At 48.3% G+C, this 57671-nt stretch carries 38 protein-coding genes and 1 pseudogene (1 of these 39 running past the window's edge); 31 read left to right on the top strand and 8 right to left on the bottom strand.

The window, feature by feature from the left end; genetic code table 11:
- The 4 genes in view from E5358_RS07255 to E5358_RS07240 are tightly spaced (at most 28 nt apart) and all read left to right on the top strand, a layout consistent with a single transcriptional unit that may run on beyond the window.
- Nucleotides 1–247, top strand: partial view of an efflux RND transporter periplasmic adaptor subunit gene (locus tag E5358_RS07255; RefSeq protein WP_277821205.1) — the 3' portion only. It extends 815 nt beyond the left edge of the window; 247 of the gene's 1062 nt are visible here — the last part of the coding sequence; the start codon falls outside the window, past its left edge; it ends in the stop codon at nucleotides 245–247.
- Nucleotides 247–3402 carry an efflux RND transporter permease subunit gene (locus tag E5358_RS07250; protein ID WP_135939567.1) on the top strand — a complete coding sequence of 1052 codons (3156 nt, stop codon included), beginning with the start codon at nucleotides 247–249 and terminating at the stop codon, nucleotides 3400–3402. Before E5358_RS07255 ends, E5358_RS07250 begins: the two co-directional genes overlap by 1 nt.
- A gap of 14 nt (nucleotides 3403–3416) precedes the next feature.
- Complete coding sequence (locus tag E5358_RS07245) at nucleotides 3417–4730, top strand: TolC family protein (RefSeq protein WP_135939566.1); 1314 nt, start codon at nucleotides 3417–3419, stop codon at nucleotides 4728–4730.
- Nucleotides 4731–4758: 28 nt separating this feature from the next.
- On the top strand, nucleotides 4759–4983 hold the full coding sequence (locus E5358_RS07240; protein WP_135939565.1) for a winged helix-turn-helix domain-containing protein: 225 nt from the start codon (nucleotides 4759–4761) through the stop codon (nucleotides 4981–4983).
- A 118-nt stretch (nucleotides 4984–5101) separates the two neighbouring features.
- On the opposite strand, the gene E5358_RS07235 is transcribed toward E5358_RS07240, so the two are convergent.
- Nucleotides 5102–6436 (bottom strand): D-alanyl-D-alanine carboxypeptidase/D-alanyl-D-alanine-endopeptidase, encoded by a 1335-nt coding sequence (locus E5358_RS07235; RefSeq protein ID WP_135939564.1) that lies wholly within the window; start codon nucleotides 6434–6436, stop codon nucleotides 5102–5104.
- A gap of 45 nt (nucleotides 6437–6481) precedes the next feature.
- Nucleotides 6482–7261, bottom strand: coding sequence for a diadenylate cyclase CdaA (cdaA, locus tag E5358_RS07230; RefSeq protein WP_135939563.1), 780 nt, complete (start codon nucleotides 7259–7261; stop codon nucleotides 6482–6484).
- A gap of 361 nt (nucleotides 7262–7622) precedes the next feature.
- Here cdaA and folP point away from each other — a divergent pair, with 361 nt between their 5' ends.
- The 7 genes from folP (at nucleotide 7623) to E5358_RS07195 (ending at nucleotide 18413) form a co-directional block, all read left to right on the top strand.
- A complete protein-coding gene (folP, locus tag E5358_RS07225) occupies nucleotides 7623–8462 on the top strand; it encodes a dihydropteroate synthase (protein WP_135939562.1) in 840 nt (279 codons plus the stop codon).
- Nucleotides 8463–8594: 132 nt separating this feature from the next.
- On the top strand, nucleotides 8595–9515 hold the full coding sequence (locus E5358_RS07220) for an Abi family protein (protein WP_277821204.1): 921 nt from the start codon (nucleotides 8595–8597) through the stop codon (nucleotides 9513–9515).
- Nucleotides 9516–9610: 95 nt separating this feature from the next.
- Entirely contained in the window at nucleotides 9611–10912 is a 1302-nt protein-coding gene (locus E5358_RS07215) for a UDP-N-acetylmuramoyl-tripeptide--D-alanyl-D-alanine ligase (RefSeq protein WP_135939561.1), read from the top strand.
- Between the two features lie 43 nt (nucleotides 10913–10955).
- Nucleotides 10956–13427, top strand: coding sequence for an alpha/beta hydrolase family protein (locus E5358_RS07210; RefSeq protein ID WP_135939560.1), 2472 nt, complete (start codon nucleotides 10956–10958; stop codon nucleotides 13425–13427).
- A gap of 75 nt (nucleotides 13428–13502) precedes the next feature.
- Nucleotides 13503–14894: a sodium-dependent transporter gene (locus tag E5358_RS07205; protein ID WP_135939559.1), complete on the top strand. Its 1392-nt coding sequence runs from the start codon at nucleotides 13503–13505 to the stop codon at nucleotides 14892–14894.
- A 34-nt stretch (nucleotides 14895–14928) separates the two neighbouring features.
- Nucleotides 14929–15867, top strand: coding sequence for a ComEA family DNA-binding protein (locus tag E5358_RS07200; protein ID WP_135939558.1), 939 nt, complete (start codon nucleotides 14929–14931; stop codon nucleotides 15865–15867).
- A gap of 32 nt (nucleotides 15868–15899) precedes the next feature.
- Nucleotides 15900–18413 (top strand): 4-alpha-glucanotransferase, encoded by a 2514-nt coding sequence (locus E5358_RS07195; RefSeq protein ID WP_135939557.1) that lies wholly within the window; start codon nucleotides 15900–15902, stop codon nucleotides 18411–18413.
- A 668-nt stretch (nucleotides 18414–19081) separates the two neighbouring features.
- On the opposite strand, the gene E5358_RS07190 is transcribed toward E5358_RS07195, so the two are convergent.
- Nucleotides 19082–20101, bottom strand: coding sequence for an exodeoxyribonuclease VII large subunit (locus tag E5358_RS07190; protein ID WP_135939556.1), 1020 nt, complete (start codon nucleotides 20099–20101; stop codon nucleotides 19082–19084).
- Between the two features lie 327 nt (nucleotides 20102–20428).
- Here E5358_RS07190 and E5358_RS07185 point away from each other — a divergent pair, with 327 nt between their 5' ends.
- The 14 genes and pseudogenes from E5358_RS07185 to mutL all read left to right on the top strand — a co-directional run bounded on the left by E5358_RS07185 (nucleotide 20429) and on the right by mutL (nucleotide 36879).
- On the top strand, nucleotides 20429–20725 hold the full coding sequence (locus E5358_RS07185) for a hypothetical protein (RefSeq protein ID WP_135939555.1): 297 nt from the start codon (nucleotides 20429–20431) through the stop codon (nucleotides 20723–20725).
- A 381-nt stretch (nucleotides 20726–21106) separates the two neighbouring features.
- Complete coding sequence (locus E5358_RS07180) at nucleotides 21107–21409, top strand: glutaredoxin-related protein (protein ID WP_135939554.1); 303 nt, start codon at nucleotides 21107–21109, stop codon at nucleotides 21407–21409.
- A 153-nt stretch (nucleotides 21410–21562) separates the two neighbouring features.
- Nucleotides 21563–22126, top strand: coding sequence for a flavin reductase family protein (locus E5358_RS07175; protein ID WP_135939553.1), 564 nt, complete (start codon nucleotides 21563–21565; stop codon nucleotides 22124–22126).
- Nucleotides 22127–22132: 6 nt separating this feature from the next.
- A complete protein-coding gene (locus E5358_RS07170; RefSeq protein ID WP_135939552.1) occupies nucleotides 22133–22471 on the top strand; it encodes a PAS domain-containing protein in 339 nt (112 codons plus the stop codon).
- A gap of 2 nt (nucleotides 22472–22473) precedes the next feature.
- Nucleotides 22474–23511: pseudogene (locus E5358_RS07165) on the top strand (alcohol dehydrogenase).
- A gap of 32 nt (nucleotides 23512–23543) precedes the next feature.
- On the top strand, nucleotides 23544–23816 hold the full coding sequence (locus E5358_RS07160) for a DUF1294 domain-containing protein (protein WP_135939551.1): 273 nt from the start codon (nucleotides 23544–23546) through the stop codon (nucleotides 23814–23816).
- A 281-nt stretch (nucleotides 23817–24097) separates the two neighbouring features.
- The gene (gene clpP, locus E5358_RS07155) at nucleotides 24098–24787 is read left to right on the top strand and encodes an ATP-dependent Clp endopeptidase proteolytic subunit ClpP (RefSeq protein ID WP_135939550.1); all 690 of its coding nucleotides are present in this window, start codon (nucleotides 24098–24100) and stop codon (nucleotides 24785–24787) included.
- 86 nt (nucleotides 24788–24873) lie between these two features.
- Nucleotides 24874–26133 (top strand): ATP-dependent Clp protease ATP-binding subunit ClpX, encoded by a 1260-nt coding sequence (clpX, locus tag E5358_RS07150; protein WP_135939549.1) that lies wholly within the window; start codon nucleotides 24874–24876, stop codon nucleotides 26131–26133.
- Between the two features lie 153 nt (nucleotides 26134–26286).
- The gene (recQ, locus tag E5358_RS07140) at nucleotides 26287–28464 is read left to right on the top strand and encodes a DNA helicase RecQ (RefSeq protein ID WP_135939547.1); all 2178 of its coding nucleotides are present in this window, start codon (nucleotides 26287–26289) and stop codon (nucleotides 28462–28464) included.
- Nucleotides 28465–28673: 209 nt separating this feature from the next.
- Nucleotides 28674–30152, top strand: coding sequence for an IMP dehydrogenase (gene guaB, locus E5358_RS07135; RefSeq protein ID WP_135939546.1), 1479 nt, complete (start codon nucleotides 28674–28676; stop codon nucleotides 30150–30152).
- 162 nt (nucleotides 30153–30314) lie between these two features.
- Nucleotides 30315–31754 (top strand): peptidylprolyl isomerase, encoded by a 1440-nt coding sequence (locus E5358_RS07130; protein ID WP_135939545.1) that lies wholly within the window; start codon nucleotides 30315–30317, stop codon nucleotides 31752–31754.
- 55 nt (nucleotides 31755–31809) lie between these two features.
- A complete protein-coding gene (locus tag E5358_RS07125) occupies nucleotides 31810–33219 on the top strand; it encodes a peptidylprolyl isomerase (protein ID WP_135939544.1) in 1410 nt (469 codons plus the stop codon).
- 80 nt (nucleotides 33220–33299) lie between these two features.
- Nucleotides 33300–34976, top strand: coding sequence for an OstA-like protein (locus tag E5358_RS07120; protein ID WP_277821203.1), 1677 nt, complete (start codon nucleotides 33300–33302; stop codon nucleotides 34974–34976).
- 43 nt (nucleotides 34977–35019) lie between these two features.
- Nucleotides 35020–36879 carry a DNA mismatch repair endonuclease MutL gene (gene mutL / locus E5358_RS07115; RefSeq protein WP_135939543.1) on the top strand — a complete coding sequence of 620 codons (1860 nt, stop codon included), beginning with the start codon at nucleotides 35020–35022 and terminating at the stop codon, nucleotides 36877–36879.
- A gap of 297 nt (nucleotides 36880–37176) precedes the next feature.
- Here the strand turns inward: mutL and E5358_RS07110 are convergent, their stop codons facing one another.
- A complete protein-coding gene (locus E5358_RS07110) occupies nucleotides 37177–37938 on the bottom strand; it encodes an ABC transporter ATP-binding protein (protein WP_135939542.1) in 762 nt (253 codons plus the stop codon).
- Nucleotide 37939: 1 nt separating this feature from the next.
- On the bottom strand, nucleotides 37940–38686 hold the full coding sequence (locus E5358_RS07105; protein ID WP_135939541.1) for an MlaE family ABC transporter permease: 747 nt from the start codon (nucleotides 38684–38686) through the stop codon (nucleotides 37940–37942).
- Between the two features lie 235 nt (nucleotides 38687–38921).
- Between E5358_RS07105 and tig the strand changes: the two genes are divergently transcribed.
- The 5 genes from tig to E5358_RS07080 all read left to right on the top strand — a co-directional run bounded on the left by tig (nucleotide 38922) and on the right by E5358_RS07080 (nucleotide 46166).
- Nucleotides 38922–40274 (top strand): trigger factor, encoded by a 1353-nt coding sequence (tig, locus tag E5358_RS07100; protein WP_135939540.1) that lies wholly within the window; start codon nucleotides 38922–38924, stop codon nucleotides 40272–40274.
- Between the two features lie 945 nt (nucleotides 40275–41219).
- Nucleotides 41220–42704 (top strand): TolC family protein, encoded by a 1485-nt coding sequence (locus E5358_RS07095; RefSeq protein WP_135939539.1) that lies wholly within the window; start codon nucleotides 41220–41222, stop codon nucleotides 42702–42704.
- Between the two features lie 67 nt (nucleotides 42705–42771).
- Nucleotides 42772–43755, top strand: coding sequence for an HlyD family secretion protein (locus E5358_RS07090; RefSeq protein ID WP_135939538.1), 984 nt, complete (start codon nucleotides 42772–42774; stop codon nucleotides 43753–43755).
- 94 nt (nucleotides 43756–43849) lie between these two features.
- Entirely contained in the window at nucleotides 43850–44989 is a 1140-nt protein-coding gene (locus E5358_RS07085) for an ABC transporter permease (RefSeq protein WP_135939630.1), read from the top strand.
- Nucleotides 44990–45002: 13 nt separating this feature from the next.
- Complete coding sequence (locus E5358_RS07080; RefSeq protein WP_168354608.1) at nucleotides 45003–46166, top strand: ABC transporter permease; 1164 nt, start codon at nucleotides 45003–45005, stop codon at nucleotides 46164–46166.
- Nucleotides 46167–47231: 1065 nt separating this feature from the next.
- Here the strand turns inward: E5358_RS07080 and E5358_RS07075 are convergent.
- The 3 genes from E5358_RS07075 to E5358_RS07065 are packed head-to-tail and all read right to left on the bottom strand — an operon-like array spanning nucleotide 47232 to nucleotide 54902.
- A complete protein-coding gene (locus E5358_RS07075; protein ID WP_135939536.1) occupies nucleotides 47232–49487 on the bottom strand; it encodes a glycoside hydrolase family 3 C-terminal domain-containing protein in 2256 nt (751 codons plus the stop codon).
- A 7-nt stretch (nucleotides 49488–49494) separates the two neighbouring features.
- Nucleotides 49495–52008, bottom strand: coding sequence for a glycoside hydrolase family 2 TIM barrel-domain containing protein (locus E5358_RS07070; RefSeq protein ID WP_422121068.1), 2514 nt, complete (start codon nucleotides 52006–52008; stop codon nucleotides 49495–49497).
- 26 nt (nucleotides 52009–52034) lie between these two features.
- Complete coding sequence (locus tag E5358_RS07065; protein WP_135939534.1) at nucleotides 52035–54902, bottom strand: TIM-barrel domain-containing protein; 2868 nt, start codon at nucleotides 54900–54902, stop codon at nucleotides 52035–52037.
- 1511 nt (nucleotides 54903–56413) lie between these two features.
- Here E5358_RS07065 and E5358_RS07060 point away from each other — a divergent pair.
- Nucleotides 56414–57671 (top strand): radical SAM/SPASM domain-containing protein (locus E5358_RS07060; RefSeq protein WP_135939533.1); only part of this gene is annotated, 1258 nt, incomplete at its 3' end.

Genomic DNA, 57671 nt, shown 5'->3' with positions numbered 1-57671 from the left:
GTTGCCCATGAGAGCCGTTTTTCGGGAACAAGAAAAGTCGTATGTGTGGGTAATGAATGCCGATAGCACAGTTACCAAAAAGGAAATCAAACTAAACGGCATGGATAATCAAGGAAAGCTGATTGTCACATCGGGTTTGAACGGCGATGAGCAAGTGGTGAGAGCCGGAGTGAACGCATTGAGCGAAGGAGAAAAAGTTACTGTGCTTGAACAGCCGTCAAAAACCAACGTAGGAGGGCTACTCTGATGAAAGTGACCGAATATTTTATCAAACGCCCGGTATTGTTCTGGTCGTTGGTGGCAAGCATACTTGCAGGTGGCATACTGTCGTTCATGCAAATGCCCAAAATGGAAGACCCTGTGGTAACCATGAAGCAAGCAATGGTGGCGGTTGCATATCCCGGAGCGAGCGCACACGAAGTGGAACTTAAAGTGGCACAGCCAATCGAAGACGAACTTCGAGCATTGCCAGATGTGAATAAACTCTGCAGCGAATGCCATGACGGTATGCTTACTGTGACCATACTGTTTGATATGGAAGTTTCACTTGACGACTTGGAGCAATATTTTGATTTGCTTCGCAGAAAAATGAATGATGTGCGACCTCGATTGCCACAAGGCTGTTATCCTCCCATTGTAATAGACGAAATGATGGATGTCTATGGCATATTCTATGCACTTACCGGTGATGGATACACCTACCCTGAACTAAATAAATATGCGCGAAAAATCAGACGCGAATTACTGGGAATAAAAGGTGTAAAGCGCATAAATATCGTGGGAAACCGCGATGAAGTCATCAATATAACCATATCCAAGGACAAGATAACAAGAAACGGCATATTGCCAACGCAAATCATGCTTGCCTTGCAAAATGCGGGCAAAACGGTAAATGCTGGAGCGTTTGGAAATGATGATGAACGTTTGCTGATTTATGTTTCAAACGCATTGAAAGACGAAGATGACATACGCAACCTTTACATCCGCACCATTCAAGGCACACAAGTAAAATTGGGAGATGTGGCAGAGGTTGAACGGACATACGCAGAACCACAGAAAAACGGCTTTTTCGTAGACGGGAAACCTGCCATAGCCATTTGTCTGACTATGGAGAACGATGTGATAGTGCCTGATGTAGGAAAAGAGGTGGATGCCCGACTGGACGAGATTGTAAAAACAATGCCTGCCGGAATGCAGACTGAAAAGATTTTCTTTCAGCCTGACAAGGTGAACACAGCTATCAGTTCATTTATGATAAATCTGTTGGAATCCGTTGCGGTGGTAATTCTTGTGCTTATATTCACGATGGGATTTCGTAGTGGGGCTATTATCGGCTTCGGACTGGTGCTTACAATAGCTGTGTCGTTTCCTATATTATTGGTTGGAGGCACTACACTGCAAAGAATCTCTCTCGGTGCTTTCATTGTTGCGATGGGTATGCTGGTAGATAATGCAATTGTCATTATGGACGGTATCTTGATAGACAAGAAACGTGGCTTAGGTCCCAAGACATACCTATATCGCATTGGACGACATACTGCGCTTCCGCTTCTCGGAGCAACTATCATAGCAGTGTCCACTTTCCTTTGTGTCTATCTTACCCAAGGTTCTGTTGGCGAATATGCCCACGACCTTTTTGTCGTATTGGGAGTCAGCTTAATAGCCAGTTGGATATTGGCATTGGTTCAAGTACCCATGTGTGCAAAATCATGGTTGCCTGCACGGGAAAAGGATATGAACGGCAATGCCCAAAGCATTATGAACTCGCCGATACACCGTTTTGTAAAACGCACCATCGCATCGCTGATTAAATACAGAAAGACAACGATTGCCGTGTCTGTATTTGTGTTGGCTATCTGTGGATTTGGCATGACTAAAGTGAAAAATGTATTTTTCCCCGATTTTGACTACAATCAGTTTATCGTTGAATGTTACTTTCCGGCACAGACTAACCCTGATAATGTGCGTGAGGGTTTATTGGATATGAGCCGGCTATTGAAAGAAAACAAGGACATAGACCGTGTTGCAGCCAGTATGGGCAGTGCTCCGGCACATTACTGTCTTGTACGCCCCATGACCATAGGTGGTGATTGTTATGGCGAGTTAATGGTGGATTGCAAGGATTATGCCACCGTGATGAAGCAAATCCCGGTGGTACGTGAACTATTGCGTCAGCAATATCCCGATGTATATATCCATATACGCAAGTACAATCTTTGCATCGGAACGACGCATAGCGTGGAAGTGGAGTTTTCCGGACCCGACCCGGCTGTATTGCGTGAACTAAGCAAAAAGGCGGAAGACATCATGCGGCGTAGTCCTTATGTTGACATCCGTTCGGTACAAAACAACTGGAAACCTACCGGAAAAACATTAGTCGCAGACTATAACCGCACGGCGGCATTGCGTTCGGGCATTGAACGCGGAGATGTGGCAAACGCTCTGATGGCTGCAACCGATGGGCTTACAGTCGGAGCTTTGAACGACCAGGAAAGGACGGTGCTTATAACGTTGAATGTACGCAATAACGATGGTAGCCGAATGGATAAGCTCAACGATATTCCTGTCTGGAGTATGGCAAATTTGCATGTGACAGATAATGACATCAAGAGTCTTATAAGCGGGAAAAAGAGAGCTTCAGAAATAGAGGACGATATATTCAAAAGTGTTCCCTTAAGTAGCGTGACTGATGGGATACATCTGTCATGGGACGAAAATGTAGTGATGCGTATGAACGGGCAGCGAGCCATTGAAGCGGAATGTGAACCGAATTATGATATGGAGGATGCCACTCCCGCCAAGCTCATGGCTTCGGTAAAGGAGGAAATTGATGCCATTCCATTACCTTCGGGTTATTATCGCCGCTGGATAGGCGAAAGTGACCTTAAAAACGAAACTATCAGCAGATTAATGAAATATGTTCCCATTACATTGTTTCTTATACTGATGGTATTGCTTTTACTGTTCAACGATTGGCGCAAAGTTATACTAATCCTTCTTTGTTTTCCTTTCGTTCTATGTGGCATAGTGCCTTCGTTGATAGCCTTTCACCAAGCATTTACTTTTATGGCATTGGTCGGAACAATGGGACTGATGGGTATGATGGTGAAGAATGCAATCGTGCTGGTGGACGAGATTGGCCGCCTGCAAAAAGAGGAACACCTCACCCCGTACAGGGCTGTTATACAAGCTACGGTTTCTCGTGTGCGACCGGTCACTATGGCTTCACTGACTACAATTGTGGGTATGATTCCTCTAATCCCTGATCCAATGTACGGTTCTTTGGCAATTACTGTAATGGGTGGGCTTGCAATGGGCACGTTGATTACCCTTGTGCTTCTTCCGGTATTCTATGCGGCATTATTCCGTATTAATATATCCGGTGAATGTTCAGAAAACTAAAATAATCTCATAATATGAAACAGATACATCATATAATAATCATAGCCATGTTGCTTTTATCCCAAGCAGCTTGGGGACAACAACCACTGGCACTTTCCGTTGAACAATGTCGGGAACTGGCTCTTGCCGGAAACGAATATATAAAAAAAGCCAATAACGATTATTTGCAATCAGAACTTGACAAAGCCATTGCGTTTACCAATTATCTGCCAAAGTTAGATGGTATGGCTCTTGGCGGGACTCTCACTCATGGTCTTGACATAATGGGGATGAAACTTGAGATGCAAGGTGTATATATGGCAGGGATTAACCTTACACAACCCGTGTTTATGGGTGGAAAAATCATCGCTGCAAACCGTTTGGCTAAAATCGGGCGTGATTGCGCAAAAGAATCACTCCGCAAAACCCGTGCGGAAGTGATTGCAGAAGCGGAAAAGAGCTATTGGACACTGATTGCGGTACGCAGTAAGGTGAATATGCTCTATGCTTATCAGTCATTAATGGACTCTCTTTACGCTCAAATTCATATCGGACTTGAAGCAGGAATGTGTACGGAAGCCGAATTGCTACGTATAGAGGCAAAACGTAGTGAAATCAGTTATCAACTGCAATCGGCAAAAAGCGGTGCAAACCTTTGTCGATTGGCTTTGTGCAATGTGATAGGCTGCTCTTTTGATACGGAAATTGTACCCTCTGACACAATCATTACAATCACACCACCTGCCACACAGAATGAAGGTATTGAACAACGTCCTGAATATCATTTGTTGGAGAATCAGATAAGAGCATACGAACAACAAATAAAAATAGCACGATCCGAACTTCTGCCAAAAGTGGGGTTGTCTGCGTCCTATATGTATCACGGTGGAATTGATTTGAATGGAGCGATGCCCGACGGACAAGGTGGATATTTACCATTCAAACACGAAATTAAAGACGGGAATTGGAGTGTGTTTCTCTCCGTCAGTGTTCCATTGTTCCATTGGGGTGAAAATCAGAAGAAGGTAAAAAAGGCAAAACTTGACTTGAATAACGCCCAACTGGATTTTCAGAAAAACATAAAACTCATGACTCTTGAAAGTCATCAAGCCATACAAAACGTGAATGACAGTTACACACTGGTGCATACAGCAACAACCGGACAAAGACAAGCAGATGAGAACCTGCGTGTCATGACCAGTCGATACAGCAATGGACTATGCACTCTCACGGATTTGCTTGAAGCCCAATCAACATGGCAACAGGCACAAAGCAATATTATAGAAGCCAAAGCACAATATAAAATACACCAAGTGGAATACCTGAAAGCTATAGGAAAATTGGAATGACATTTAATTATAACTAAAAACGAATTTTATGATACCAAACAAAATTGGAATGAACGCCGGTGTCGTCTGGCGCATTTTAGACAATTGCCGGTCATTGGATTATGCCACGTTAAAACAACGTAGCAATCTGTCCAACAGAGACTTGAATGCCGCTATTGGCTGGTTGGCTCGTGAGAATAAGATTGAAATAGAGTATGATGAAAATCTGCATACCGAATTATATCATCATCCTCATTATAATCAGTATTTCTAAAGAACACGGATTGTACAGCTTCTCGTTTGAGGCTAAAATGGAGATTTTATACAATGAGAAAAAGGTGGCACATTCACGTACCACCTTTTTTATATTATAAAATATTATATGGCTAATCCTACCTTGTCTTCCCTGTCATCATAAGGCGGCACAGGCGATCCTGAAACAGGCGTCCCTCTGCCACAGGGGAATTGACATTTATTATAGAAAAGATATACTCATGTCCGTCAGCACCATGCAGATAGCCTGCCAAGGATGAAGCTCCGATAGTGACAATAGTACCGGTCTTCACGAAAATCCTGCCTCGCAAGTCCGGACGTGAGAACCTTGACTGCAAGGAACCGCAGCGCGCTCCTTCGCATGGCGTGGCGAAAGCCTCATCACGGAAGAACTCATACATCTGCCTGTCGTCACGCGCATATTTCAGAACATCCACAAGAAACCGCGCGTCCAGACGGTTTGCAGGCGACAGACCGCTGCCGTCGTTTATCACAAACCCTTTCATCACATGCGTACTGTCATCACGAAACTCCTTTCTCAGGAATGTCTCCACGGCATGAGGAGACTTCCACTCTATCATGCGTTTAGGGCGAAGCCCCGCCTTATAGTCAAGGTGGTAGAAGATAGCCTCCGCCCTTATATTGGAGCTGTTTGTAAGCATAGGGATGAGAGCGGCACGCATCGGATGGGAGGACGATGCCGCATAATGGTATTTTCCTTTCGGGCGGACGGTGGCATCGCGTTTGAAGGTCACGCCTTCGGCACGCAATGTTTGGATAAGGCGTCGCGTGACATAAGGCTTTCCCTTCAGCAAGAGCGGAGTCTTGTTGTACGGTATGTCCCATTTCTTTGCCGTAGGATGCTGTTTCAGCGTGTCCTCCAGTTCGAGAGTGACCATCACGTTGCCGCGAATGTGGCGTATCCCACGGTTGCGCATCTGCCTTACAAGTCCGCTGAAATCCTCAAGCACAGGGTCGGCATCGGCACGCAGGAGCAGTGTTCCGACAAGTGTGTCGCGCCGAATCTCACCGCGTACGAGCAGCGACTCATAGTAGCGGTGGTTCAGACCAAGGAGTTTTATCGCTGCCACAGCGGTAGGAATCTTCAGGCATGATGCCGGAGGGAGCAGCTTTCTGTCATTATGCCCGTAGACATAGCTGCCTGTTGTCACGTCATAGATGCTCACCGCAATGTCTTCCGGTTTCAGGCGCATCGGTTGGTGCATGAAACTGTCAATGCGGTTTGCCATGGCCTTGTCGGCAAGCATCATTTCCGGAGTGACTTTCCTGACGGCAACAGTGTCCTCATTCTCCGTCTCTTTTCCGGATAGGAGTGATGACACACCCACCGCTACATGGTAAACACAAGTGCCGGCAAGGCATAGCACCACCACCGGGCACACAATGAGAAGGAACACTCTGTCCCAACGTATTCTGTATTTTCTTTTGCTCATTTTGTCCTAAACAACAAACTTTTTGTTCTCTCTGCGGCAGACCGCCTATTTCCTGACAAGCAGTTCCTCTGTAAGAATAGCCTCCAGCTTCTCGGCGGAAAGGCGAAGGCGGAACTCTCCCTTTATCGCCACAGAGATGCGCCCTGACTCTTCGGAGCATACTATGGCAATGGCATCAGAGTCCTGCGATATGCCCAAAGCGGCGCGGTGGCGCAGCCCCAGTTCCTTCGGGATGTTCTGGTCATGGGCGACAGGGAGGATACATCCCGCAGCGCATATACGGCGCTTGCGGATGACCATGGCACCGTCGTGCAGAGGGGAGTTCTTAAAAAAAATGTTCTCTATAAGGCGCTGGTTGATGTTGGAGTCTATGGTGTCGCCTGTCGCCACAATATCATCAAGGGAGACTCCTCGCTCGATGACTATGAGCGCACCGACTTTCTGGCGCGCCATGTTCATGCACGCCATGACAATAGGCATTATGGTGCTCATGTCGGGAGTGTCTGACGCATGCTTGTTGACAAACAGTTTCATGAAAGCACCGAAACGCTGGTGGGCACCGAGGGAATAAAGGAACTTGCGTATCTCCTCCTGGAACAAGACTATTATGGCAAGCACACCGACAGAGACGAGTTTGTCGAGGATGCTGCCAAGGAGTCGCATCTCCAGTATCTGGCTCACAAAAAGCCATACGAGGATGAAGACCATGATGCCGATGAAGATGTTCAGTGAGCGGGACTCACGCATCAGGCGGAAAATATAGTACAGCAAGGATGCGACAAGGATGATGTCGACAATGTCCTTGGGCGAAATTTCTATGAACATAGTAATATATACAGCACTGTTACTGTGCCTCTGTAAAATGTGGAGTGTACCACACTGTGGTCATTTTTATATTATTCAATGTTTTGATCGAGAAAGTTTGCTCTTCTTGTTGAACTACCGAGTTTTTCTCGATAGTTGCTTCTTCTTGCAACTCGTCAGATTCAAATAATCAGAAACCGTTAATTTTATTCTGCAAAAATAATAATATTTTTCCAAATACCTTGTATTTTATACTATTTTTTGGTAATTTTGCAGAAACTTTATCCGGATATTGCCTTCCATAACGCTGTGGAGCAAAACCAATTACGCCACGGAACAATGGACACACAACAACAGCACACCACCCAATCAATTAGCAACCATGGACTACAAACTGACAATAAAAGGACGGCAGCATGTCATCTCACGCCCGGAAGTGATGGGCATTCTCAACTGCACCCCGGACTCTTTCTATGCCGGCTCACGCAAGCAGACAGAGGAGGAGATAGCCTTGCGTGCCAATGAAATCATCGCTCAGGGCGCGACAATGATTGATGTCGGAGGGATGTCGACACGCCCGGGAAGCGGCAATGTCACTCCGGAAGAGGAGATGCGACGCCTGCGCCTTGCCCTGCCGATAGTGAAACGTGAGCAGCCTGACGCCATCATCTCTGTCGACACATTCCGTCCGGAGGTGGCAAAGATGGCTGTCGAGGAATTTGGGGTGGACATAATCAATGATGTCGGAGAGGCAGAGGAGTTCCTTAAGGCAGACCTTGGCTGGATGAAGGACATCCCGTACATCCTGATGTCTGTGCAACCGACATTGGAAAAGACACTTTCCGCTTTCCGAAACAAAACCGCCTTGTTGCAGGAGAAGGGCGTTGGGGACATCATCCTTGACCCAGGCTACGGCTTCGGTAAGGATGTGCAGGACAATTACTGTCTGCTCGCAAGGCAGAATGAACTGCTCGACCTCGGCATGCCACTGCTTGTGGGCATCTCACGCAAGCGAATGATATGGCAGTTGCTTGGCACTTCGCCACAAGAAGCCCTCAACGGAACGTCCGTAGTTAACACTCTCGCCTTGGAACGCGGTGCGGCTATCCTCCGTGTCCATGATGTCCGCGAGGCTGTAGAGTGCGTGAAGATATATGAAGCGATGACCATTGAAGAGCACGCCAAACAGTTAAATTGCATTAAAAAACACATTAAAAAATAGTTTTCTTTGCATCATTAAAAAACTATTTATATCTTTGCAACATAGAAAATGATGATTATCGGTATCTACCGAGTCAATGATAACAGAACCCGTTAGCATCCCATAGAACTGCTGGCGGGTCACTTTTTTATTATGAACCAGAAACCTCGTTCTATAAACGAACATATAACATACCTGCAAGGTAAAGGCATGGAGTTTCCTGATATGGGAACTGCTATGGATATTCTTTCCCGTATAAGCTATTCCCGACTAAAGTATTATTGGAGAGATCTAACAGACGAGGGCTCTGGTGGCATTTTTCATAAGGCGACCTCGTTTCAAATAGTAAAGGACAGATATTCTTTCGATCACAATTTTAGGACAATACTCTTCGATGCAATAGAGACAATAGAGGTCGCATTCAGAGCAAAAATCATCAACCGCATGTCACAAACAGCAAGAAATGGGCTATGGTATCTGGATTCTTCTTTATTTGAGGACAAACAGAGACATTCCGATTTTGTTCTTGAGCTAAAGCGTGAGTTTAACAGAAGTACAGAGCCTTTCGCTAAGAACTATATCACTGAACACACAGACTGGGACCACAAATCATTTGAAGGTGACAATCCTGATGCTTGGCTTATTATCGAAGTGGCTACATTCGGCACATTGTCCAAGATGTACAAGAACTTGAAAAGCCAGCTGCCTCAACGGTCGGCAATAGCCAACGACTTTGGACTCTATTCTTCCAAAGATTTTTCAAACTGGATAGAAGTGACCTCTCTGCTGCGAAATATCGTAGCACACCACTCACGTCTTTGGAACAGAAGTTTTGGCAAAAAGGTTTCTGAACCAAAAGGGAAACGCAGCACATGGCTTAATGTCCCACTATCTGAACTGCAAAAGAAAAAGCCATACGCTGCTGTCTGTGTCATAGCATATTTGTGTAAGGCAGTGAATCCACGGCACAAATTCACAGAGGCGATAAAAGAGCTGTCTGCAAAATACCCTTCTGTCCAACTGGACAAATACGGTTTTCCCAATGATTGGGAATCAGAACCGCTGTGGAGATGACACTATGCCGGTTTAAATTAGCTTAAGCGTATTACAATTCGTGAAAAAAGAATCAACAATTTAGAAACAAAACAACATAAAAAGAATACAGCAACATGGATATTTCCGAGCTTTACAGCATATTTCTTGAGCACCCTGTTGTCACCACCGACACTCGCGACTGTCCAAAAGGCAGCATCTTCTTCGCACTGAAAGGTGCGTCATTCAACGGCAATGAGTTTGCCATGCAGGCTCTTGAGAACGGTTGCTCTTATGCCGTGATAGACGAAATGGCAGAGGGCGTGCCGGCAGATGGCACTCGCCTGATTCTCGTTGACGACGTTCTGACAACCTTGCAGCAACTTGCCAACCACCACCGCAAGGCTCTCGGCACAAAAATCATTGGCGTTACGGGGACAAACGGAAAGACAACGACGAAGGAACTTATCGCCGCCGTGCTTGCGGAGAAATACAATGTGCTGTACACTCTCGGAAACTTCAACAACCATATCGGTGTGCCCAAGACCTTGCTGCGCCTCACAAAAGAACATGAAATAGCAGTAATAGAAATGGGAGCGAACCACCCGGGAGAGATAAAGACTCTTGTCAACATCGTTGAACCTGACTGTGGAATAATCACAAATGTGGGACGCGCCCACCTTGGTGGCTTCGGCAGCTTCGAGGGGGTTATCAAGACAAAAGGGGAACTGTATGATTTCCTCCGTCCGAACCATGCCACAGTGTTCATACACAATGAGAATGAGCATCTCAAAAACATAGCCGACGGACTGACACTCATCAAATATGGCACGGAGAAGGCTGACGACCTCGCTGTCTACGGTGAGGTTGTGGAGTGCGCACCGTATCTGACATTCAAGTGGGGCAAGGGCAATGGCGCAAGGAACCTTGTGGAAAGCAAACTTATCGGTGACTACAACATCTACAATATGCTGGCGGCAGCAACGATAGGTCTGGCTTTCGGCATAAACGAAGAGCAGATTTGCCACGCCTTGACAGCATACACTCCGTCAAACAACCGCTCACAACTTACCGTCACAGACCACAACCGGCTTGTTGTCGATGCATACAACGCCAACCCGACATCCATGGCTGCGGCACTGGAGAATTTCAGAAACATGGGTGTTCCTCACAAAATGGCAATTCTCGGAAGCATGGGCGAGCTTGGCGAAGTGTCGCATGAGGAGCATTGCAAGATAGTCGAGACACTGAAATCCATCGACCTTGACGATGTATGGCTTGTCGGCGAGGAGTTTAAAAAGACAGCGCATCCGTTCCGACAGTTCAATAATGTTGAGGAAGTAAAGGAGAAAATTGCGGAAAACATGCCACAGGACAAATACATACTCATCAAGGGCAGCAACTCGCAGAAACTCTTCCAACTGCCTGAACTTCTGTAAAAAACGTTCACACTACCCATAACAACAACAGCATAACGACACAATGAAAAAATTCATTCTTACTTCTTCCATAACCTTTCTTACGGCATTGGCGTCCTTTGCCGCAAATGACAGCATTCCGGTAAACCGGGCACGACTGGCAGGACCGTTCACACTGAAGCAGCCGATAATCATCGACAGCACTTCAGTGGCACAGGAGAAATATTCTGAAGACAAGCTAATCGAGACTCCTCTGTCCGTCAACGCTGCTGACAAGATGCAGGAAAAAAACCTTGCATCATGGAATCTGGAGAAAGGGACACTTAACCTTGCATCATTCACCGTCAACGCTTCCGCCTATGCAAAGGCAAGCATTGAGATAAAAGGTGCCAAGCAGAGCAAGGTGTTCTGTGACGGTTCGGCTGCCGACGGTACTGTATCACTCGCTCCGGGAGAGCATAAGGTGGCAGTGAAATTCATCGCTGACAGCACATCAATAGACATCTGCCTTAAGAATGCAGCAAAAGAAGGCAAGGAAGAGGCGGCATTTCCTCTCACCGTATGCAGCAATTCGGAGAAGGTTGCGTTCGGAATGGCGCACAATCTCGGCACACGTGTGACTCGCGATGCCAAGCTCTCGCCCTCAGGGAAATGGGCTTTGGTGAACTATTCATGGTACGATGAGCAGAACAAAGTGCAGTACCGCACAGAACTTTGTGACCTCATGACCGGCAAGAATGTCTTCGTCGGTAAGGCGGACGGTTGGATGCCATTGTCCGAAAAATACTATTTCACAGAGGAGATTGGCGGAAAGAAGCAGTTAATCACTGTCAATCCTGCAACCGGAACACGCGACATCCTTGTCGAGAACCTGCCGGAAAGCGGCTTCGAGATTGCGCCGACAGAGGATTTCCTCATACTCTATTCCGAGAAAAAAGGACCGAAGAAAGAAGAGGGTGTGTACGAAATTCTTACCATGGAGGACCGTCAGCCGAACTGGAGAAACCGCTATGCACTGTCAATCTACGACATCAAGAGCGGATTCTGCCAGCCTTTGACCTACGGCTATAAGAACTGCTCCGTCACAGACATATCCAAGGATGGCAAGTACCTGCTCCTCGGTGTCTATACAGACTCCCTGCAGTACCGCCCTACGACACGCACCACCATACTGAGGGTGAACACCCAGACACTTGCCACAGACACAATCATCCGAGAGGAAGGCTTCCTCGGCGGCATAATCTTTGCAAAAGACAACGACACTTTTATTGCAAAAGCCACTCCGGAGGCGTTCAACGGCATCGGAAACCGTGTGCCTGAGGGCATGACGCCAAGCATGTTCGACTATCATCTCTATCTCCTTGACAACAAGACAAAGACCGTCCGCCCGCTGACAGCCGACGACAACACAAGCATTGAGTCCATGCTGTACTCGCACACCGACAATATACTCTACTACACTGCCGAGCGTGCGGACTCCGTACTGCTCTACCGCATGGACCTGAAAAGCGGAAAATCCATGCTCATCCCACAGCCTTTGGAGGTGCTCAACGGCTTTGACATAGCCCAAAAGACAGGAAACATCATCGTGCACGGCTCATCCGCCGATGTCCCTTACCGTGTCTATGCCGTCCAAAGCAAAGGAGCAAAGAAGCCTGCACTTGTCTGCGACCCTAACAAAGAGTTCTATGCCAACGTGAAACTCGGCACAGTCAAGCCGTGGAAGTTCACCTCCAAGCGCGGATATGACGTAACAGGATTCTATTTCCTGCCGGCGGATTTCGATGCGAACAAGAAATATCCGGTCATCGTGCACTACTACGGAGGATGCTCACCGACATCAAGACGTTTCGGTGGAGGCTCCCACTACCCTGCCCACTACTGGAATGCATTGGGCTACATCACACTGACTGTCAACCCTTCCGGAGCCACCGGCTTCGGTCAGGAGTGGGCTGCGCGCCATGTGAACACCATGGGTGAAGGACCAGCACAGGACATTATCGATGCCACAAGGCAGTTTGTGAAAGATGTGCCACAGGCAGATGCCGACCATATCGGATGTGTTTCGGCATCCTACGGCGGTTTCATGACACAGTACATGCTCACCATGGACAACCCGTTCGCTTGCGGAATCTCCCACGCCGGCATATCCGACCACACATCCTATTGGGGCGAAGGCTACTGGGGATACTCCTACAGTGAAGTCAGCGCGGCAAACAGCTACCCATGGACACGCAAGGATTTGTATGTCGACCGCTCACCTCTCTACAACGCGGACAAGATAAAGAAGCCTCTGCTCTTCACACATGGCACGGCAGACACCAACGTGCCTATCGGCGAGTCCATACAGATGTACACCGCCTTGAAGCTCCTTGGCACTCCTACCGCCTTCATCCAGGTGGAGGGCGAGAACCACGGCATCATGAATCCTGAGAAGCGCACAAAGTGGATTAACTCCATGGTGGCATGGTTTGACCGCTGGCTGAAGAACGACAGCTCATGGTGGGACGCAATATATACACCGAAAAAACTTTAATTGGATAAGTGACTGTGCTTTGGCAAAACTTTATTATCAACAGCTACTGACACAGAAAAAAACGTATAACGACAAATGGAGAATAACAGAAACACATTCAGCGGTTCATTGGGCTTCGTGCTGGCTGCCGCAGGAAGTGCCGTAGGACTGGGAAACATCTGGCGCTTCCCTTATCTTGCGGCACGCGACGGCGGCGGTTTGTTCCTCGCTCTCTACATCATTCTTGCCGTGACCTTCGGTTTCACACTGCTCATCACCGAAGTCGCCATAGGCAGACGCTCAGGTCAGGGACCGCTGACAGCCTACCGCTTCTTCAACAAGAGGTGGGGATTTCTCGGCATATTCTCCTTTGTTATACCTTATATTATATACCCATACTACTGCGTCATCGGCGGATGGGTGCTGAAATATCTTGCCACCTACGTCACAAACGACAGCCGGCTGGCAGTAAGCGACGGCTTCTTCTCCGGTTTCATCATCCAACAGTGGGAGCCTTTGGCATTCATGGCAGTGTTCGCCATGATGTGCTTCTACATTGTTTATAAAGGCGTGGAGAAAGGCATCGAGAAATATTCGCGCATCATCATGCCGGCATTGCTACTCCTTGTGGTGTTCATCTGCATCTACTCCTTCTTCATAAGCCATACCGACCCGCAGACAGGAGTGACAAGAACCGGCATCGACGGACTGAAAGTCTACTTCATTCCTAACCTTGAGGGCATGACACTCAAAGGCTTCCTCATGGTCGCCCTTGACGCCACGAGCCAGTTGTTCTTCTCGCTTTCCATAGCCATGGGCATCATGGTGACCTACGGTTCCTACATGAAAAAGGACGTTAACCTTGGCAAAGCCATCGACCATATCGAGATTTTCGACACCGCGATAGCAATCCTCGCCGGCATGATGATTATCCCGGCAGTCTATGTGTTTATGGGAACGGAAGGAATGTCGGCAGGACCGGGACTCATCTTCGTGGCATTACCGAAGGTGTTTGACTCCATGGGAGCCTTCGGACCGATTATGGGACTGATGTTCTTCACCATGGTAACCTTCGCCGCCCTCACCAGTGCCGTCAGCATCCTTGAGGCAATCGTGGCCGGTGTGATGGACAAATGGGGCTGGAGCCGTAAGAAATCGGTGGCCATCATGGCTGCCACAGGCTTCGTTTGGTCTGTGCTTGTATGTCTCGGATACAACATTTTCTACTTTGAATATGAGCTTCCTAACGGTGCCACGGCACAGATTCTCGACATTTTCGACTATGTGAGCAACAATGTCCTTATGCCGGTACTGGCAATATGCACCTGCATCATGTTCGGATGGGTGGTGAAACCGAATCTCCTTGTGGGCGAGATGCGACTCAACGGCTATTCCTTCCACAGGAAATACCTGTACATCGTTATGCTGAAATTCATCGTGCCGGCGATGCTGGCTGTACTCCTTCTCGGAGCTTTCGGCATCTATTGACCCGTAACCGACACCCCACAACCTATAACCAACTGTGAAAAACCTCTTCCATATACTCAAGAATGACAGGCAAGGGCTACTCGGTCTGCTTGTCGTTGCCATTGCCTTTGGCATCTTTTTCTTCACAAGAGAAACAGAAAAAGCGGAGAATGGCATGACACAGGAGGATATGCCAAGGTCTGAACAAGCAGGAAAAGCAAAGTCCGGCGACAGGGAAAAGGAGGCGTACTATGCCGTTCCGGAAAAAGAAATCCGGTTGCAGCCCTTCGACCCGAACACTGCGGACTCCACCGTCCTGCTTGGTTTGGGTCTGCAACCGTGGCAGGTGAGGAGCATTTACAAGTACCGTGCCAACGGAGGAGTGTACACCTGCCCGGAGGATTTCGCACGCTTGTACGGTCTGACGGCAAAAAAATACCGCCAGTTGCTGCCGTACATCCGCATAAGTGATGACTACCGACCTGCAAGCGAACTGTATTCCGTAAGGCAGAAAAGGCATGACCATTACGCAAGCGACCGCCCTTCACCCACCGATTCCTCACAAACAGCAGGCACAATCCCTTACCCACGGAAGCTGCAGCAAGGGCAGACAATCTCCCTGAACCTGTCCGACACCATCGCCCTGCGCAAAGTTCCGGGCATCGGAGCGCACTTCGCAAGGAAGATAGCAAGGTACAGGGAGCGACTCGGAGGTTTCGTTTCCTCCGACCAACTGTTGGAGATTGAGGACTTTCCGGAGTCCGCCCTGCCCTATCTCTCTGTCGGCAACGACGACAAGATACAAAAGATAAACATCAACACCGCCACCAACGAGCAGCTACGCAGGCATCCATACATCAACTACATGATGGCACGGCAGATATGCGACTACCGCCGACTGCATGGCAAAATCAGCAATATAGACGCCCTACGACTGCTGCCGACATTCAAACCGGAGACAATACGGAAACTCAGACCATACCTGACATATTGAGAAAACTAACATAACATATCAAAAAAAATCTAATGACACTTTCACTTGACATCCACTATGTCACTCACATCGGTGAGGACTTGCGTGTCAACATACTAAAGCCGGACGGCTCATACGAACAGCATCGCATGCAGACCGACGACGGACACGTGTGGAGTATACGACTGACAACCGAAGAAACAACCGCAGGTTATATTGACTATTTCTACACTTTGCACCGCATGACCACCGAACTGCGCCGCGAATGGTGCATGATAACCCACCGCCTGGAGACCATCGGCGACAGAGACAGCACATATATCTGCCACGACTTATGGCACGACATGCCGGACGACGCACATCTCTACAGCTCGGCATTCACGGAATGTGTGAACAACAGGGAGCATTCCATGTCGCCCAAAGCTGACAGCAACAGCGCAATAAGACTTAAAATCCGCGCACCGCAACTACGGAAAGGGGAACGGCTCTTCATCTCCGGCAACTGCAACATACTCGGCAACTGGAATCCTGACAACGCTCTGCCAATGTATGAGCATGAGAACAATGAGTGGGTGGCAACGGTTGACACAACGGACATACAACTTCAGGACATCGAATTAAAGTTCATCATAAAGCACAACAACCCTGACCACATAAACAGCATAATTTGGGAAACAGGGGACAACCGACGACTTAATATTCCGACCATCAATGGCAACGAAATAATTGTCATTGAACTTCCACGCGCATCCTTTGACAGGCACGACCAGAAACTTGCCGGCACAGCCGTCCCGGTATTCTCCCTGCGCTCAGAAGGGAGCTTCGGAGTGGGAGACTTCGGTGACCTGCAGCTCATGACCGACTGGGTGGCATGCACCGGACAGCGCGTACTGCAGGTGCTGCCTGTCAACGACACGACACTTGACCATTCATGGCAGGACTCCTACCCATACTCCTGCATCTCAATCTTCGCACTGCACCCGATGTACTGCGACCTGCGCCGGCTGCCACAAATCAAAGACAAAGGGCTGCGAACAAGGTTTGAAAGCCTGCGCAAAGAGCTTAATGCGCTGCCTAAAGTGGACTATGTGCGTGTCAATGATGCCAAAAACGAGTATCTGCACATTGTCTTTGAACAGGAAGGAAAGACTGTCCTGAGCACAAAGGAGTTCAAAGAGTGGTTTGCAGAAGAGGAGGAATGGCTTGTCCCTTACGCTCAGTACAGCGTGCTACGCGACAAGTTCCGCACACCGAACTACAACGACTGGGCAGACCATAACGTATGGAACGAGGATGACCGCCCGGCACTCACGAATCCGCGCACCAAGGCTTACAAAGAAGTCGCTTACCACTATTTCGTACAGTATATGCTTGCCATGCAACTGAAGGCGGCACACAGGCATGCAAGGGCGAAAAGCGTCATACTGAAAGGTGACATCCCAATCGGTGTGAACCGTTGCGGATGCGACGCATGGATGGAGCCTCGCTATTTCAACCTTGACGGACAGGCGGGTGCACCGCCGGATTTCTTCTCTTCCGACGGACAGAACTGGGGATTCCCTACCTACAACTGGGACGAGATGCTTAAGGATGACTGCCGGTGGTGGGTACGCCGGTTCTCAAACATGGCGAAATATTTCGATGCCTACCGCATAGACCATGTGCTCGGATTCTTCCGTATATGGGAGATTCCTGGCTCCTGCAAGTATGGGCTTCTTGGCCAGTTCTCGCCCTCACTCGGAATGACCGTGGACGAGATTGCGGGGTATGGTCTCCGTTTCTCCCCTTCCATGCTCGGCGAAGGAATGGAGGACGAGCGTGAAAAGGCAAGAGAGAGCCTTTTCCTGCGTGACCATAAGCGGCACGACCTCTATCATCCGCGCATCAGCAGCCACGGATCTCCATGCCATGAACGCTTGTCACAACAGGAGAAAGACGGTTACAACAGGCTTTATGACGACTATTTCTATCGCCGCAACAACCATTTCTGGTACACTGAGGCAATGAAGAAACTCCCGCAGCTGGTCAATGCCACACGCATGCTGGTATGCGCCGAAGACCTCGGCATGGTGCCTGACTGCGTGCCATGGGTCATGGATGAGCTGAAGATTCTCTCTCTTGAGATACAGACAATGCCAAAGGAACCATTCGTGCGCTTCGGCATATTGGAGCATAATCCCTACCGCTCGGTGTGCACAATATCAAGCCACGACACGGAAACGATGCGCATGTGGTGGGACGAGGACAGAGAACGCACCAACGACTATTACCACAACACCATGCACCATGGCGGGGATGCGCCCCACCCTCTGCCGGGATGGCTGGCAAAAGACATTATCTACCGCCACCTTGCATGCCCTTCCATGCTGTGCATACTGACCCTTCAGGACTGGCTGGCAACAGACGAGCGGCTCAGGCTGGCAGACGCAAGCGAGGAGCGCATCAACATCCCTGCCAACCCTCACCATTACTGGCGGTACCGCATGCACCTCAACATCGAACAGCTCCTTGCCGCAAAAGAGTTCAACAGGTCTCTGAAAGAGATGGTGGACGCCTCGGGAAGATAGGCGGATAGTATTTGAAAATATTGTTGTCCGGTAAAAACAATGACAAGCAGCAAAGCTCTTGCATATCATCATCTTATGAAGTTTTTATTCAAAATGGGGACTTGGGAACCGCGTCAGCGGTGACAAGAAAGCATTTTCAACATCCCGCATCCATGCATTTATGGCAATATGTAAGCAAAACAAAATAGTTTTCTTACATATTGCAAAGCATGCCGGCACTTTCCGAAAACAGAAATACCAACAAATGTTAAAACACAGTCGATATAACAAAAGGTAGCACTTGACCGAGTGAAAGGTAACGATTTGCACAATGAAAGGTAACACCTTGCAATGCAAATCGTTACCTTTCATTTTGTCACTTGCCATGCTGTGACTTTTCATGGCTCAGTACAAATTCCGTGAAGGATTTGTTTGACCCTCTTTTGTTTTGCCGAACGACACCAATAGTATATTAACCTGAGTTCGACGAATCATCTATTTATCCGTCAAACCCACGTTAAAATAAACGTACGATTGTAACAGAAAAGCAATGCCGGCAAAGAGCTGTTATGCTTGAATTTGGGACAAAAAGAAGAATGGAGAACTCCATAACAGGAAGTCCTCCATTCTCTTTTTATTATAACTATGCTTTCTGTGAAGCCTTTTTACGAGTTGGCACGAAATGCCAATCATTTCACAATGACCTTCTTGCCATTGATGATGTTCAGACCCTTCTGAGCCTTCTTAAGCTGCTGACCGCCGATTGTGTAGATAACCTGCTTGCTGTCATTGGCAACCTCCACGTTCTCGATGGCGGTTGTAGAACCGTTGAGCATAGCAACCTGTCCTGATGTAATCTGGTGATCACCCTGATAAACATCCAATTTGCCATAGACAATGATTTCGTCGCCAACCTTTATCTGATTCTCAGAAGTGAACTTAGCACCCTCAAACCAATTGCAGCGGAAAACAACCATGCCCTCACCGGCTGCATCAGCATCATTGATTGTGAACTCTGCGTTACCATATTGAAGAGCGACTTCCTTGATATTGGTGATTACACCTTTTACATAAACCTTTGTGGCAAGTCCCTCTCCGGCAGCTGTAAGCTCATGCGCCTTTGCTACAGTATAAGCAGTCTCAAGAGTGTTGCTGATGTCAACGATTTCTGGCTCATTGCCTTCCTCGAAGTACTGAACCTTGGAAAGCTGAATGATGCCATTGGCAGAATGACCTGCACAGTCAAACACCAACTTATAGTAAAGTCCTGCCTTTGGTTCAGCTACCTTGAACTGCATATCCCCTGCTTCAATAGAAGAAGCCGGAATTGTAGCGACAACAGTATTGAATGCTGCATCAGAAGCAACAACAAGGCTAATTGAGTTAACTTTGTCAGTAGCAAGAATCTTGTCAACTGTAACCATAACATTACCAATAGCCTTATCCATTGCAAAATTAGTAGCAATACTTGCAACAGATGCATTGTTCTTTCTGCCACACTTGATGTAAGTCCAGCCGTTCTGGTAAGTATTAAAATTAGCGATAGTCCAAGTGTCTGTACCCTGTGTTGCGGTCCAGGCATCTGTGTATCCATTAATTTTCTCCCCACCCTGTGCTGGGAATTTCAGAGTTTTGTAGGCATCAGCGAATGCCACATTGCAAACCATTGCCACGATGGCAAGGAGTGAAAAGCGTAAAGTTTTTACCATAATCTTTTGTTTTTAGGTGTTAAACATTTTGTTTATTAATTACAGTGGCAAAGGTACAAAAAAATCATAGTGTCTCCAAATAATAAAAAGAGAAAATACACTGTATTGTCACCATTTATTAATATTCGCCCAACAATAGCATGGCAAAGCAACCTTTCCACAGCAAGTTGCCGGCATTCCTCCCATGTTTAGGGATTTTCCCACCACAACGTAGGGGAAAACCATTTGCTGCCTCATGTTTTCTTGCTACCTTTGCACCGGAAACAAGAACACCGGAATAATATAATGTATAACAGAGCCGGCACGGCTCATAAGAACTCTACGGATATGAAAAAGACTATTCTCGGAATGCTGATAGGCATAATGACAATCATCGGTACAACGGCAAGTTTCGGCAGCACAGACGGCAAGCACCACAGAAACCACAGGCACACCACCGTATGCAAGTACCACAAGCACGACAATCATCGCTGTCCGTCAACATGCAGCACATACTGCGCGAAAAGTTCCAAGCACAAGCACAAGATGTACAAGAACAGCAATGTGTGCAAATACTGCAAGCAGCATGTATGTCCACGGCCGCATACACCCGCACACTGCCAGCGCAGACATTTCAAAAGATAAGATATTGTTTAGGTTTTTGTTGATTTAGTTGAAGATTATTTTCCGCCACCGCTCCCACACAGAGCGGTGGCATGCTGTATATACATATAAAGTTTGTTACCACAGGTGAATCTATACGCGGATCATTCCTCTATCATCTTTTCATTCCCGCAACCTTTATCCACGGAATGCCATGCGAGCAACAGACCGTACCTTATCTGTGCCCAGACAACTAATTTTAACTCTTTTGCTCACACTGAAATAGTACATTTTAACCATAAAAATCGCACTACTATCTTTTTTTTGTGTAAATTTGCACCCATGGAACGGGAAAGCACCTGACGAAGAAAAATTTCCCGCCGCCCAACAGAACCATATCATATCAACCAAACGTTCAAAAGTATGATAAAGATTTATGTAATGAGCACCTGCCCTGACTGCACAGCGGTCAAGCAGCAGGCGGAAGGCGACAGCCGTTATGAGATTATTGACATCGGTAGCCACGTGCACCGACTGAAGGAATTCATGCGCTTGCGTGACACAAGGGAGGAGTTCGCATCTACGCGACGCCTTGGATATGTCGGCATCCCATGCTTCATACTTGAGGACGGCACTATCACTTTCCGACCGGAGAAAGCCGGATTTGCGCCAAAGGAGAAGAAGCCACAGGGCGCAGCGTGCAACCTTGACGGAAGCGGCTGCTGACGAGTGACTGCTGCAAATTACTTTGTATTCAAGTCGTGCTTGCACTATAAGTAACTGTTGGAAATTAGTTTTAGTACAAACACGACTTGAATAAAAAGTAATTTACAATAGTCACTTATTGATTTTACGCAAACATCATAACAACACATCATCATGAAGAGCTTCGAACCAAAACCGTGGGTTGTCCCACAACCGGTGCTGATAATCGGCACATACAACGATGACGGCACTCCCAACGCCATGAACGCCGCATGGGCAGGGCAATGGGACATGAAAGAGATAATGATTTCCATGGGCAATCATGCCACAACGAGAAACCTTGACCGTTCCGGTGAGTTCACTGTGGCATTTGCTACAAAGGAAACAATGATTGCAGCGGACTATGTCGGCATCGTCTCTGCCAAGAAGGAAAGCGACAAGATTGGGAAGACAGGCTGGACTGTAGAGAAAGCCGGGCATGTCAATGCGCCTGTGTTCACGGACTTCCCCATGACCCTCGAATGCCGCATAACACAAAAGATTGACGAGTCGGAGACAGGTTTCTACATCGTTGCCGAGATAGTCAACATCCTTGTGGATGAGGACTATCTTGCAGAGGACGGCAATCCTGACATCGAGAAGATGAACCTTATAACCTATGACCCTGTGCATCATGGCTACATTGCCCTCGGCAGCAGGGGCAGCAACGCTTTCTCTGACGGCAAGCAACTGAAATAGAGCAACATGAAGGATTTCAACTATTTCGACAAAACATCCTTCCTTGTCACCGTTTGCGACAAGGAGGGCATTGTGGTATACCAGAATGAGCGTGCCATGAAACGTGACGGGAACGCGATAGGAAAGAACCTGTACGGCTGTCATCCTGAATCCGCGAACAAAATAATCCGCCACATGCTGGAGACCGGGGAAAGCAACACTTACCAGATTATCCGCCACGGCAAGCACAAGCAACTCCACCAGACACCATGGTACGACGAGGAGGGCAACGTGGCGGGACTCATAGAGATTGCCATTGACCTGCCGGACAACATGCCTGTGTTTGACAGGGATAAAAAGGAGTAACTATGAAGGCATACACATTCATTGAAGAAGGAAAGTTTGCATTGCTTAAAAAGGCAAAGCCCGAGTTGTCAGAGCCTACGGATGCCATCGTAAGGATTACTTTAGGGAGCATCTGCACAAGTGACCTTCACATCAAGCACGGCAGCGTCCCTCGTGCCGTGAAAGGCATCACCGTAGGTCATGAAATGGTCGGCGTTGTCGAGCAGGTCGGTGCTGAGGTGACGAAAGTGAAGCCCGGCGACAGGGTCACTGTCAATGTGGAAACTTTCTGCGGAGAATGCTATTTCTGCAAGCATGGCTATGTGAACAACTGCACGTCACCCCACGGTGGCTGGGCTTTGGGCTGCCGCATCGACGGCGGACAGGCGGAGTATGTCCGTGTGCCACTTGCCGACCAAGGGCTTGACCGCATTCCGGAGAGCGTCACTGACGAGCAGGCTCTGTTCGTTGGCGATGTGCTTGCCACCGGCTATTGGGCAGCGCGAATCTCTGAGATAACGGAGGAGGACACTGTGCTCATCATTGGTGCCGGTCCTACGGGAGTATGCTCACTGCTCTGCACCATGCTCCGGAACCCTAAGCGCATCATTGTCTGTGAGAAATCGGCAGAAAGGCGGGCATTCGTCAGCAAGCATTATCCTGATGTGCTGCTTACCACGCCCGAAGAGTGCGAGGCATTTGTCATGGAGCACAGCGACCATGGCGGTGCCGACCGTGTACTGGAAGTGGCAGGGGCGAAGGACACATTCCCGCTGGCATAGCGCTGTGCACGCCCTAACGCCATTGTCACTGTCGTGGCACTCTACGACGAACCGCAAGCACTTCCTTTGCCTGAGATGTACGGCAAGAACCTGACATTCAAGACAGGAGGTGTGGACGGATGCGACTGCAAAGAGATTCTCCACCTTATCGAGGAAGGCAAAATCGACACCACCCCACTCATCACACACCGCTTCCCACTCTCACGGATAGAAGAAGCCTACACACTGTTTGAGGAGAAGTGTGACGGAGTGATAAAGGTTGCAGTGTACCCGGATTGAACATCTGCATTCCTGCACAAGTCACTTAAGAAATGAAAGAGTTGTTAATCTATTATCTGCCCGCCATAAACATCCTTGCCTTCCTCGTCTATGGCATTGACAAACTGAAGGCAAAGAAGTCATGGTGGCGCATATCGGAGAAGACCCTGCTTTTGCTCGCTGCCTTAGGTGGCAGCATCGGTGCATGGGCAGGCATGAGACTGTGGCACCACAAGACTTTGCACAAAAAGTTCCGCTATGGCATCCCTGCAATAATCATTGCGCAGGCTGCCATAGCGGCATACTTCGTTATTGGCATGCAATAAAAGTACGGTCGTCAGCAGTGGAGCGACCGTACTTTTATCTACATACCCCACATTATACCCCTATAATGTTTGGTATTGGGATGAAAATTTTGTACCTTTGCACTACAAAAAGGGGAAATGAAGCATAAGCAACTGCCGGCAATTAATCTTTTTTAGCAAAAATATTTTCCGGCAAGAAATATGATGTCATTTTTTTTTTGTAATTTTGTACTATGAACAGAAGGCAGCATGCCTTTCTTCCATATTATTATATTGTATAGCACAACGACATTACATTATATATGAACAACGATTTCAGAAAATATGCAACCAGGCACCTGGGCATGGACGGCATGCTCTTTGATGACGTCATGCGTTTCCAGAGCAAGGCAGCAATGAACATGCACAGCCAGTACGTGAACCCTTACATCCTTGAGGAACGCCAGTTGAACGTGACGCAGATGGATGTGTTCTCACGACTGATGATGGACCGCATCATCTTCCTTGGCACACAGGTGGACGACTATACAGCCAACACGCTGCAGGCGCAGCTGCTCTATCTTGACAGCTGTGACCCAGACAAGGACATATCAATATACATCAACTCCCCGGGTGGCAGTGTCACTGCAGGTCTCGGAATCTACGACACGATGCAGTTCATCTCAAGTGATGTCGCCACAATCTGTACAGGCATGGCAGCGTCTATGGCAGCAGTGCTTCTCGTGGCAGGCAAGGAGGGCAAGCGCAGTGCACTGCCTCACAGCCGTGTGATGATCCACCAGCCATTGGGAGGTGTGCAGGGACAGGCTTCCGACATTGAGATTGAGGCGCGTGAGATTATGAAGTTTAAGAAAGAACTGTATACAATTATTGCCGAGCACTCCCACACCGACTATGAAAAGGTATGGGCAGACTCAGACCGCAACTATTGGATGACGGCAGAGGAGGCTAAGGAATATGGCATGATAGACAACGTGCATTCCCGCAAATAATCAGGAAGCAAAAACAGTTTTCGTACGATTTTTTAAGGTAAAGAGACAGGTAAGGCATTGCTGCCACCGTCCCTTTCTGATAATATATGGCAAAGAAAGAATTAAAACACTGCTGCCTTTGTGGCAGGGATGAGACCCAGACAGAACTGATGCTGACAGGTCTTAACGGACATGTCTGCGGAGATTGTGTCATCAGCGCATACGAGATAGTCGAGAATGCGCTTGGCAACACCTCTGACGCTCTTGCTGCAAAGGCGAACAATTCTGTAAGAAACAAAGGTGGCGAGTCGTTTGACATGAAGGCTGTGCCTACGCCACATGAGATAAAAGACCATCTTGACAAGTATGTCATAGGACAGGAAGAGGCAAAGCGCTTCCTTGCCGTGGCAGTGTACAACCATTACAAGCGACTCAGCCAGCCGGACACAGATGACGGTGTGGAGATAGAGAAGTCGAACATCGTCATGGTCGGCTCTACCGGTACGGGCAAGACCCTTCTCGCGCGTTCCATAGCAAAGTTGCTTAATGTACCGTTCACCATTGTCGACGCCACGGTGTTCACCGAAGCAGGATATGTCGGCGAGGATGTGGAGAGCATTCTCTCACGCCTTCTTCAGGTGGCAGACTACAATCTTGAGGCTGCACAGCGCGGCATTGTTTTCATTGACGAGATTGACAAGATAGCACGCAAGGGCGACAATCCGAGCATCACACGTGACGTCAGCGGCGAGGGAGTGCAGCAAGGACTCCTGAAACTCCTTGAAGGCACAATGGTCAATGTGCCGCCAAAGGGAGGCCGCAAGCATCCTGACCAGGACTATATCCATGTGGACACACGCAACATCCTCTTCATCTGTGGTGGAGCCTTTGACGGAATAGAAAGGAAAATAGCGCAGCGTCTGAACACCCATGTTGTGGGCTACAACAGCACAAACGACAGGAAGAGCATCGACAAAAAGGACATCATGAAATATATCCTGCCACAGGACTTGAAGTCTTTCGGACTTATTCCTGAGATTATCGGACGCCTGCCGGTGCTTACATTCCTTCATCCGCTGGACAGGGAAGCCCTGAAGCGCATCCTTGTGGAACCGAAGAACTCCATTGTCAAACAATATGAGAAACTCATGGGTATGGACGGAGTGAAACTGTCTTTCGATGAGGACGCATTGGAGTATATGGTTGACAAGGCTGTAGAGTACAAGCTCGGCGCCCGTGGATTGCGCTCCATAGTCGAGGCGGTGATGAACGATGCGATGTTTGACGCTCCTTCATCAAAAAAGAAGACTTTCAGTGTTACAAAAGAATATGCACAAGCCCAGCTTGACAAGGCAAACCTTGCATAAGGACATTGTCTGTGGTTACGGCAACAGCAGTGCATGCGAACCACAGACAATGCACACCATGGCACATTCACATTATGGCATTGCATGGATTGCCGGCAATGCCATAGCCATTTTGCATGGCAAAAAGAAAAACGACCTTCTAACTTCTGATAAATGGACATAAACCTGACAGAGAAACTCAAGCAATATTTCGGCTTTGACAAGTTCAAAGGCGAGCAAGAACGTGTCATCCGGTCTTTGCTGGAAGGCAATGATGTCTTTGTGCTTATGCCGACAGGCGGAGGCAAAAGTCTCTGTTACCAGTTGCCTGCACTCATTATGGACGGCACGGCAATAGTCATTTCACCACTCATCGCCCTGATGAAGAATCAGGTTGATGTCATCAACGGCATCAGCGAAGACAGCGGACTGGCACACTATCTGAACTCTTCCCTTAACAAGTCTGCCATTGATCAAGTAAAAAAGGATGTGCGTGAGGGCAGGACAAAACTGCTGTATGTGGCTCCGGAGTCATTGACCAAGGATGATTATGTCGATTTCCTTAAATCTCCCGGAGTCAAGGTTTCGTTCTATGCTGTCGACGAGGCTCATTGTATCTCGGAATGGGGGCATGACTTCCGCCCGGAATACCGCCGCATACGCCCCATAATCAACGAGATTGGCAAAGCTCCTGTCATTGCTCTTACGGCGACGGCAACAGACAAAGTGAGGATAGACATAAAGAAATCACTCGGAATGCCTGACGCTCTGGAGTTCAAGAGTTCTTTCAACCGCCCGAACCTTTATTATGAGGTGCGCCCGAAAACAGATGGTGTTGACAAGCAGCTCATAAAGTTCATAAAGGCAAATCATGGCAAGAGCGGCATCATCTACTGCCTGTCACGCAAGAAAGTCGAGGAACTTGCAGAAGTGCTCCGTGCCAATGACATCCGTGCTGCCGCATATCATGCCGGGCTTGACACACAGACACGCTCAGAGACGCAGGACAATTTCCTTATGGAGGAAGTTGATGTCATTGTGGCGACAATAGCCTTTGGCATGGGAATAGACAAGCCTGATGTACGCTTCGTGATTCATTATGACATCCCAAAATCCTTGGAAGGCTATTATCAGGAAACGGGACGTGCAGGGCGTGACGGTGGCGAGGGGGTGTGCATAGCATTCTATTCGCACAAAGACCTTCAGAAATTGGAGAAATTCATGGAGGGGAAACCGGTGGCAGAACAGGACATCGGAAGGCAGTTGCTGCAAGAGACGGCGGCATACGCCGAGACTTCCGTATGCCGCAGGAAATTCCTGCTCCACTATTTCGGTGAGGATTATCCAAATGAAAACTGCGGGAATTGCGACAACTGCCGCAATCCGAAAGAAAAGGTTGAAGGCAGAGAGGAGCTTATCGTGCTCCTTAACGCCATTATTGCCTTAAAAGAGAATTTCCGTTCCCAGTATGTTGTGGACTTCATCAAAGGACGCGGAACAGACGATATCGTTTCGCATAACCATGACAAGCTGGAGGAATTCGGCTCAGGGGAAGACATGGACGAGAAGTTCTGGAATCCGGTAATCCGCCATGCCATGCTTGCCGGATACGTCCGCAAGGATGTTGAGAGCTACGGACTTTTGAAAATAACGGATTTAGGAAAGGATTTCCTGAAGAACCCTGTGTCATTCCCTATCATGAAAGATACAGACTTTCGTCAGTTGGATTATGGTGGGAATGGTGAATGCGGCACCTCTGCACTTGACCCTGTCCTGCAGAAGATGCTCAAGGATGAGCGTCTGAGAGTGGCACGAAAGCACAAAGTGCCGCCGTATGTAGTGTTCCTTGACATGTCTTTGGAACAGATGGCGACAATGTATCCTGTCACCATGGAGGAACTGCAGCAGATACAAGGAGTCGGTGCCGGCAAAGCACGCAAATACGGCAAGTCGTTCTGTACCCTGATAAAGATGTATTGTGAGGAAAACGACATAGAACGCCCGGAGGAACTGCGTGTGCGTACTGTGCCAAAGAAGTCCATGCTGAAAGTGAAGATTATCCAGAGCATTGACAAGCGCATGCCTCTTGACGACATTGCCAATGCGCTGAACATGGAATACGAGGAACTGCTGACAGAGATAGAAACTATAGTCTATAGCGGAATGAAACTCAACATTGACTATTACATTGAGGATGTGCTTGATGATGAAAATGTTGATGACATCTATGACTATTTCATGAACAGCGAGACAGACGACATCCGCGTCGCTTCCAACGAGTTTGACGGGGATTTCACCGATGACGAGCTACGGCTTGTGCGCATAAAATTCATGTCGGAAATGGCGAACTGAGTTCATGGGGCAGAGGAATTTCCACCCTGCCCCATGAATTGTTTCCGTAACAACTTGTTTTGCTGCTGTTTCTTGCATTTTCTTATCAGTTAATCCTATGCGGACAGCCTTGTTTGGCAAATTAGTGTTAATTGTCAGTAGATATTAACGGTATATGGGGATTTTTTTGTAATTTTGCATACAATATTCATTTTTAAACGATTCAACATATGGCATCATTTCTTGAGGACAAGGTAGTAATGGAGGGTCTTACTTACGATGATGTATTGCTTGTTCCGGCATACTCAGAGGTACTTCCCCGTGAGGTTTCATTAAGTACAAGGTTTTCGCGCAACATTGAACTGAAGATTCCTTTTGTGACAGCGGCAATGGACACTGTCACAGAGGCTCCAATGGCGATTGCCATTGCACGTGAGGGAGGTATAGGCGTCATCCATAAGAACATGTCTATCGAAGAGCAGGCACGTCAGGTCGCTATTGTAAAGCGTGCAGAGAACGGCATGATTTATGACCCTGTCACAATTATGCGCGGAAAGACTGTGCAGGATGCTTTGAACATGATGGCAGAATACCATATCGGCGGCATACCGGTTGTTGACAAAGACAACAAACTTGTCGGCATCGTGACAAACCGCGACCTGCGTTTCCAGACAGACATGTCACGCAAGATTGATGATGTCATGACAAAGGGAAATCTTGTTGTCACACATCAGCAGGCTGACCTTGAGAGTGCCTCTAAGATTCTCCTTGAGCACAAAATCGAGAAACTTCCTGTCGTTGATGAAGAGAACCACCTCATTGGTCTTATTACTTATAAGGATATAACAAAGGCAAAAGACAAGCCTATGGCATGCAAGGACGCCAAGGGACGTCTTCGTGTTGCTGCAGGTGTTGGTGTCACAGCTGACACATTCCAGCGTATGGAAGCGCTTGTAAAAGCCGGTGTGGACGCTATTGTCATCGACACTGCACATGGGCATTCAAAGGGAGTCATTGACAAGGTGCGTGAGGCAAAGCAGAATTTCCCTGAAGTGGACATCGTTGTAGGAAACATCGCCACAGGTGCTGCTGCCAAAGCTCTTGTTGAAGCCGGTGCTGATGCAGTGAAGGTTGGTATCGGTCCGGGCTCTATCTGCACAACACGTGTGGTTGCAGGTGTCGGTGTGCCTCAGCTTTCCGCTGTTTACGATGTGGCACAGGCACTTGCAGGAACAGATGTTCCTCTTATTGCTGACGGTGGCCTTCGTTATTCCGGTGATGTTGTCAAGGCACTTGCTGCCGGCGGACACTCTGTGATGATAGGCTCGCTCGTAGCAGGTACGGAGGAAGCACCGGGTGAGACAATACTTTTCAACGGACGTAAGTTCAAGTCTTATCGCGGTATGGGCTCACTCGAAGCTATGGAGAATGGTTCAAAAGACCGTTATTTCCAAAGCGGAGTGGTTGAGGCAAAGAAACTTGTGCCGGAAGGAATTGCAGGACGTGTACCTTACAAAGGCACAGTACAAGAAGTCGTTTACCAACTTGTTGGCGGACTCCGCTCAGGCATGGGCTACTGTGGCGCACAGAGCATAGAGAAACTTCACGAAGCAAAGTTCACCCGCATCACGAATGCAGGTGTACTCGAGTCTCACCCACATGAAGTGATTATCACTTCCGAAGCTCCAAACTATAGCCGTCATCAGTAATTCCCAAATATGATATATGGTGTGTTCTAAAGAATTCATTCATTAGAACACACCATTAACAATTATAAACAAACTAACTGTAGAACACGAATAGCCCTCTTCCCGGCTGTATCAATAGCTATGTAAAAGAGGCGATTTAATTCAACATAGCAATACATCTATATGAAGTTAAAGACAGTCATAGCAATGCTTATCTTTGGTTCTGCCGGCACTTTTGCACAGACAGACGATCCTGTGATAATGACCATTGCAGGGCAAAACATTGCACGCTCGGAATTTGAATACTCTTACAAGAAGAACAACTCTGAGAACGTTATCGACAAGAAGACCGTTGATGAGTATGTTGACCTTTTTGTAAACTACAAGCTGAAAGTACAGTCCGCCGTTGATGAAGGGATGGATACTCTCAGTTCATACAAAAAGGAGTTCTTGCAATACCGTGACCAGCAGATACGTCCGTCTTTTATCAATGATGCGGATGTCGAAGCTGAAGCGCATACCATATATAATAATGAGCTGAAGCGCATCGGTCCTGACGGACTGATACAGCCTGCCCATATCTTCGTACGTCTGTCGACAAATGCAGACAAGGCAGCAGAAGCTGCAGCAAAAGCACGCATAGACTCTCTTTACAACGCATTACAAACAGGTGCAGACTTTACAGAGCTTGCAACAAAGAAATCTGACGACCCGGGAGCCGCTTCCCGTGGTGGTGTGATTGGTTGGATTAGCCACGGTCAGACATTTGAAGAGTTTGACAAGGCTGCCTATGCCTTGAAAAAAGGAGAGGTGGGAAAACCGGTACAGTCTCCTGTCGGTTGGCATATAATAAAAGTCATTGACAAGAAAATGCTTGAGCCGTTCGACTCCCTTAAAGCAAACATCATGACTTTCATCGACCGCCGCAACATCCGCGAACAGATTATCGACCGCAAGGTGCAGGAAGAAGTAGCCGCAAGCAACGGTAAGACTGCAGAGCAGATTATGGATGAGCATGCAGCACAAATGCAGGCTGAAGACTCTGACCTTGCCCACCTTATCCGCGAATACCATGATGGTCTTCTCCTCTATGAGATAAGTAACCGTGAAGTGTGGGAGAAAGGTGCGAAAGATGAAGCCGGACTTAACGCTTTCTTCAAGAAGAACAAGAAGAATTACAAATGGGACGAGCCACGCTTCAAAGGAATGGCCTACCATGTAAAGACCAAGAGTGATGTCAAAGCCGTAGCCAAATGCGTGAAAGGCTTGAAATTTGAAGACTGGAACGAGAAGCTCCGCACAACTTTCAATGGTGACTCCATCATCCGCATCCGTGTAGAGAAAGGTTTGTTCAAGAAAGGTGACAACGCACTTGTCGACAGCTGCGTATTCAAAGTACCAGACGCCAAAGTGAAGAGGCTCAAGGAATATCCTATCGATGCTGTCTACGGCAAAAAGCTGAAGAAACCACAAGAAATGGCTGATGTCCGCGCACAAGTGACAGCAGATTATCAGGCAAAACTGGAGAAAGAATGGGTTGCCGGACTTCGCAAGAAATACACTGTTGTCGTAGACCCTAACATCGTAGCTACCGTAAAGAAAAGAGTGAACGGCCTCAAGTGATGAATACAGTAATATAAGAAATATTACAAAAGAAAACCAAAGGACATAACCTTTAATGAAAAGAACAGGAACATTTATAGTCGCACTGATGACAGTCATTATGGCTGCCTATGCGCAGGCGGACTCCGTAAAAACAGACTCCGTGAAACCTATGGATTCACGTCCAAATCCTTCAAGCATTGCTGACGAGGTCGTATGGGTTGTGGGTGATGAGGCTATTTTGATGTCTGATGTTGAAATGCTTCGTGCACAAATGGAAGCCGAAGGACAGAAAATAGAAGGAAATCCGGACTGCCGTCTGCCGGAGCAGATTGCAGTACAAAAACTATTCCTCCATCAGGCTGCACTTGACAGTATAGAAGTAACCGAAGCCGAAGTGGCACAGGAAGTGGAACAGCAGATAAACTATTGGATATCAATGGTTGGGTCAAAGGAGAAACTTGAGGAATACCGCAAGATGCCCATAACACAGATACGCCAGTCTTTGCACGATGATTTCAAGAACAACCAACTTGTACAAAGGATGCGTAAAAAGCTTGTAGAGGACATCAAGGTTTCCCCTGCCGAAGTGCGCAAGTATTTCAAGGACATACCGGAAGACAGTATCCCATACATACCGACAGAGGTAGAGGTGCAGATTATCACACGTACGCCAAAGGTTTCACAGGAAGAAATCAACCGAGTGAAAGATGAGTTGCGCAGTTACACTGACCGTGTGACAAAGGGCGAAACTACCTTCCAGACACTTGCGCGTTTCTATTCGGAAGACCCCGGTTCTGCACGTAACGGCGGCGAATTGGACTATACAGGACGTGGAATGCTTGACCCTGCTTTCGCTGCTGTAGCATTCAATCTTACTGACCCTAAGAAAATATCAAAAGTCGTAGAGTCCGAATTCGGTTTTCATATCATACAGCTTGTTGACAAACGCGGCGATAAGATTAAGTGCCGCCATATATTGCGCAAGCCACAGGTTTCGCAAGCTGCCATTGATGAGGGCATCCACATGCTTGACTCCCTTGTGTCAGAAATGAACAACGGAAAGTTCACATTTGATGAAGCTGCCACATTCGTTTCAGACGACAAAGACACACGTTCCAACAAGGGTGTGATGGTCAATAACAACGAACAGGGACGTACCTCGAAGTTCCGCATGCAGGACCTTCCTACCGAGGTGGCAAAAGCCGTTGAGCAACTGAAGGTAGGCGATGTTTCTCCGGCATTCCAAATGGTCAACTCACGTGGCAAAACCGTATGTGCTGTTGTGAAACTAAAGTCACGCACTGAAGGACACCGCGCCACAATCACTGAGGATTTCCAGACCATGAAAGATGTCGTCCTTATAAAACGTAAGAATGATTTCATCCACGAATGGGTGAAGAAAAAGATTAAGGAGACATACGTAAGAATGGACGAGCGTTACAAAGGTTGCGATTTCGAGTATGAAGGTTGGGAACGTGACTAACACAAACTGTCATTGCGGGTCTACTGCATGACATGAGTGACAATATCAAATAAAAGTCGGTTATATACAAATAAGGTGCTTTGAACAGAAACATACATACTATATTTGGCGGGCATAGGGTTATCATGTTGATAGCCCTATGCTTCTTTGTCATAGGAGCCATTGTTGGAGCAAGTGGTCCTAAGAAGAGAGGGCGTGCAAAAAAGAATTCTACAGACACACGAGTCTATCTCCAACATGCCAACGAGTTCAGCTACGACATGTACGGCAAACATCCTGATGCCCAGTTTGTGAAAGGCAACGTGTCCTTTTTGCACAAAGGCATTGTTCTTACTTGCGACAGTGCGCTGTATTTTCAGCAGACAAACTCGTTTGAGGCATTCGGACATGTGAAAATGCGGCAAGGGGATACTCTTACGCTGACATCTGACTATGCCTACTACGACGGTAATGATGAAATGGCTGAGGTGCGCCACAATGTCATCCTGACCCACCGCAAGACAAAACTGTATTGCGACTCACTGAACTATGACCGCATCTATTCCATAGGCTATTTCTTTGAGGGCGGAAAACTTGTTGACGGCGAGACAACCCTGACTTCTGACTGGGGACAGTACTCCACCGCCGACAAGCAAGCTGTCTTTTACTATGATGTCCGCCTGAAGAACAAGACATCACTAACCGAAGGAGACACATTGTATTATGATACACGTACTTCACGTGCACATGTAGTCGGTCCGTCAAAGATTACAACAAAAGAAGATGTAATAATTACCGAAGACGGATATTACAACAGCAAAAGCGACCAAATGGAATTATACAGCCGTTCCACCATCAACCGTAATGACGGCAAGGTAATCACTGCCGACTCTTTGCAGCACAACAGCAATACAGGTATCAGTGAATGCTTCGGCAATGTTGAGTTTGACGACTCCATAAACAAATCAGCCTTCCGCGGCGATTATGTCTACTATGATGAGAACAAAGGCTACGGACTTGCAACAAAGCGCGCCATCGCCATGGACTATTCACAGGGCGACACACTTTATCTGCACGGTGACACAATGCGCCTCTTCACATACAACATAAACACCGACTCGGTCTATCGCATCATGCAATGCTCACCGCATGTCCGTGCCTACAGGAAAGATGTGCAGGCAGTCTGCGACTCAATGGTGATGCTCTCCCGTGACTCTGTCCTCATAATGTACAAAGACCCGATACTATGGAGCGACGGCAGACAGATAGTAGGCGAGGAAATACGGGCTTATATGGCAGACTCCACAATTCGCTTCGCCCATGTCATAGGGCAGGCTTTCTCCATAGAGCAAATGCCTGACACTGTCCACTACAACCAGATATCGTCCAAGGAGATGAAGACGTATTTCACTGACGGTCAGCTGCGCCTCAATCAGGCAGAAGGCAACGTACTGACGCTCTACTATGCCGAAGACAGTGCCGACAGCACACTTATCGGGCTCAACTATCTTGAGACTGACACCATGCGCATGTACTTCACCCCTGCAAGGAAAATGGACAAGATATGGGCATGCAAGCACAACGGAGTGATGTACCCTATATCCCAAATCCCGCCCGACAAGTATTTCCTTCCCGGCTTCGCATGGTTTGATTATGTGCGTCCGTTATCCAAGGACGACATACTCGAATGGAGACCAAAGAAGGAAGGCATGGAACTGAAAAAGGAAAAGCGCCGTCAGGCTCCACGCAACACCGTCGCAACGCTGCAAAAAAACTAACATAAACGAATTTTCCACAAACAGAATCCCAAACAGAACGACAATGGACAAGATACAACTTCTTCCCGATACAGTAGCCAACCTTATTGCGGCCGGTGAGGTGGTGCAGCGCCCTGCCTCTGTGATAAAGGAGCTGATGGAGAATGCCATTGATGCCGGTGCGACACAGATAGACGTACTGGTCATCGAAGCAGGACGCACATCCATACAGGTCGTTGACAATGGCATGGGAATGTCCGTCACCGATGCACGCCTCGCCTTTGAGCGTCATGCTACATCAAAGATACGCAAGGCGGACGACCTCTTCTCGCTTGAGACAATGGGCTTCCGAGGAGAAGCCCTCCCCTCTATCGCCTCCGTGGCACAGGTTACGCTGAAGACCCGCCAAGAGGATGACACTGTCGGCATTTCATTGCGCATCGACGGCGGACGTTTCGTGTCGCAAACGCCGGTAGCATGCTCGAAAGGATGCCATTTCATTGTGGATAACATATTCTATAATGTGCCCGTACGCCGCAGATTCCTGAAATCAAACACAACAGAACTGAACAATGTGGTCTCTGCATTCCAGCGCATCGCACTCGTCTACCCACAGATTGGATTCACTCTGCAAAGCAACAACCAGAAACTCTTCGACCTTCGTGCTTCGTCTCTCCACCAGCGCATCGTAGATGTCTTCGGAAAGAAACTCAAACAGCACCTCCTGCCACTCGATGTGGAGACAACACTCGGAAAGATAGAGGGCTTTGTCGGCAAACCGGAATCTGCACGCAAGAAAGGGGCACAGCAATATTTCTTTGTCAACGGCAGATACATGCGCCACCCTTATTTCCAGAAAGCGGTGATGGAAGCCTATGAGCGTCTTGTCCCACAGGGAGAACAAGTGCCGTTCTTCATCTATTTCACTGTCGACCCTAAAGACATCGATGTCAACATCCACCCTACAAAGACAGAGATAAAGTTCCAGGATGAGCAGGCTCTGTGGCAGATTCTCTCCGCTGCCGTACGTGAGGCGGTAGGCAGATTCAGCAACATCCCTTCCATAGATTTTGACACAGAAGGAAAACTGGACATGCCTGTCTTTGAAGAAATGGAGAACATTTCCATGCCGTCAATCGCTATCAATACGCAGTATAATCCTTTCAAAGAAACCACGAGTCATGGCAGTTCCGGAACGAGAGACCATAGGCAGAGCGTGCCGTCCGACTGGAGTTCTCTTTACGATAATGCAGTTTCAGGGCAGGATGTGGTGGATACAGAGATTCATTCTTCCATTTTTGACGATGACCTCTTTGGCGATTCGGAGGAGAACATGTCTTCCAAGGCAAGCGATACGGCACACGACATTTCATCATGCTTCCAATACAAAGGGTCATATATCCTCACATCCGTGCCACAAGGGCTGATGGTCATTGACCAAGAGCGTGCCCACGAGCGCATACTCTTTGAGCGTTATGAAGAATCTTTGGCAAGTGGCAAGCATACCTCACAGCCATTGCTGTTCCCGGAGAAGATACAGTTCTCTGTGGCAGAAATGGTCATCCTTCCAACAATAATCCCCCAACTGGAATCTCTCGGCTTTGATTTCTCCGACCTTGGCGGCGGAACCTACGCCATCAATGCCGTACCCGGAGAACTCAGCAGCATAAATGCGGCAAAAGTTGTCACACAGACTGTTGAAGCTGCCGAGGACACTGAACTGTCCGGAAAGAATCTCTATTCGTCGCTTGCAGCAACCATGGCGCGCAACTCTGCCATCCCTCACGGTCAGGTGTTGTCAGAGGATGAGATGCGCAACCTTGTACGCGACCTTTTCCAATGTGCCAATTCCAACTACACTCCATCGGGAAAGAAAATCCATGCAACCCTCCGCCACGACAACATCCTGCACATGCTGGGATGACCTGCGCTATCTGTGGTTAACACAAACAGTTCCGGCGATTTAGCGAAAGATAACGATTCGTTATGCGAAAGGTAACACTTTACATGGCAAAAGGTAACACTTTACCATGCAAAGTGTTACCTTTTGTTTTCCCTTCTTTACTTCTTGATTTTCACACAGTTAGGGTTCATTCTGCAATATCCCTATTGCAGGCAACTGAAAAAAAGACAGCACCGGACTCTGAAAAGCAAGAGTCCGGTGCTGTCGTCATTATGGTTGGCCTGTTTGCGCCGATGTGCAGAAGAAGAAACGTCAGGTTCAACGTTTCACGTATGCCGCCTTGACCTTCTTGAAGAGGTCGGAAGCGAAGACAAGGTCATTAAGTTTCTCGTTTGTCGACTCCATTACCATTGTCTTGTCACCCACCCATTCCTTCTCACCATTATATATGAAGAGGATGTTGTCACCGATTCCCATGACAGAATTCATGTCGTGGGTGTTGATGATTGTCGTCATGTTGAAATCCTCGGTGATACCGTGAAGAAGTTCATCAATGACAAGCGAGGTCTTAGGGTCCAGTCCGGAGTTCGGTTCGTCACAGAAAAGGTACTTCGGGTTGAGCACAATGGCACGCGCAATGGCCACACGCTTCTGCATGCCTCCCGAGATTTCGCCCGGGAACTTGTCCTGCGCCTGTATCAGACCGACACGGTCGAGGCATGCCTGCGCACGCTTCACACGCTCGCGATGTGTCATTTTCGAGAACATATCGAGAGGGAACATCACGTTTTCAAGCACGGAAAGCGAATCAAAAAGAGCTGCCGACTGGAATATCATTCCCATTTCACGGCGCATGGCAATACGCTCCTCCTTGGACATCGTGACGAAGTTCCTGCCGTCGTAAAGCACTTCGCCCTCGGTAGGGTCAAAGAGACCGACAAGGTTCTTCATGAGCACAGTCTTTCCTGAGCCCGACTGACCGATTATAAGGTTTGTCTTGCCGTTCTCGAATGTTGCGTCTATTCCTTTGAGCACTTCTCTGTCGCCAAAGGACTTGTGCAGGTTCTTTACTTCAATCATCTTAACTTAAGAGGTTTGTCAGGAAAACATCAGAGAAAAGTATCAGCACAGAACTGCTCACAACGGCAGAGGTTGAGGCATCGCCGACTTCCACAGAACCGCCTTCCACGCTGTAGCCACAGTAGGAGGAAACACTGGCAATGATGAAGGCGAAGAACTCGCTCTTTATGATGGACATCCACACAAACCATTGATTGAACTGATGTTGCAGTCCGAGTGTAAGGTCGTCAGGCGAAAGGATATGCCCTATGTATGCTGTGGCGTATGCACCGACGAATCCCATGCCGTTGGCGAAGATGACAAGCACAGGCATGAGTGTCAGCAATCCGAGGATTTTAGGCAGAATGAGATACGCTGCCGAATTGATTCCCATGATGTCCAGCGCATCAATCTGTTGTGTCACGCGCATCGTTCCGAGTTCCGACGCAATGTTCGAACCCACCTTTCCCGCAAGGATAAGGCACATTATGGAACTCGAAAACTCAAGGAGCATTATTTCACGCGTTGTGTATCCGCTGACCCACCGTGGCATCCATGGCGACTGGATGTTGAGCTTCATCTGGATACATATCACCGCACCGATGAAGAATGATATAAGAAGCACGATGCCAATACTGTTGACACCGAGTGCAGACATCTCCTTCACATACTGTTTCCAGTACATGCGCAGACGTTCCGGACGGGAGAATGTCCTCCCCATCAATATGCAGTAGCGTCCGAAGAGGTTGAGAAAATTAAAGACTAACATGGTGCAAAGTTACGAAAATAAAATGAAGAACATGGAAAGGGTGGCAAAGAATTATGATTTGATTAGTTAAAAATATTGAATTACACATTGTTAGTAACATATAATTCGGTATTTCTTTGTAATTTTGCATTTCAGATGTGCCATCTTCTTGCCTTTGGAACGTGTTTCAAGGGCATAATGTCATGGCACATGGCTGATTGTAACAACAATAAATTAATAAATACTCAAAACAAAGATGAATATCACATTTGACAATTCTGCAAAGGTCAGCGGCAAGCTGACACTCGTCGTTGAGGAAGCAGATTACAAGAACGAGTACGACAAGACTATCAAGGCGCAGTGCAAGCGTGCAAGCATTCCGGGATTCCGTCCGGGCAAAGCACCACGTGCCATGGTAGAGCGCCAGATTGGTCCTTCTGTCCTCGTTGACACACTGAACAAGCTCGTGGGACAGAAGCTCTACGAATATGTGCAGACTGAGAAGATAGATATGCTCGGAGAGCCTATGCCTTCTGAGTCACAGGAGCAGATAGACCTCGAGAAGCCGGCTCCATACACATTCGTGTTCGACATAGCTCTCGCTCCTGAACTTAACGTAACATTCGACGGAAGAACAAAGGTTCCTTACTATACAATAAAGGTTACTGACGAACTCGTTGACCAGCAGGCACAGATGTACGCAAGCCGTACAGGCTCTTACGAGAAGGTTGAGGAGTACCAGGACAACGATATGCTCAAGGGCGACCTCCGTCAGCTTGACGCCGAGGGCAACACCATGGAAGAGGGCATCAACCTCACAGAGGCTATCATCATGCCTAAGTACATCAAGAACGCTGATGAGCAGGGCAAGTTCGCAAACATCAAGCTCGGAGACATCATCACTTTCAACCCACGCAAGGCTTACGAGAACGACGCAGAACTCGCTGCTCTTCTCAAGGTGAGCAAGGAGCAGGCTGTCATCTATGAGGGAGATTTCAGCTATCAGGTGACAGAAATCAGCCGTTACCAGCCACATGCCATCGACGAGGAACTCTTTGAGCAGGCTTTCCCGGGAGCAGAAATCAAGGACGAGGCTGCTTTCCGTGCACGCATCGCAGAGGATTTGAAGGGGCAGTTGGAGCAGAACTCAGAGTTCAAGTTCCTTGCCGACATCCGCGAGGCTGCCATAAAGAAGGCGGGCGACGTTCAGTATGCTGACGACCTCATGAAGAAAATCATGCTTGCAAACAACACTGACAAGGGTCAGGAGTATGTTGACAAGAACTACGAGGCAAGCATCAAGGAACTCACATGGCACCTTCTGAAGAACAAACTCGCTCAGGCTCAGGAGATAAAGGTTGAGGATGAGGACGTGAAGAATGCTGCTAAGGAGATGGCTAAGATGCAGTTCGCTCAGTACGGCATGACAAATGTTCCAGAAGAGTACCTCGACAACTATGTTCAGGAGATTATGAAGAAGCGCGAGAACATCGACTCTCTCGTTGAGCGCGCCCTCGACGTGAAGCTCGTTGCTGCTCTCAAAGGCATTGTGAAACTTGAGGAGAAAGAGGTTACTCTTGACGAGTTCAACAAGCTCGCAGAGGCTTAATCAAGCAAATATCTGTGCGTAAAAGGGGCAAAAAGACACACCATTTCGCATATATTAATATCAATGTGGGAAGCCAAGTCCTATGACTTGGTTTCCCACATTTCTTTTTAAATACACCATTATGTATATATAACTTTATCGCCGACATGTGAACATTGTCCATATAGCATGCAAAAAACAGCATTTATGCAAACGCTTGCATTGCAAAAAAACAACTTTATTCTGCATTTTCTTTATTGCTTTGATTGAAAAAAGCTACCTTTGCACATGCGATAAAAATAACAAGTCTCATAGTTGGTAAATAGTATCAGAGAGTATTTGAGAGTATTAGGTTAAGGTTTAGAGATTGGAACAATTCTCAGGATAACACCTTTTTGATAATAAACGACATGCAACATAACCGGGAAAGTATGCCGAAAGATGTGCGCATCATCAATGGAAAGAACAGTGCAAAACAGTTCTGTTACTCATGTATGTGGACTTATGGAATGAAGTTAGTTAGTTGGTAGTTTTATAGTCGGCACATATTTCTTTAATGTGTCTTCACTGGCTCATGTGTATTATGAGACGCGTGTGATTTCGCGGAAATCCATTCACATGAGCCATTTTTACGTTGTAACTACTTCTCACAAACCCAATTCCGACCGGCAGGCAACCTCCTTCCCATACGAAAAACACACATCTCCCAACAAAACAGAACCGTATCAGAATCAGCAACATACATATAATAAAACCCAAAGAGTCACTTTGCGACACAAGGCGCGGCACTTCATATTACATAAGTTCACCTTTTGTTCCTTCAATACAAAAATGTGTTCCATATTTCCGCACAACTTTTAAAAACTCCAAAAATACTTTTTCTTGTACATCAAAAAACTTGTGATTTAAACAATTTTGAATATCTTTGCACAATATATGCTGCAAAACAAAAAACAAGAGAAGCCTATGCAAGAAATTAAACAAACTCTCTTATACATTGCCGTGATACTTTCCGCGCTGCCTGCCGCCTCGCAGACGCTGTCGCTGGACAGTTGCAGGGCTTTGGCACTTAGCAACAACAGGCAGCTCGCCATCGGACGGGTGAAGAAAGACGTGGCTATGAACATACGCAAATCGGCACGCACGAAGTACCTGCCACGCATCACCGCACTGGGCGGCTACGAACTGATGAGCAAGGAGGTAAGTCTCCTGAACGACGGGCAGAAGACCTTCCTGAACAACTTTGGCACAACTATGTCAAACAGTGTGGGAGGAATGGTGCAAAACCTCCTCGGTCCCTACATCGCAAACGGTGCCATCTCTCCTGCCTTCGCACAGAAACTGATGCAGGACTTGCAGTCTATGGGCATAGAGACGAAAGGCAACAGTGTCGGCGCTGCCATAACAGAGGCTTTCCGCACAGACACAAGACAGATGTTCGCCGGTTCCGTCATGCTTACACAACCTATATATATGGGTGGAGCGATAAGAGCCCTCAACAAAATGGCGGACATCCAAGAGCAGCTTGCCGCGAACGGGCTGCAACAGCAAACCCATGAGACTGTCTACGAAATAGACAACGTCTATTGGCTCGTAGTCTCTTTGCGCCACAAGCAGGAGCTTGCGAAGCAGTTCAACAAACTTGTGACACAGCTTCATGGTGACGTCCTGAAAATGGTGCGTGAGGGTGTGGCGACAACAGCCGACGGACTGAAAGTCGCCGTAAAAGTCAACGAGAGCGAGATAGCACTCACACAGGCAGAGAACGGTGTGGCATTGGCAAAGATGCTCCTATGCCAGCAATGCGGTCTGCCGCTTGATTCCAACATAACCCTTGCCGACGAGAACAGCGGAAACATTGCCTTGGTCGACGAAAGGACTATCGACACCAAGACTGCCATAGAGAACCGAACCGAGACAAAAATACTCGAGAACACCATTGACATGTCGAAACAGGCTACAAACCTTGTCCGTGCGGCATTCCTCCCGCAAGTGATGCTCACGGGCGGATACATGGTTTCCAACCCGAATGTCTACAACGGATTCGAGAAACGCTTCTCCGGTGTATGGAACGTAGGTGTCATTTTCCGCGTGCCCGTATGGAACTGGTTTGAGGGAACTTATAAGGTGCGTGCCTCAAAGGCTGCCACGACAATGGCGGAATATGAGCTTGCCGAAGCGAAAGAAAAGATTGAACTCCAGATAAACCAACAGAAATTCAAACTCAGCGAAGCTAACAAGCGGCTCGCAATGGCTGAGAAGAACATCGACAGTGCGGAGGAGAACCTGCGTTGCGCCACCCTCGGTTTCAAGGAGGGGGTGATAAGTTCCACGGATGTCATAGGGGCACAGACGGCATGGTATCAGGCTAAGAGCCAGAAGATTGACGCCGAGATTGACGTAAGGATGAGCCAACTGTCGTTGCAGAAAGCACAGGGCATGTTGGAATAATGCCGCAAATGCAACAGCAGTATGGATTTTCAAAACAAAAAACACCGAAAAACAAAATTACAAAGATATGAACGAGAAGCAGCAAAATAAGAGTGTGATGCTTGCAGTGGTGGCATTCGTACTCGTGGTTCTTGTAGTAGGCGCGATTGGTTATTTCACAATCGGCACGGCAAAGGAAGAGATTCAGGGCGAGATAGAAGTGGAAGAATACCGTGTGTCAAGCAAAGTCCCGGGACGCATCCTGGAACTTTGCGTCAAGGAGGGTGACTATGTGAAGGCAGGAGACACTCTCGCCATCCTCGACAGTCCGGAGATAAAAGCAAAGAAGGCACAGGCGGAAAGTGCCGACGATGCGGCACAGGCTCTGTCTGACATGGCACAGGCAGGTGCGCGCCAAGAGCAGATACGCGGTGCCTATGAGCTTTTCCAGCAGGCAAAAGCCGGCGCCGACGTGGCAAGGAAAAGCTATGAGCGCATCCAAAGGCTGTTTGACGAGGGTGTGGTGACAGCCCAGAAGCGTGACGAGACTTACGCTGCATACAAGGCTATGGAGGCACAGATGAAGGCGGCAAAGAGCCAGTACGACATGGCGGTCAACGGTGCGAGAAAGGAAGAGAAGCGTGCTGCTGCGGCACAGGTCAACCGTGCCAAAGGTGCTGTGCAGGAAGTGGAGGCTTATATGCACGAAACTGTACAGATAGCACAGATGGACGGTGAGGTCAGCGACATCTATCCGAAACTCGGAGAGCTCGTTGGCACGGGCTCCCCTATCATGACAATATCCATGATGAAGGACATTTATGCCACTTTCAACATACGTGAGGACCAGCTGAACGGCATGAAAGTCGGTGACACATTCGCAGCTTTCTGCCCGGCATTCGGCAAAGAACTCCAAATGAAGGTCTACTATATCAAGGACCAAGGCTCTTACGCCACATGGAAGGCGACAAAGTCCAACGGACAGTATGACCTCAAGACATTCGAGGTAAAGGCACGCCCTCTCAACCCGTTTGACGGCTTGCGCCCGGGCATGACACTTGTAAAGAAATAAGCATAGTACGGTTCCACAAAACACAACCCCACACAACAATCGTGGGATGGCATAAAAAAACGAGACAAAACCATTGAGAAGACTTGCTGACATAATGCTGCGCGAATGCGGAAAGATAAGGAAGAACCCTATCTATCTGCTCAGTATGGTTGTCCTGCCACTGATTGTAATGCTGTTCTTCACATCACTCATGAGCGAAGGACAGCCACAGGATATGCCTGTGGGAGTGGTGGATTTGGACAACTCTTCCACCACACGCGCCATCGTACGCCGCCTTGACGGCATGCAGACCTCACACGTCGTGGCGTATTATCCTTCGGCAAGCGAAGCGCGAAAGGCGATACAGCATGGCGAGATATACGCTTTCCTGTATATTCCGCAAGGAACGACCGAGAAACTCCTTGCGGCACGCCAACCGACAGTGTCGTTCTACTACTCCAACACCTCACTGACAGCAGGGGCATTGCTCTTCCGTGACCTCAAGACTGTCACCACTCTTGCCGGAGCTGCCGTGGGGCAGGCGACAATGCGGGCAAAGGGATTCACAGAGAAACAGACAATGGCGTTCCTGCAACCGATTACCTTGGACACACATCTTGTGAACAACCCTGTCACAAGCTATAACCTTTACCTCTCCACAATGCTCATTCCGGCGGCAATCATGCTCTTCATAATGATTCTTACCACCTACACCTTAGGAACAGAACTGAAAGAGGGCTGCGGAAAAGAACTTATGGAACGTGCCGGGGGAAATGCCTTTATTGCCACCGCAGGCAAACTGCTGCCACAGACATTGCTGTTCATTGCAATGATGCTCATCCATGCATTCTACCTCTTCGGAATGCTCGGATTCACCCATGAAGGCGGTCTCACGTGGATTCTTGTCCTCAATGTGCTCGGTGTGCTTGCAGGACAAGGCTTCGGAATTGCCATCTTCGGACTAATGCCCTCCATGCGCATGTCAATGAGCGTATGCTCCCTGTGGGGCGTGCTCAGCTTTTCCATGATAGGAGCGGCATTCCCTGCCTTCGCCATGGATGCTCCTTTGGAAGCCCTTGCATGGCTTTTCCCGATGCGCCACTATTGGCTTGTCTACTCTCTTAACATCTTCAACGGCTATCCTTTGGCAGACTCATGGCTGCACATTGCCACACTTCTTGTCTTTGCCCTTATGCCATTGCTGTTCATAAACAGGATAAAAAAGGCATTCGAGGAATATATCTATGTCAAATGAAAGGAGGAAAAGCGTGAACAAAATATTCGGACATATACGGCAAATCTGTGCTATCTGGCAGCAGGAAGTGACAAGTATGCTCAAGGACGAGGGCATGCTGCTCATCCTTTTGCTAATCCCCCTTGCCTATCCCGTGCTTTATTCCTGGGTGTACAACAATGAGGTCGTGCACGAAGTGCCGGTTGTCATTGTCGACAAGAGCCACTCCTCGCAAAGCCGCAAGTTCATTCAGATGTACGATGCCTCACCGTCTGTGAAAGTATGCTGCTATGCCAACAACCTGAAAGAGGCGCAAGACATCGTCGGTCATCAGAAGGCTTATGGCGTGCTCTATTTCCCTGAGGATTTCGCAAAGCGCATCAACCGAATGGAACAGGCGACGGTAGGCGTCTATTGCGATATGTCACTGATGCTCGCCTACAAGAATGTCTACCAGACTGCTACCACTGTCCAAGGACTTATGGGAGCGGAAATACAAACAAAGCTACTCGGCAACCACACCACACGTGAGGACGAAGTGGCGACACAGCCGTTGAATGTTGAGGAAGTGCCCATATTCAACACTACTGGTGGTTACGGAAACTTCATCCTGCCGGGAGTCCTTATACTCATCCTGCAACAGACTCTGCTGCTCGGTATGGGACTTTTCATCGGCACAACGCGTGAGGAAAACGGCAGAATCATACCGCGAAACCCTCTGTACAGCAACTCGCTGAAGGTAATAGGAGGAAGGTGGATGGCGTATATCCTGCTTTACACGGTGCTCGCCACTTACATCCTGCTCGTCATTCCGAAGATGTTCTCTTTCGTGAGCATCATCTATTGGAAAGATTTTCTGCTCTTTATCCTGCCTTTCCTCATGTCATGCATCTTCTTTGGCATGACTACAATGAGCATCATCCGCCGGCGTGAGGACGTTTTTCTCATTGTTGTTTTCACAAGTGTGCCACTGCTTTTCATAGCAGGAGTGTCATGGCCGGCAAGCAGCATACCGGAATTTTGGAGATGGCTGAGCTACCTTTTCCCCAGCACTTTCGGCATAAAAGGCTTCATTGCCATGAACTCCATGGGTGCAAGGATAGAGGACATTAGTCCGGAAATCACAGCCTTGTGGGTGCAGACGGCAGTGTATTTCCTCACCACCGTCGCTATTTATCACCGTGAGATGAAGAAATAAAGTCATTCACGTAAGATATTATAGTAAGACTGAATAGATTTGCAAAAATATGCAAGTGCATTGCTCATGGTTTTCCAATTACCCAATGACTACATTTTTGTATAATTCCCATGTCCTACAGTAACTGTCGTGCAAAGTGTGGCGGAGCCACAGCCCTTATGGTAACCGCGGGCTTCAGCCCTGCGGTAGGGAATAGTCCATACATAACGTGTGGCAGCGCCACACTCCTTTATGATTCATCTTCGCACAATCGTATGAAAGTGGATTGTTGAGGGGCGTGCCGTCTGTGTGTATTCGGCATAAAGGAGTGTGGTTCCACCACACAGCGTTTGAGTCGCTTGACTGTCCTCACGGCTAAAGCTGGAGGTTACCATAAGGGTTGTGGCTCTGCCACACTTTGCATGGAGATGTTGACAATAAGGTATGAGTGTTTTCGCAAATCAATTTTGTTTGACCATAAAAGTCAGAAAGTGTATCCCATGAAAAGGAACCGCATCAGCGTTTGAAGAAGGGTTGCTTTAGGTGCAAATCAGTGGTTGCTTAAACACAAGAATTAGAAAACTCACGCTGTTTTTGCCCTCTGAGAATCGCGAAAAAACAAATTCAAAAGGAAAAGTTGGAAATATCGCCTGAATTCCACCTTTCTGCAATACCATTACAAATCAACAAGTTACACACTTTGCAAGATTACAAAGCAAAAAAAAGCACTGCAATTCGTTACCTTTTAATTCGTTTTTGGTAACGGATTGCAGTGCTTTTCGTATCGTTTTGCAGTGTGAAAGGTTATCTTTTGTGCTGCAAAAGGCTATTCTTTACAATGCGGAAGGTTACCTTGCACACTGCGGAAGCATACTTTCCGGGGAAAAAGGCGTTACCTTCCACCTTGTGATTGAAAAACAATCAGAAAACTCAGACATATTTTTGTTGCAACCATCAGCATCCGGAACACATGCACTGCCTTTCACAATTTAATGTTCCTCGGTGTGATAAAACTCATTTCTAAATAACGTGAGCCCAACGAATTAGCAACTATCGAGCTCACGTTAGTTGATGTTTCAGTATAAGTTATTTCTTATAAGCAAGCTGCGCCTTGCCACGGATGTCGGTTGAGGAAGAGCCTATGTAGATAGTGAACTTTCCTTCTTCGGCAGTCCATTCGTGAGCTTTCTCATCGAAGAACTTAAGGTCATCGACAGTGATTGTGAACTCCGCCTGTGCCGTTTCTCCGGATTTCAGGGCGAGTTTCTTAAAGCCTTTAAGCTCTTTCAGAGGGCGAAGAACGGAAGCCTTGTCATCACCGATATACAGCTGAACGACCTCGCTGCCGTCAACTTTTCCGGTATTGGTGACAGAAACAGCCACTTTCACAGCCTCGCCGTCAGCGATTGTCTTTGCGGAAAGTGACGGTTTGCCATAAGCAAAGGCAGTGTAGCTCAGTCCGTGGCCGAAAGGATAGAGTGCCGGAATCTTCTTTGTGTCATGCCAACGGTAGCCGACAAGGATGTCCTCCTTGTACTCCACCTTCGGATTGCGTCCGCCATTGAGCACCGAACCCGGGATTGCCACAACATCATCCGTGCTGCTTTCCACTCCCGGGAATGCCGGTTTGCCAAAAGAGTTTGCACCGCAGTCCTCCAGTTTTGCAGGGATAGAGTAAGGCAGTTTGCCTGACGGATTGACCTTTCCTGAGATTACGTCAGCCATAGATGCACCGCCCATTGTGCCAAGATAGGACGCATGGAGAATCGCCGGCACTTTTTTCACCCACGGCATGGCATAGGCGTTGCCCGAGATGTTTGCGATGATTACTTTCGGGTTTATTGCCAGCAACTTCTCGATGAGAGCATCCTGACCGTAAGGAAGGTTGTAGGACTTGCGGTCAGTGGACTCGCAATCCTGCCAAGCGTTCTTGTTGAGTCCGCCGATGAATATGACCACATCAGCACTTTTTGCCATTTGCAGAGCCTCATTGACCAAAGAGTCGCTGACATTCTGTGGGATAACGTCCGCATGCTCATACATGGCACGGCCTGAAGTGTAGCCTTTCGCATACTTTACCCTACCCTCTCCGTAGACCTCCTGCAATGCAGCAAGCGGTGAAATGTAATCCTTCGGCTTCAGTTCCGATGAGCCTCCGCCGTCGGTAAGGCGGCGTGTGGCATTCTCACCGACAACAAGTATTGTGCCATTGAAATCCGTTGACAGAGGAAGTATACCGGTGTTCTTAAGCAATACGACAGACTCGTCACCGATTTTCTTGGCAGCAGCATAATGCTCCGGTGTGCAAAGCGAACCGAAAGGCTTGCCGGTGTTCATCGCAGTGCGGAATATCAGGCGGAGTATACGGCGTGCCTTCTCGTTGACAACATCCATAGGAACCTCACCTTTCTTAATCATTTCAAGATAACCGTCTGCCAGATAATAGTTGTTATAGCCGAATTTGCTCTCCGAGGTAAGACCGTTTGTATAGGTTCCCATCTCTATTTCAAGACCGTTGAGAGCAGCCTCGCGAGTGTCATGGGCACCGCCCCAGTCGGTTATTACGCAACCTTTGAAGCCCCATTCGCCACGCAGGATGTCGTTAAGCAAGCGCGAATTGTGGCAGCAGTACTGTCCCCAAATCTTGTTGTAAGAACCCATCACGCTCCATGCGCCACCGTCGACAACGGCTTTCCTGAATGCCGGAAGATAAATCTCGTACAGTGCGCGGTCGCTGAGCACAACATCCACCGTACCGCGCCACTGTTCCTGATTGTTCAAAGCGAAGTGCTTCACACAGGCAGCGACACCGTTCTTCTGCAATTCCCTGACATAAGGCACAACCATTGTCCCTGCAAGGCAAGGGTCTTCGCCCATATACTCGAAGTTGCGTCCGTTGAGCGGGCTGCGATAGATGTTCACACCGGGACCAAGGAGCACATCCTTCTCACGGTAGAGAGCCTCCTCGCCGATTGCTTTTCCGTAGAGGGCAGACATCTCAGGGTTCCATGTCGCAGCCAGCGCGGTGAGTGCCGGGAATGCCGTCACGGAGTCATTGGTATGGTTGGCATAGCCCCAATCGTTCCAATTAATCTCCGCACGCACGCCGTGAGGTCCGTCGCTCATCCACAGTTCAGGGATTCCGAGACGTGCCACACCTGCTGTTGAGAACTTGCTTTGTGCATGACTGAGTGCTACTTTCTCCTCGAGAGTCATTCTTGAGAGTGCATCCTCCACGCGGTCTTCTATCTTTGCGTTGCGGTCAAGATAGACAGGAGTCTGCGAGAAGCATAATGCGGCGTTCATGGCGCATAATGCCGAAATGAATAGTTTCTTGTTCATATCTCAGTTATTTTGTTTTGATGTTTATTCCAACCGATTCAAGTCCGGGCGCAGAAGCCTTTATTTTGCAAACGCCTTCGCTGCCATTGCTTTGGACGATAAGCAGGGCTTTGCCGTAGAAAGCCTTGCGCGAGTCTGCCTTGAAAGGCTCATGGGATATAGGGCTGCCGTTGTCCACACCGGCATTGAAGGCTGTCCCTTCGACGGAGAATGTTATTTTGTCCGTCGCCCAAGGACAAACCATACCGTCCTTGTCCACCACTTCCGCAGTGATGTAGCAGAGGTCTGTGCCGTCAGCGGCAATCTCCGCCCTGTCAGGCGTAAGGCGCAGATGGTGAGGAAGCCCTGCCGTGCGCACCTCTTTGCGTGCAATCTCCACACCATCCTTCCTGCTTACAGCCGTCAGTGTGCCCGGCTCGAACCTCACTTTCCACGCAGCGTGCAGACGGTCGTCTGTCTTTCGGGAAATTCCTTGTGATGCTCCATTGAGGAAAAGCTCCACTTCGTCGGCATTGTTGTAGTACGCCCAGACGTCCACCTCCCTGCCTTCCTCCCAATTCCAGTGTGGGAAAAGGTGCAGGACAGTCTTCTCCCTCTGCCATTCGCTTTGGTAAAGATAGTAGACATCCTTAGGGAAACCGGCGAGGTCGATAATGCCGAAATAGCTGCTTCGTGCGGGCCAGCCGTACGGAGTAGGCTCACCGAGGTAGTCAAAGCCCGTCCACACGAACTGCCCCGTAATAAACTCATTGTCACGCACATGCTTCATCGTGCCCTCATGGGTGTTTCCCCACGGCACATGGCAGTTGTCATACGAAGAGCAGGACAATGAAGAGTCGAAGAAAGGCTTGTCCCAACGCTCCGGCCATACGAACATCGTGTCTGCCGGCATACGGTAATAGCCGCGCGTCATGAGGGCGGAGACACTCTCGGTGATGTTGAAAGGCTTTCCCGGAAAGTTCTTCGGCACATCCTTGAACCAATCGTCGTGGTAGTTGAACCCTATTATGTCAAGGGCGTTTGAGCGGAAAAGGTGGTTTCCCGGATTAGGCTCGTTGCATCCTGCGGTAATGGGGCGTGTCGTGTCAAGTGCGCGCACACGGTTGGCGAGTTTTGCCGTAATGAGGGAATTGACGGACATTTCCTCGCCTTCCCCTGCCAGTTGGTCTTTTGAATGCCCGAAATTCAGTATCAGATTCGCCTCGGCAAGGCTCAGAGTGTCTGCCTTTGCGTCACTCCATTGCTCAAGAACCTCATTGCCGATGCTCCACATTATCACAGAAGGATGATTGCGGTCACGGCGCACAAGGTCGTCAAGGTCGCGCTCATGCCATTCGTCGAAATATCTGGAATAGTCGTGCGCGCTCTTGCGTTTGCGCCACATGTCGAAACTTTCGTCCATGACGAGGAAACCCATTCTGTCGCAAAGGTCAAGCAACTCCGGCGCAGGAGGGTTATGGGTGCAGCGTATGGCATTGCAGCCCATGTCTTTAAGCATTCTCAGTTGGCGTGTTATGGCTGCCGTATTGACAACAGCACCAAGCGCACCGGCATCATGATGCATGCACACACCGTTGATTTTCATTGCCTTGCCGTTAAGCGAGAAGCCTTTCACGGCATCGAAACGGAACGTGCGGAAGCCTGTTGTGGTCGTGTAAGTGTCAAGAGTCTTGCCCGTCTTGCTGTCAATCACGGAAGAAACGACAGTGTAAAGGTTAGGAGAATCCACATCCCACAGTTTCGGATTGCGGACATTCACCGACTGTTTTGCCACGGTACACTTGCCCTTCGGCAGTTTTTTGCCAGAGGAAACGCTCGCAACTTCCTTGCCGCCGGCATCGATGACGGTTGTCACAAGGCGCACTTTCCGGTTCTTTTGTGAAAGGTTTTCGATGTTGGTCTCTACGTTCAGCATGCTGCCCTCGGACATTACAAATGTCCCGTCTTTAGGAATATGCACCTCATCCACAATCCGCAGCCACACATTCCTATAGATTCCGCAGCCGGAGTACCACCGTGAGTTGGGCTGCTCGGCATTGTCAATGCGCACGGCAATGACACTCTCACTGCCGCCGGCGGACAAGCAACCGGTCATGTCATAGCTGAACGATGCGTAGCCGTAAGGGCGAGTGCCGAGAAAAGTGCCGTTCACAAAGACGGAAGCATTCATGTATGCGCCATCAAAGTCAACAAACACACGCTTGCCGGCAATGTTTTCCGGCAGGCGGAATGTCTTTCTGTACCACCCTATGCCACCCGGCAATGCACCGCCACCCGTTCCCGAAGGGTTATCGAGTGAAAAACTGCCCTCTATCGCCCAGTCATGTGGCAGCGAGAGTGCACGCCATCCGCTGTCATCGTATGTGGTTTCCTTTGCCTCAGGCGAATCACCAAGACAGAATTTCCAGCCACTGTTAAAGTTCCGTACACGCAAGTCCATGGGACAAGAAGGCTCTGCACCCTGAGCAACCAGGGTACAGAGCGAAACTATCAGAACTAACCAAACCTTACTTATATTCATAGTATTATAAAAAGATAAGTAACCATTTACAGTTTCACAGAGACTTTCTTGCCGCCATATTCTATTTTCTTTCCTTCCGGCATTGTGTCGAAAGAGGCAGGATTGTTGCGGTCAACCTTCACAATGGTGAATGTCCGCTTGGCAAGCATTCCCGGGAACTTTCCTTTGCGTGCACCTATGGTGAGCGTGGAAGCGGCATCATTCCACAGGAAATCTATTGTCGCATATGCGCCTTTCTCGTAATTGTAATTGTTGTTCTCGTCCTCGTAAAGCGTGAACTTGCCGTCCTTGCCTGCATAAACGTACAGCTTAATCTCCTCGGCAGGCTTCTGGTCACTCCACTGAATGTCAGGACCGAAAGGTACAATCGAACCGCCGCGCACATACAACGGCATGCGTGAATACGGCGCATCAACGGTTTTCATGTCGCCACCTGTGATGCTCTTGCCGGTATAGAAGTCGTACCACACCTCGCCTTGTGGGAAACAGACATCACGCTTGCGAGCGTTGTACTCCGTGACAGGGGCTGCCATAAGCGCAGGACCGAACATGAACTGATCCCAAACATCACGGGTGCGCACATCAGCCGTGAAGTCCATCACCAGCGGACGCATCATTGTGTAGTCGTTGAAATGCACCATGCCGTTCAGGGAATAGATGTACGGCATCAGACTGTAACGCAGTTTTGTGTAGTAAGTCATTGACTCGTAAGCAGGATGTGTCTCCGGCGCGATGTTGAAAATCTCACGGAAAGGCCACTGTCCGTGGGCACGGTAGAGCGGACAGAACGCACCAAACTGGAACCAGCGTGTGTTAAGCTCACGCCACTCCTTCAGGTCGGCGTTCTCAGTGCCTGTGGTGTAGAACTCCTTCTGTGCTGCAACATAACGGTCTTCGACACAGAAGCCGCCGATGTCCATTGTCCAGAACGGAATACCGCTGACGGCAAAGTTCAGTCCTGCCGTCAGTTGGGCACGCATATCCTCCCAACGGGTGGCAATGTCACCGCTCCATGTGGCGGTGGAATAACGCTGCTGACCTGCAAATCCCGAACGTGTGAGGAGGAAGACGCGCTTGTCGTCGGCTGTCGTTGTGCGCTGTCCGTCGTAGATAGCCTCAGCATTCATCAGTGCATAAGCATTGAAATATTTTGCCGAAGGCCCGAGAGCGGTAGGCGTGCAAAGGTCTTTGCGATACTGTATGTCCACACAGTCGCGTATGTTCGGTTCGGAAGCGTCCATCCACCAAGCATCTATTCCGAGAGGATAATAATGGTCTTTCATCTGTGACCAGAACAGTTTGCGCGCTCCGGCACTGTAAGCATCATAGAAAGAACCCAGGTAGCCCGGTCCCACCCAGTCACGTATGGAGTCCTTGACAGCCAGCTTGTACATCCAGCCTTTGCGGTCAAACTCCTTGTAATGCTCCGTGGTGGCATAGAATTTCGGCCATACGGAAATCATCACTCGTCCACCCATGTTGTGTATGTCGTCCACCATCTGCTTCGGATTCGGGAAGCGTTTGCGGTCAAACTCATGGCTTCCCCATGAATTTTCCTTCCAATGAAGCCAGTCGATGACAATGTTGTCGATAGGAATCTGACGCTTGCGGTACTCCTTCAGCGTGGAGAGCACCTCCTCCTGAGTGTTGTATTTCTCACGGCTCTGCCAGTAGCCCATAGCCCAGCGCGGCATGACCTGAGCCTTGCCCGTCAGCGTGCGGTAGCCGTGGATTACGTCATCCATATTGTCGCCGGCAATGAAATAGTAGTCTATCATGTCCTGCATCTCGCCCCACCAGCGCATCTGGTTCTTCACATCGTCAGTGACAGGCTTGTAGACACGCAGTCCGCAGTAAGCCACTCCGCCGTTAGGAGTCCATTCTATGCGTACCGGAGTGCGCTTGCCCTTCACAAGTTTGGCGGAGAACTTATAGCTGTTTGGATTCCATGCCGTGCGCCAGCGTTCGGGGACAAGCAGTTTGTTGTCGATGTAGACCTTCTGATAACCTGAGTAATAGAGGATAAAGTCAAACGTTCCTGTGGCATCCGCCTCGATTTCTCCCTCATAGACAACCTTTGAACCATTGAATTGGAAATCCTCAGGGAGATTCACCACGTGTGCAAGGTCACCGCGTTTCAAGTGCTCAAAGTATATGTTCGGCTCCTGTTTTACAAGGGTTGTGCCGTCCTTGGCTGTGTATGTTCCGGTGAGATTGCCCTTCTTTCCCTCCTTATCATATAATGTGAAGGCTTCGCCAAGCTGCAGATAGTCGTCAGGATTGCCGAAACGGCACAATGAATAGCTGTCCCACAGCACGCCATAGCCTCCTGTGGAAACGACGAAAGGCACAGAGACCTTTGTGTTATACTGGAAGAGTTCCTCGTTCTTTCCCTTGTAGTTCCATTCGTTAGCCTGATGCTGTCCGAGTCCGTAAAGTCCCTCTTGGTCGTCAGGCGACGCCCATGTCTGGGTGACGGTGTAGGCTTTTGTGCCTTCCACCGTTATCGGCTTGAAGCTCCTTCCTCCGTTGTTCTCCGCAAGCAGCAGCCTTCCCTTGCTGTCGTAGAAGCTCACCTGACCGTCGGAGTAGTTCACCGCCACATTCATTGCAGGGGTTTTCAGCACCACACGGTTGCCCTCGTCCTTTGTGGAGAAGGCAGAATACTTGCCTTGGGGAAGAACCACAAGGCTCTTGCCGCCTGTGAATCTTCCACCCTCCGGCACTGCCGACACTCTCGCCAGCTTGTCACCGAGAAGCTCGACGCGGACATTCTGCCCTGCCTGCGTATGCAGCACGATACCGTTCTGTACCTGCTCATACTTATCGCTTGCCTGCATCGGCAACACCGCTGCCAATGCTGAAAACAAAATAGCATTTCTGAATAGATGCATAAGAATAATTCGTTAGGTTTTGATTTCCGTTGCAAAATTAGGCAAAATTCTTCATATAACATAAAAATATTGTTTTCAATAAGATACAATATGTTACCACGCATTATAAAAATGTTATCATAAAGGGGGCTATTTGTTTTTTCACAGTACGAAATATGCATTTTCGTACCAACAATAATGTATCAGAGCATGTCCTCATGCGGATTCTGAAGATTAATGCAGATTATCCTCATGAAGCCTGTATTCAGCGGACAAATATATCCCAACCACAACACCGTTTCACGGTGCTTTGGCAGCGTTTTTCGTTGTTCTGCCGAATTTGCGCTATCATATAAAACCCAAAAATGCCATAAAAAGCACCGTGAAACGGTGACTCTTCATTAACTTTACCTTTGCATTCAGTTAGCAGACAATTTGTAGGGGGAAACCGCATCAGCGGCTGAAGATTGTAGCTTTACCTTTGCATTCGATTAGCAGGCCCTGTGCAGGAGAACCGCGTCAGCGGTGACGATACAGTAGCCGTGGGTCGCAACCCACGGATTGTAATCAAAATATCTACAACCGACCGATTTATCGGTCGAATAGTGAGCACGTTTCCCTTTATTCGACCGATAAATCGGTCGCGATTAACCACTTGCATCTATCTCCCGTGGGTTGCGACCCACGGCTACTATCTTCAACCGCTACGCGGTAGGCTTATAGAAAATTGTTGTTCTGCTAATTGTTGTTTTCTATCTTACAGAGATGTACTTACATCATGAAAGTTGAAATTCTTGGAATTTGCATTTTGACACAGCCCCACCCATAGCTGATGTGTGCCTCATGGAAGCAAAGCACACCTCAACTGTGTGTGTGAATCACCGTTTCACGGTGCTTTAGATGATATGGTTAAGTCCGCAGAATAGTTACAGCTCCACATATTATTATAATTTCGTCACGCTCATGTCTATCTACATAATTCATACGATTCCGTTATGAGAATCGCAAGTGCCTGTGATAGAGCGCAAGCGCAGCGATGACAACGAAGGACATAGTGAATCCAACTTCCAAGACGGACAAGCAAACTTTGCACCAACGGGACAGCTCTGAGCTTTATTTGAAACACATTCTTGAAATGCCTGAATTGCTAAACATGCAATATACCAATATCGTATGCCACTGTATCATCCAATATAAGCGGGATGCATTTGAATCATGATGACCATGCAAAGGCAGAGTTCTTTGCACGCAAAACCGAAGGCTGTGCATTTGGAAAAATCAAGAAAGCTGCAACTTTTTAGGGGTGTTTTTGTCCCGAATTTGCGTAAAATCACAAAAAAAAAGCCAGCAATATAGTATCAATCTTCAAAATAATCACTACCTTTGCAGCGTTACCTCAAAATAGCAAGTCCAGACCCACTTTTTTGAAACACTACCCTCGGGTGATTGTGTTATAAGTGTAACACCTGCTTCGGGTGACATCTATATCGAAGAGTCTGTGAAATGAACAAATTAAAACCTTAACTATTACTATGCTGCGAGTTTCCTCATACATCATATTTGTAGATTTGGACGATGACAGCGTTATGCTGCTGCATGGATATGCCGGCTCCATAGACATTGTACCTCGTTCCGTTGCCGATATGTTGAGAAGCAGGGAGTCTGTTTCTTGTTCCGATTTCGGTTCCGAGCTTTTTGAAGGGCTTGCAAACAGGCGATACCTTACCCGACTGTCACAAGAGGAGGAGAACGACTATTTCCGCCGTATGGCTGTTGCCTTGCACAAGAAGGATATGCTGCTTTACGCCTCCTACACTTTTGTAGTCACCTACGACTGCAATTTCAGATGTCCTTATTGTTTTGAGCGCGAACTTGTGAAAGGAACGCATAAAAGACATGCCATGACCATGGAGATGGTGGACAAAGCGTTCTTGGCAATCAGGGAGATACAGAAAAGCAAGCAGCGCGAAAGCAAGCATATAGTGCTGTTTGGCGGCGAGCCGCTGCTGAAGGAAAATTCGGAGCTGGTGGAATACATAGTGGCGAAGGGCGCGGAAGCCGGCTTCACGTTCAGTGCCATAACCAACGGCTATGACCTTGACGCATTTGTCCACCTGTTGGCACCGGACAAGATAAGGTCCTTGCAGATAACAATAGACGGCACAGAGGACATGCACAACCAAAAACGGCTGCATAAGGATGGTGTTCCGACATTCAAGAAGATTGTTGACAATATCGGCATGGCCATTGACAAGGATATTGCCATCACAATACGCTTCAACACCGACAGGAACAATTTCCCACAACTGAAGGAGCTGAAAGATTGTTTCGATGCGCTTGGGTACACCAAGCATAAGAAGTTTGCCATAGATTCCGCACGTCTTGAGAACTTTGACGAGTCGCTTGACAATAAGGACAAACAGGCATTCCTTTCGCAAAAAGAATTCATAAAGAAACACGAAAGCCTTGATTTTGAATATGGATGCCATGACTATGCCACTTATGGCAAAATCTACCGCTCCATATACAAACAGACTCCGTTGCCATACAGGTCGACATTCTGTTCTTCCCAAATAGGCGGCTATGTGTTCGACCCGTTTTTCAAGATTTATCCTTGCTGGGAGGTTATAGGTGAGCGCGACTATTGCATCGGCGACTATTCCGGCAGAGTGCCTGTATGGGATGAGCAGCGTCTAAACTACTGGCATGAGGACAACATTTCCAAACATCAGGCATGCAGCACCTGCAAGTGCGCTTTGTTGTGTGGAGGCGGATGCACCGCCCATAATA

This window comes from Palleniella muris (genome assembly GCF_004792655.1).
Classification (GTDB): Bacteria; Bacteroidota; Bacteroidia; order Bacteroidales; family Bacteroidaceae; genus Prevotella; species Prevotella muris_A.
This window is presented reverse-complemented; position numbering and strand designations above follow the sequence as displayed.

Bases quoted from the DNA above. Each gene is read 5' to 3' on its own strand.
- E5358_RS07250 (WP_135939567.1), top strand. From the start codon at position 247: ATGAAAGTGACCGAATATTTTATCAAACGCCCGGTATTGTTCTGGTCG.
- E5358_RS07245 (WP_135939566.1), top strand. From the start codon at position 3,417: ATGAAACAGATACATCATATAATAATCATAGCCATGTTGCTTTTATCC.
- E5358_RS07240 (WP_135939565.1), top strand. From the start codon at position 4,759: ATGATACCAAACAAAATTGGAATGAACGCCGGTGTCGTCTGGCGCATT.
- E5358_RS07235 (WP_135939564.1), bottom strand. From the start codon at position 6,436: ATGAGCAAAAGAAAATACAGAATACGTTGGGACAGAGTGTTCCTTCTC.
- cdaA (WP_135939563.1), bottom strand. From the start codon at position 7,261: ATGTTCATAGAAATTTCGCCCAAGGACATTGTCGACATCATCCTTGTC.
- folP (WP_135939562.1), top strand. From the start codon at position 7,623: ATGGACTACAAACTGACAATAAAAGGACGGCAGCATGTCATCTCACGC.
- E5358_RS07220 (WP_277821204.1), top strand. From the start codon at position 8,595: ATGAACCAGAAACCTCGTTCTATAAACGAACATATAACATACCTGCAA.
- E5358_RS07215 (WP_135939561.1), top strand. From the start codon at position 9,611: ATGGATATTTCCGAGCTTTACAGCATATTTCTTGAGCACCCTGTTGTC.
- E5358_RS07210 (WP_135939560.1), top strand. From the start codon at position 10,956: ATGAAAAAATTCATTCTTACTTCTTCCATAACCTTTCTTACGGCATTG.
- E5358_RS07205 (WP_135939559.1), top strand. From the start codon at position 13,503: ATGGAGAATAACAGAAACACATTCAGCGGTTCATTGGGCTTCGTGCTG.
- E5358_RS07195 (WP_135939557.1), top strand. From the start codon at position 15,900: ATGACACTTTCACTTGACATCCACTATGTCACTCACATCGGTGAGGAC.
- E5358_RS07190 (WP_135939556.1), bottom strand. From the start codon at position 20,101: ATGGTAAAAACTTTACGCTTTTCACTCCTTGCCATCGTGGCAATGGTT.
- E5358_RS07185 (WP_135939555.1), top strand. From the start codon at position 20,429: ATGAAAAAGACTATTCTCGGAATGCTGATAGGCATAATGACAATCATC.
- E5358_RS07180 (WP_135939554.1), top strand. From the start codon at position 21,107: ATGATAAAGATTTATGTAATGAGCACCTGCCCTGACTGCACAGCGGTC.
- E5358_RS07175 (WP_135939553.1), top strand. From the start codon at position 21,563: ATGAAGAGCTTCGAACCAAAACCGTGGGTTGTCCCACAACCGGTGCTG.
- E5358_RS07170 (WP_135939552.1), top strand. From the start codon at position 22,133: ATGAAGGATTTCAACTATTTCGACAAAACATCCTTCCTTGTCACCGTT.
- E5358_RS07160 (WP_135939551.1), top strand. From the start codon at position 23,544: ATGAAAGAGTTGTTAATCTATTATCTGCCCGCCATAAACATCCTTGCC.
- clpP (WP_135939550.1), top strand. From the start codon at position 24,098: ATGAACAACGATTTCAGAAAATATGCAACCAGGCACCTGGGCATGGAC.
- clpX (WP_135939549.1), top strand. From the start codon at position 24,874: ATGGCAAAGAAAGAATTAAAACACTGCTGCCTTTGTGGCAGGGATGAG.
- recQ (WP_135939547.1), top strand. From the start codon at position 26,287: ATGGACATAAACCTGACAGAGAAACTCAAGCAATATTTCGGCTTTGAC.
- guaB (WP_135939546.1), top strand. From the start codon at position 28,674: ATGGCATCATTTCTTGAGGACAAGGTAGTAATGGAGGGTCTTACTTAC.
- E5358_RS07130 (WP_135939545.1), top strand. From the start codon at position 30,315: ATGAAGTTAAAGACAGTCATAGCAATGCTTATCTTTGGTTCTGCCGGC.
- E5358_RS07125 (WP_135939544.1), top strand. From the start codon at position 31,810: ATGAAAAGAACAGGAACATTTATAGTCGCACTGATGACAGTCATTATG.
- mutL (WP_135939543.1), top strand. From the start codon at position 35,020: ATGGACAAGATACAACTTCTTCCCGATACAGTAGCCAACCTTATTGCG.
- E5358_RS07110 (WP_135939542.1), bottom strand. From the start codon at position 37,938: ATGATTGAAGTAAAGAACCTGCACAAGTCCTTTGGCGACAGAGAAGTG.
- E5358_RS07105 (WP_135939541.1), bottom strand. From the start codon at position 38,686: ATGTTAGTCTTTAATTTTCTCAACCTCTTCGGACGCTACTGCATATTG.
- tig (WP_135939540.1), top strand. From the start codon at position 38,922: ATGAATATCACATTTGACAATTCTGCAAAGGTCAGCGGCAAGCTGACA.
- E5358_RS07095 (WP_135939539.1), top strand. From the start codon at position 41,220: ATGCAAGAAATTAAACAAACTCTCTTATACATTGCCGTGATACTTTCC.
- E5358_RS07090 (WP_135939538.1), top strand. From the start codon at position 42,772: ATGAACGAGAAGCAGCAAAATAAGAGTGTGATGCTTGCAGTGGTGGCA.
- E5358_RS07085 (WP_135939630.1), top strand. From the start codon at position 43,850: ATGCTGCGCGAATGCGGAAAGATAAGGAAGAACCCTATCTATCTGCTC.
- E5358_RS07075 (WP_135939536.1), bottom strand. From the start codon at position 49,487: ATGAACAAGAAACTATTCATTTCGGCATTATGCGCCATGAACGCCGCA.
- E5358_RS07070 (WP_422121068.1), bottom strand. From the start codon at position 52,008: ATGAATATAAGTAAGGTTTGGTTAGTTCTGATAGTTTCGCTCTGTACC.
- E5358_RS07065 (WP_135939534.1), bottom strand. From the start codon at position 54,902: ATGCATCTATTCAGAAATGCTATTTTGTTTTCAGCATTGGCAGCGGTG.